This window comes from Paenibacillus sp. CMM36 (genome assembly GCF_053570945.1).
Genome location: NZ_JBSEDY010000003.1, coordinates 230,686 through 288,356 on the forward strand (window position 1 = coordinate 230,686; position 57,671 = coordinate 288,356).

The 57,671-nt window shown below is 39.4% G+C and carries 41 protein-coding genes (1 of these 41 running past the window's edge); 31 read left to right on the top strand and 10 right to left on the bottom strand.

Annotated features, from left to right (window positions below):
• Nucleotides 1–750, top strand: the 3' portion of a protein-coding gene (locus ACWA2B_RS08395; protein ID WP_449291900.1) for a TniB family NTP-binding protein. Its footprint begins 189 nt before the window's first position; the window shows 750 of its 939 coding nt (coding positions 190–939); its start codon lies beyond the left edge, outside the window; its stop codon occupies nt 748–750.
• Nucleotides 751–798: 48 nt separating this feature from the next.
• Here the strand turns inward: ACWA2B_RS08395 and ACWA2B_RS08400 are convergent, their stop codons facing one another.
• Nucleotides 799–1,140: a helix-turn-helix domain-containing protein gene (locus tag ACWA2B_RS08400; protein WP_449291901.1), complete on the bottom strand. Its 342-nt coding sequence runs from the start codon at nt 1,138–1,140 to the stop codon at nt 799–801.
• Nucleotides 1,141–1,278: 138 nt separating this feature from the next.
• On the opposite strand from ACWA2B_RS08400, the gene ACWA2B_RS08405 reads away from it, so the two are divergent.
• The 4 genes from ACWA2B_RS08405 to ACWA2B_RS08420 all read left to right on the top strand — a co-directional run bounded on the left by ACWA2B_RS08405 (nt 1,279) and on the right by ACWA2B_RS08420 (nt 6,991).
• A complete protein-coding gene (locus ACWA2B_RS08405; RefSeq protein ID WP_449291902.1) occupies nt 1,279–2,280 on the top strand; it encodes a DGQHR domain-containing protein in 1,002 nt (333 codons plus the stop codon).
• A gap of 57 nt (nt 2,281–2,337) precedes the next feature.
• Complete coding sequence (locus ACWA2B_RS08410; protein ID WP_449291903.1) at nt 2,338–4,086, top strand: TniQ family protein; 1,749 nt, start codon at nt 2,338–2,340, stop codon at nt 4,084–4,086.
• A 183-nt stretch (nt 4,087–4,269) separates the two neighbouring features.
• Nucleotides 4,270–4,551 (top strand): hypothetical protein, encoded by a 282-nt coding sequence (locus tag ACWA2B_RS08415; protein ID WP_449291904.1) that lies wholly within the window; start codon nt 4,270–4,272, stop codon nt 4,549–4,551.
• A gap of 397 nt (nt 4,552–4,948) precedes the next feature.
• Nucleotides 4,949–6,991: a TniQ family protein gene (locus ACWA2B_RS08420; protein WP_449291963.1), complete on the top strand. Its 2,043-nt coding sequence runs from the start codon at nt 4,949–4,951 to the stop codon at nt 6,989–6,991.
• 702 nt (nt 6,992–7,693) lie between these two features.
• Here the strand turns inward: ACWA2B_RS08420 and ACWA2B_RS08425 are convergent.
• Complete coding sequence (locus ACWA2B_RS08425) at nt 7,694–9,145, bottom strand: UvrD-helicase domain-containing protein (protein WP_449291905.1); 1,452 nt, start codon at nt 9,143–9,145, stop codon at nt 7,694–7,696.
• A 26-nt stretch (nt 9,146–9,171) separates the two neighbouring features.
• Nucleotides 9,172–11,070: an ATP-dependent helicase gene (locus ACWA2B_RS08430; protein ID WP_449291906.1), complete on the bottom strand. Its 1,899-nt coding sequence runs from the start codon at nt 11,068–11,070 to the stop codon at nt 9,172–9,174.
• 110 nt (nt 11,071–11,180) lie between these two features.
• Between ACWA2B_RS08430 and drmA the strand changes: the two genes are divergently transcribed.
• From drmA to ACWA2B_RS08470, 8 genes are all read left to right on the top strand, one after another.
• Nucleotides 11,181–14,498 (top strand): DISARM system helicase DrmA, encoded by a 3,318-nt coding sequence (gene drmA / locus ACWA2B_RS08435; RefSeq protein ID WP_449291907.1) that lies wholly within the window; start codon nt 11,181–11,183, stop codon nt 14,496–14,498.
• Between the two features lie 4 nt (nt 14,499–14,502).
• Complete coding sequence (gene drmB / locus ACWA2B_RS08440) at nt 14,503–16,260, top strand: DrmB family protein (RefSeq protein ID WP_449291908.1); 1,758 nt, start codon at nt 14,503–14,505, stop codon at nt 16,258–16,260.
• A gap of 8 nt (nt 16,261–16,268) precedes the next feature.
• A complete protein-coding gene (locus ACWA2B_RS08445; protein WP_449291909.1) occupies nt 16,269–17,042 on the top strand; it encodes a phospholipase D-like domain-containing protein in 774 nt (257 codons plus the stop codon).
• Between the two features lie 414 nt (nt 17,043–17,456).
• Nucleotides 17,457–17,876 carry a very short patch repair endonuclease gene (locus ACWA2B_RS08450; RefSeq protein ID WP_064797316.1) on the top strand — a complete coding sequence of 140 codons (420 nt, stop codon included), beginning with the start codon at nt 17,457–17,459 and terminating at the stop codon, nt 17,874–17,876.
• 6 nt (nt 17,877–17,882) lie between these two features.
• Nucleotides 17,883–19,298, top strand: coding sequence for an AIPR family protein (locus ACWA2B_RS08455; RefSeq protein WP_449291910.1), 1,416 nt, complete (start codon nt 17,883–17,885; stop codon nt 19,296–19,298).
• Nucleotides 19,264–19,611, top strand: coding sequence for an AIPR family protein (locus ACWA2B_RS08460; protein WP_449291911.1), 348 nt, complete (start codon nt 19,264–19,266; stop codon nt 19,609–19,611). Before ACWA2B_RS08455 ends, ACWA2B_RS08460 begins: the two co-directional genes overlap by 35 nt.
• Before the next feature lie 66 nt (nt 19,612–19,677).
• Nucleotides 19,678–20,937, top strand: a complete 1,260-nt coding sequence (locus ACWA2B_RS08465; protein ID WP_449291912.1) for a DNA cytosine methyltransferase — start codon at nt 19,678–19,680, stop codon at nt 20,935–20,937.
• A gap of 297 nt (nt 20,938–21,234) precedes the next feature.
• Entirely contained in the window at nt 21,235–22,815 is a 1,581-nt protein-coding gene (locus ACWA2B_RS08470; RefSeq protein WP_449291913.1) for a hypothetical protein, read from the top strand.
• A gap of 923 nt (nt 22,816–23,738) precedes the next feature.
• Here ACWA2B_RS08470 and ACWA2B_RS08475 read toward each other — a convergent pair.
• From ACWA2B_RS08475 to ACWA2B_RS08485, 3 genes are all read right to left on the bottom strand, one after another.
• Nucleotides 23,739–24,728, bottom strand: a complete 990-nt coding sequence (locus ACWA2B_RS08475) for a hypothetical protein (RefSeq protein WP_449291914.1) — start codon at nt 24,726–24,728, stop codon at nt 23,739–23,741.
• 701 nt (nt 24,729–25,429) lie between these two features.
• Entirely contained in the window at nt 25,430–25,645 is a 216-nt protein-coding gene (locus tag ACWA2B_RS08480) for a hypothetical protein (RefSeq protein WP_449291915.1), read from the bottom strand.
• 20 nt (nt 25,646–25,665) lie between these two features.
• Entirely contained in the window at nt 25,666–26,430 is a 765-nt protein-coding gene (locus ACWA2B_RS08485) for a M12 family metallopeptidase (protein WP_449291916.1), read from the bottom strand.
• A gap of 646 nt (nt 26,431–27,076) precedes the next feature.
• On the opposite strand from ACWA2B_RS08485, the gene ACWA2B_RS08490 reads away from it, so the two are divergent.
• From ACWA2B_RS08490 to ACWA2B_RS08540, 11 genes are all read left to right on the top strand, one after another.
• Complete coding sequence (locus tag ACWA2B_RS08490) at nt 27,077–28,225, top strand: pentapeptide repeat-containing protein (RefSeq protein WP_449291917.1); 1,149 nt, start codon at nt 27,077–27,079, stop codon at nt 28,223–28,225.
• A gap of 6 nt (nt 28,226–28,231) precedes the next feature.
• Nucleotides 28,232–28,789: a hypothetical protein gene (locus tag ACWA2B_RS08495; protein WP_449291918.1), complete on the top strand. Its 558-nt coding sequence runs from the start codon at nt 28,232–28,234 to the stop codon at nt 28,787–28,789.
• A 20-nt stretch (nt 28,790–28,809) separates the two neighbouring features.
• Nucleotides 28,810–29,469, top strand: coding sequence for a hypothetical protein (locus tag ACWA2B_RS08500; protein ID WP_449291919.1), 660 nt, complete (start codon nt 28,810–28,812; stop codon nt 29,467–29,469).
• On the top strand, nt 29,466–30,890 hold the full coding sequence (locus ACWA2B_RS08505; protein WP_449291920.1) for a phage baseplate assembly protein V: 1,425 nt from the start codon (nt 29,466–29,468) through the stop codon (nt 30,888–30,890). The genes ACWA2B_RS08500 and ACWA2B_RS08505 overlap by 4 nt, the downstream gene beginning before the upstream one ends.
• Nucleotides 30,891–30,917: 27 nt before the next feature.
• Complete coding sequence (locus ACWA2B_RS08510) at nt 30,918–31,352, top strand: DUF4280 domain-containing protein (protein WP_449291921.1); 435 nt, start codon at nt 30,918–30,920, stop codon at nt 31,350–31,352.
• Nucleotides 31,353–31,363: 11 nt separating this feature from the next.
• Nucleotides 31,364–34,486 carry a hypothetical protein gene (locus tag ACWA2B_RS08515; protein ID WP_449291922.1) on the top strand — a complete coding sequence of 1,041 codons (3,123 nt, stop codon included), beginning with the start codon at nt 31,364–31,366 and terminating at the stop codon, nt 34,484–34,486.
• Complete coding sequence (locus ACWA2B_RS08520) at nt 34,483–35,220, top strand: hypothetical protein (RefSeq protein WP_449291923.1); 738 nt, start codon at nt 34,483–34,485, stop codon at nt 35,218–35,220. The genes ACWA2B_RS08515 and ACWA2B_RS08520 overlap by 4 nt, the downstream gene beginning before the upstream one ends.
• Before the next feature lie 576 nt (nt 35,221–35,796).
• A complete protein-coding gene (locus ACWA2B_RS08525; protein WP_449291924.1) occupies nt 35,797–36,063 on the top strand; it encodes a hypothetical protein in 267 nt (88 codons plus the stop codon).
• 105 nt (nt 36,064–36,168) lie between these two features.
• Complete coding sequence (locus tag ACWA2B_RS08530; protein WP_449291925.1) at nt 36,169–36,528, top strand: contact-dependent growth inhibition system immunity protein; 360 nt, start codon at nt 36,169–36,171, stop codon at nt 36,526–36,528.
• Between the two features lie 351 nt (nt 36,529–36,879).
• A complete protein-coding gene (locus tag ACWA2B_RS08535; protein ID WP_449291926.1) occupies nt 36,880–37,068 on the top strand; it encodes a hypothetical protein in 189 nt (62 codons plus the stop codon).
• A gap of 67 nt (nt 37,069–37,135) precedes the next feature.
• Nucleotides 37,136–37,309, top strand: coding sequence for a hypothetical protein (locus tag ACWA2B_RS08540; protein WP_449291927.1), 174 nt, complete (start codon nt 37,136–37,138; stop codon nt 37,307–37,309).
• Between the two features lie 836 nt (nt 37,310–38,145).
• Here the strand turns inward: ACWA2B_RS08540 and ACWA2B_RS08545 are convergent.
• Together ACWA2B_RS08545 and ACWA2B_RS08550 are read right to left on the bottom strand one after the other, a co-directional pair.
• Nucleotides 38,146–39,168 (bottom strand): hypothetical protein, encoded by a 1,023-nt coding sequence (locus ACWA2B_RS08545; RefSeq protein ID WP_449291928.1) that lies wholly within the window; start codon nt 39,166–39,168, stop codon nt 38,146–38,148.
• Between the two features lie 1,126 nt (nt 39,169–40,294).
• A complete protein-coding gene (locus ACWA2B_RS08550) occupies nt 40,295–41,305 on the bottom strand; it encodes a LacI family DNA-binding transcriptional regulator (protein WP_029515929.1) in 1,011 nt (336 codons plus the stop codon).
• Nucleotides 41,306–42,605: 1,300 nt separating this feature from the next.
• Between ACWA2B_RS08550 and ACWA2B_RS08555 the strand changes: the two genes are divergently transcribed.
• Complete coding sequence (locus ACWA2B_RS08555) at nt 42,606–46,418, top strand: GH32 C-terminal domain-containing protein (protein WP_341071609.1); 3,813 nt, start codon at nt 42,606–42,608, stop codon at nt 46,416–46,418.
• Nucleotides 46,419–47,782: 1,364 nt separating this feature from the next.
• Here the strand turns inward: ACWA2B_RS08555 and ACWA2B_RS08560 are convergent.
• Together ACWA2B_RS08560 and ACWA2B_RS08565 are read right to left on the bottom strand one after the other, a co-directional pair.
• Nucleotides 47,783–48,778: a carbohydrate kinase family protein gene (locus ACWA2B_RS08560; protein ID WP_029515926.1), complete on the bottom strand. Its 996-nt coding sequence runs from the start codon at nt 48,776–48,778 to the stop codon at nt 47,783–47,785.
• 22 nt (nt 48,779–48,800) lie between these two features.
• Nucleotides 48,801–49,835: a LacI family DNA-binding transcriptional regulator gene (locus ACWA2B_RS08565; RefSeq protein WP_449291929.1), complete on the bottom strand. Its 1,035-nt coding sequence runs from the start codon at nt 49,833–49,835 to the stop codon at nt 48,801–48,803.
• A 506-nt stretch (nt 49,836–50,341) separates the two neighbouring features.
• On the opposite strand from ACWA2B_RS08565, the gene ACWA2B_RS08570 reads away from it, so the two are divergent.
• The 6 genes from ACWA2B_RS08570 (at nt 50,342) to ACWA2B_RS08595 (ending at nt 56,634) form a co-directional block, all read left to right on the top strand.
• Nucleotides 50,342–51,226 carry an ABC transporter permease gene (locus ACWA2B_RS08570; RefSeq protein ID WP_230584986.1) on the top strand — a complete coding sequence of 295 codons (885 nt, stop codon included), beginning with the start codon at nt 50,342–50,344 and terminating at the stop codon, nt 51,224–51,226.
• A gap of 14 nt (nt 51,227–51,240) precedes the next feature.
• Nucleotides 51,241–52,122 carry a carbohydrate ABC transporter permease gene (locus tag ACWA2B_RS08575; RefSeq protein WP_029515923.1) on the top strand — a complete coding sequence of 294 codons (882 nt, stop codon included), beginning with the start codon at nt 51,241–51,243 and terminating at the stop codon, nt 52,120–52,122.
• 18 nt (nt 52,123–52,140) lie between these two features.
• The gene (locus tag ACWA2B_RS08580; protein ID WP_029515922.1) at nt 52,141–53,760 is read left to right on the top strand and encodes an ABC transporter substrate-binding protein; all 1,620 of its coding nucleotides are present in this window, start codon (nt 52,141–52,143) and stop codon (nt 53,758–53,760) included.
• A 97-nt stretch (nt 53,761–53,857) separates the two neighbouring features.
• A complete protein-coding gene (locus ACWA2B_RS08585; RefSeq protein WP_081317544.1) occupies nt 53,858–55,429 on the top strand; it encodes a glycoside hydrolase family 32 protein in 1,572 nt (523 codons plus the stop codon).
• Nucleotides 55,430–56,058: 629 nt separating this feature from the next.
• Nucleotides 56,059–56,247 carry a hypothetical protein gene (locus ACWA2B_RS08590; protein ID WP_141695469.1) on the top strand — a complete coding sequence of 63 codons (189 nt, stop codon included), beginning with the start codon at nt 56,059–56,061 and terminating at the stop codon, nt 56,245–56,247.
• Between the two features lie 135 nt (nt 56,248–56,382).
• Nucleotides 56,383–56,634: a hypothetical protein gene (locus tag ACWA2B_RS08595; protein ID WP_449291930.1), complete on the top strand. Its 252-nt coding sequence runs from the start codon at nt 56,383–56,385 to the stop codon at nt 56,632–56,634.
• Nucleotides 56,635–57,671 lie beyond the last annotated feature (1,037 nt).

Consider the following 57,671-nt stretch of genomic DNA (forward strand, 5'->3'; position numbering starts at 1 on the left):
AAATCGCAAATTGCCAAGCGATACAAACGTCGTAACCCGGGTTATACCTTGGAAACTCAGGACGAGGAAATTGATATTAAGCCCGTCCTGTACGTAAAGTTGCCGTTCCCCTTCACACAGTTACATTTTTATGTAAAAATTCTCAACGAGCTTGGCACAGATAATCTGAGAAGAGATGTGAAGATAAACTATGTTAAAGATAGAGTACTATATCTTCTGAAAAAGCAAAAAACAGAACTCATATTTTTTGATGAAATGGATTATATCATGCGTACTAAAACATTTGATAATCAGTCAGCCATGGAGATGTTAAAAGATTTAACGAATGAATGTCAAATTTGTATTGTTTGTATCGGCACTCCAAAAATTGAACCTCTCCGTAATATGGAAGATGAGTATATACGTAGGTTTGGTAAAGATAAACTACAACGATTCGATACTTGTAATGACATCTTTTGCTCATTATTGATTCAAATTGAAGATGCTATTCAACCTCCAAAGCCTATAGGATTGGGTGATCCAGAAACCGGATATCCTCAATTATTACACTATTACTCTCAAGGGAGAATTGGATACCTCCATTTAATTATTAAAGAAACGTATCGGCTACTTGGAATTTTCGATACGTGTGATGACTTCAGTAAAGCAACAATAACTGTTGATTTACTTCAGGAGGCTAAAAAAAAATTTGTTTGGAGAGAACGACCATTTAGTAGAGCCAAATTGAATTTAACATGCACAATACTTTGATACTCTTTACCAAGAGGCTCTTTCCAAAGATTTGGAAGGGCTTTTATTTTATGCATTCTTTAAAGAAATGGCTTCTTTCAACATTCTATGAATGATGTGTAGTTCAGAAGTACTTAATGAAAGAAGGAGCATATCAATGTTATTTAAGGCATCAGTTTTTGAGCTCTCGCAATCGCTTTTTTCATTTTTTAACAGTAAATAAGCTTTAATATCTAGAGCTTCTGATATTTTTATTAACGTCTCCAGCGTTATATTTATTTCTCCTCTTTCAATTCTCCCTAAATAAGATTGATCAATATGAAGGATCTCGCCAAGTTCCTCTTGTGTATAATTTTTAGCTTTTCGGTACAGCCTTATTTTTTTGCCTACTTCTAAATAGTTGTTGGACATATAGCCACCTCTCTTTAAGAGTAGGCAAGAGTGGTTAGTTGTTGAAGAATGTTAAACTACATATTTCCATTTGATAATAGGATATATATATTCTAAAATAAAGGCGAAATGAATATATCGAAAGGACTGCATACAATTATGGCGTCATTGGCTCATCAATATGTTATAGAAAATGTTCTGCAACATAAAATGCGAGGCAAGGTTGCCTATTCTGGCAATGTATCATCTACATCAGCCTTGCAAATTACTTACGTTAAACCATTTGACCACCCTTCAGGTAAAGGATACCAGAGGCCTGTAGATAGAAAAAAGTGCAATGATTTTGCCATATATCTTTCCAAGGGAGAGAATGCTCTATTCCCTCCCATACTTCTAAATGCTGAATCCAATTGGGAATTTTCGGCCTATGATAAGTCAAGATCATCATTTGGGCGTTTATTATGCAAAAATAAGGGCTCACTGATTGATGGTCAGCATCGATTAGGAGGAATTAAACAATACACCCAGGATACGCATTCTGTAATTGGTGTTCCATTTCTAGCATTTCATTATTTGGATGAGGAAGAGGAAATAGAACTTTTCGATATAATCAATACCAGAGCTAAGGGAATAGGTAAATCACATAGTAGATATTTACATCGAAATACCGATGAAAATAGTTGGATTTCAACGGAACTCATAACAAGAGGAGATAGTCCATTTCATTTTATGAGTACACTAACGGGTAAAAGAAGTACGGGTCGTCATGTTACGCTTCAAAATTTATATAAAGTACTTGAACTACTAACGAAGCCTACTCATGTAGCTAACTTGACTAAAGATGAAAAACTTATGTTGACACTCGTTTACTTTAATGAGATTAAAGAGCGCTTCAACCAAGAATGGACAAGCTACAGAGAATATCGATTGACTCATATTGTTTGTTTGAATGCTTTAGCAATAGCTGGGGCTGAACTTTTTTCAAAGGCTGTTGGGGAGCGGCAGAGGCAAATTGATTTTAATCTTATCACTAAAGGTGTTAAAAAAATGAAAAATATAGATTGGTCTGTAGATGGTCCCTTCCGATTCATAAAAGGGGTAAGCGGCTCAAAAACGCTAGCGAGTGATTTAATAGCACAAATAATTCAAACCAGCAAGTAATTCATCATGGGACTCTCATTATTTTGAGAGTTCTTAATTTTTTAAGGGGGGAAACAAATGTTCACTGTTCGCTTAAAACCACAAATAGGGGAAGGATTAACGAGTTTTATGAGGCGATTTGCTGTAGCTAACGGCTCTGAATTACTCACACTTTGGAACTTCATAAAATCTAAGCATTGGGAAACTCCACAGAGATTTGACTTACACTTGATTGATTATTCTCCTATGTCAATTCTTAATATTAATTTACTTTCAAATTTAACAAAAGTACCTGTTGAATCTTTACTCGAAATGACCTTCTATTATGTGTTAAAGAAATATTGTCATAGTAAAAAAATAATGCATTCTCGGTTTATAAATGGCATGATACGAACTAGCCTTTATTACTGCCCTTATTGTTTAAACGAGAAATACTACATTCCATTAAAATGGAAAATTGACGGAGTAGACTCATGTTTGAAACATCAGTGCATCTTATTAAATCATTGTAACCGTTGTGGTGGAGACATCGAACTTAGCATATTCCAGACGTCAAATTGTTGCTCATGTTGTCACGAAAACTTAGGAAGTGGAGGAATTGGAACTGCTAAAAACATTGAGCATAATCATTATCAACGTTGGTTAAGCAAAGCATGGGACGAGTTATTAACCAGGAGCAATTATTTCTTAAGCTCTGATCTGGTGGTGCAAAAGCTTATATACATCCTTAATGATGAAAATTCTACATATGATCCGGTGGCTTTAAGTCGAATTTGCGATCTTCATGGTATTCATTTTCAAGGATTGTTACAGTACGCAAGAAATACTCAGAAACAGCATCGAAATCTTCATGTGAAAAAAATATTGGAAATTTTGTACTTGAAGAATAAACTTCCAAGTAGTCTATTGAACATTGAGCTGCCCCCTCAATTCCTGGGGGGACTGTTAAATAATGATGGGAGAAAGAGAACTGAACCTCACTGTCTAGCTCCTTGGTGTGTTAGCTTCCAAAAGAGCGGTTCCTTGGTGAAAACAGGGACCGACTATAAAAAGTTAAAAAGTGGACAAGTGCTAAGAAATCATCTTGCTTGTTTTGAGTGTGGATGTGAATATGCTTTTAATAATAGAGGAGAGCAGATAGAAAAATATTATTTTATACAAGGATACAGTGGGATAACAAACGGACATTCACTAACGGAGTTATCAAAAGAAATCCGATTGTCCATTTCAAAATGCCGTCGTATTATTGCGTACTTTAGGTCGCGGACGCTAGATAAACATGTGAATGTTAAAATTGAAAGCTCCTTCATTGAACGAGTAACAACTGCTATACGAGATAATATTGGTTTTTCGGAAATCGAAAAGTGGGAATGCTGGGAATCAAATGATCATTTTCTTATTTATCGTTATCACATTAAAGTGATGCGTGAGAAATTATGCCAAAAGAAGAAGGGGAATGCTAAGATATCAAGAGAAAAGATAATAGTTGAATTGGAAGCCATAGTTGATGAGCTATTAGAAATAAATGAGGATATTACAATCAGAGGAATTTCTAAAAGAATTGGGATTTCTCAAAACACAATACGCAAGTGGAAGGTAGCACATGATCGTATTAAAGAAGCCAAAATATTTCAACAAAAAAAGCGTTTAGATAAAAAAGTAGCCGCGTTATTTGATATTATAAATTCTTACTGTCAAGAACATGCCGGGGAGGCGATACTCTCAAAAGATATTTATGACTTCATAGGTATAAAACAATCATATCTATTAAGTATAGCTCCCGAGGTTAGTAAATATATTAGTTACAAATTACGTATGGATACTTAAACAATTGTACCTTTTTATCACAAATGACGGTGCTAGAGGAACATAGTTTCGACTTAAAGTGTAATTCAAAGAGTGATAAGCATGTTAAATTACAAAAATAAAACGATTTCTGAAAGGTGAGTTCAATTGTATCGTTCAACTATTAAGGAATCCCGATTCTATGTTGTAGTTACAGATGGAGTTATGGAAGAAATAATAATCGAACTTCCGAATAAAGAGCTTGCCGATGAAGTAGCATATCAACTACAACTGGCTTGGAATGAAGCTGAGTCTTGGGGAGGGTTTAAAATGAAAAAGCAACCTGATCCGGATGGATACAAAATAGAAATTGCTGATCGTATGAAAAAATTAAAAAATATGAGTAAACAAGAGCGCAGAGAATATAGTGATCGAGTTGCAAAACAAATTGAAGCTGAACAAAATAAAGCCAGAGAACAAACATTTAGTGAAAAAAATAAATTATAAAATATCATCCAAATAACTTTTTTGGAATAAATAAGTTCATTGAGAAATATTACAAATTAGGATTTGTTTGAAAAATAAAATACTTTCTGTATAAAGCATACAAAAAAGTTAAATTGGAAAGAACTGAAGATTGATAAAAGCGAAGAATAGAGGCGATTATCATTTAACAAAGTCTTTCTTAGAGAGTTGACTTCTGGCTAGTCTTAATTATTCATTATTACTCTCAAAATCAGAATCGATTATTTAAATGATGAATTAAGAAGGCACACATCTTAATTAACGTTTATAAACTAATTTAGGCCAATTTAAATTTTGTTCGAGGAATTAAATCATCTAGCTAGTCCAACTGGGGGTTACTATCATTATTAATAAATCTGAGGACGAGATACGCCTTTCAATAAGGCCAAAGCCAAAGAAGGGGGAATCTTTGAGTAGCTTTATTGTTCGTGTAGCAGAAAGCAATGGTATATCATATTTAAATATTCGGAAATATGCTAATACGAAAAGAGATTATCTTGTGGCATCAGAATTTATGCATCAATTTGATTGGTTACCTCAATGTTATGATATTGATAAAATGTGCTATCTCTTAGGAGTAGAAAACAAACACCTGGTATCTTTAACCTTCAATCCTGTTTTAAACAAGTTTGTATCGAATCTCGGGCTTGAAGTAAGAGATTTTCAAAATTTAAGGAGAGAACTGGTCTTGGATAGGCGCAAATTTTGCCCAATCTGTATTAACTCCAATAAAGTCTTTAAACTAATTTGGCAAGTATCAGAGCTGGAAATTTGCAATGAACATCTTGTTGTTCTGGAAAGCAATTGTGTGCAATGTGGTAATAAATTCAACTATGTAACAAAAGATATGGTAACTCTGAAATGTTCATCTTGCCAATCCTCTATTTGCAAGAAAGCAAAGGAAGTCAATGATCTAAATTATATTAAGGAGCAGCAAAGGAAATATGAAGATTGGAAATATTTAATGGAAAATAAAGAAAGTATTAATATGAACATTCCAGGTCTGAATAACGAGCAAAGTCTGGCTTGTTTGATTTTATATACATCTCTGAAAGACGTTAATATTTCAGTTTTTAATCAAAGAAACATTCGTTTCTTTAATTTGGATCGTATTAAGAGATTTGCTTCGCTTATTCGTAATAGGCAATCTTTTTCAAGAGTGAAATTACAAGACATATTAAAGGTATCCAGAGCACTTGAATTAAACTTAAGGGAATATTTTAAAATCAGAGTTCCAGAAACTTTTGTGAAGTCATTTTTTTCTTCAGAGCAAACAGGTGATAGCAATATTGGCGTTTGTAAATCACCTTGGTGTGAGTTTTTTGAAACTAACAAGGGTATAAAGGAGCTAAATGGAACATTTGCTGGTGTCCGTAAATCGATTATGAAAAACGGTGTCAAATATAAAAAAGTATTTGCTTGCTCCAGATGTTTCATGAAATATGCTATACATCCTGAGACAAAACAATGGAATGAGATTGATGATCGTATATATAACCTTTGGAATATAATGAGACCATTATTTAATAGTGGATATACGAGGTCTCAAGTGGCTAAGAAGATAGGAATTACTGTACAAAGGAGTGGGGAATATCTAGGTTATATGGTTCAACAACAATTACTTAATAAGGATCTTTGCCGTACTCATACACCAAAACATGTTCCATCCAATTTGGTAGAGATATTCAGGGAACTAGGTGGAACCTATTTTTCCAGTTATGTGACAATATACAAAAAAGCAAAAAGAGTATATGGATGGACCTGGATGGAATTTTGTTATTATTCAGCAGATAAAGATGTGAATTATGACAAACTATTCATTCAGTCAGTAAAAGTAATGAACAAATCCAAGCAAAAAGAAAAGCTTGAAGCAAAGATTAAACGAGCTTTAGAAGATTTATCTACTAATGATAAATTAAAACTCTCAATTATAGCAGTTGCCGATCTAGCAGGTTGCTCAGATAAAACTATATACGATAAAGGTTTATCTGGAAAAATCCATACTTTATTTGCACAACAAAAGCGCTCCCGTTTAGAAGTAGAGCAAGGGGAGCTTGAACGAAAATTTTGTGTGTACAAAAAACAAATGGATGAAGAGGAGATGCCGTTACTCTCTCAATATGTTTTTCGCTATCTTGGAAGAAGCCAGAAATATATTACGCAAAAATTCCCGCTTTTTGCGAAAAGAATTTCAGAGGAAGTATTGGAAAACAAGAGGAAGCATCAAAAGGCTTATTTGAAGCGAAAAGAACTAGAGGTTAAAAAGGCTGTACATTACGTGCATCAAACTCAAGGGAAACTCAACCTTATACGGGTGAGTTCATATTTGGGAATTAGTTATTATGGCCTTCAGGGAAATGCAAAAAAAATAAGGGAAATTATCCAAGTTGAAATTAACCGTTACTTAGAAGCGCATAAATAGTAAGGGAAAACCATTTGGGACCTTATAAGGAGAGAGTGTTGGTTTAGGATGAAAATTCCTTTTATTCAATTTCAAGTGCCAAATATATGAGAACCATTTCTTCAAGTATAAATAATTTATCATTCATATTAATTATATAGAAAAAACTTTAAGAATTGATTTTGATAAATAAAACACCAACTGACTACTCTGAAAAGAGGCATCCGTTATTCGTGAATGCTCAGGATTATTCCAGTTAAAATTCCAACGTGCGCCCCTCATAAGCCAGCTTCGGACGGCGTGGAGGTTCCGAGATCCTGAAGTCATGAGATTTGTGTAGTGACCAAACCTCATGACGATGACTGCGGGAAAAGCAGCGGACATGTTCAAGTTGCACTGGCAGAACGAAGTTACTTCTCCATTGGATCAATGAGTATATCAATACTCTAACGTTGCTTTGAGTCAACTTTTCTAAGCTCTTATTATATAAGCGCTCTTAAAGAATTCATATGCTCACACAAGTACACGTGTTCTCAGACAAGAAACGCTGATGTTTTCCATTATTCAGTCTACCCTCGCTGAATTAGAATCCCTACTCATTGGTGTTTAACCAGCATTAACTCAAAGTAGGGTATATATAATCTTAAATTTACAATGTGTAGTTAACCAATATGCGGAATTAGGTTTATGAAAGCAGGAAATACCGGTAATTTTTTTAAAATTTTAAACTATCTTATAAAGATCGTTATCCAGTTCCCCGACAAACTGGGAAATTGGAGTAACAGCAATAAGGGAAAGCGTCAATCGGGCACGAGTCATGGCCACATACAGCTTGCGACGTTCGGTCGCTACGTGAGCATCGGGATCATCACCTGGATCTGATAGTTTGATAGGAAGTTTGCCATCCTGAAGACCGGTTACGATGACATGATCGAATTCCAAGCCTTTGGATGAATGAAACGAAACAAGTTTAACACCCTGAGTTAGAAAATCGGCCTCATCCGACTTTATTTTTATTGCAGCAATGTTTACTTTGGCTAAGGCAAGTGCAATATCATCCAATCGGTCATTTGAATGTGCAATCACTCCAATTGTATCCGTAGGGAATTCTGTAATAAGCTCTTTAATTTTTTTTATAAGCTGCTTTTTTTCATCGGCAGTTGAGCTAACCCTGCTTAATTCTGGAACTGGCCCCTTAATATCCGGATCTGTGGATGGCAGAAATTCTGAATCGTTTAACAGTGTCTTATCGTGAGCCTGCAAACTTTTCGCAAGTTGAATAATTTGTTTGGTGGAGCGAAAGCTTTTATTAAGTATTTTACTTCGTGTCCCTTTTATATCAATATCCACACTTTTCCAAGTAAAAGATCTTCTATATATTTGTTGTCCTTTGTCGGCTGCAATTGTAAGACTCTTAACAGCAAGCAACTTGACGACCTTTAATTGCGCAGGAGACAGGTCTTGTGCTTCATCGATGAGTACATGTAACGGTCTCCGATCAACAGTGATTTCGCGTTCATGTATCAGTAACAGAATGGCAATATCATCAAAATCATGTGCGTTTTTGCTTGTTAGTATGGACTGGTATTTCTCATAAACATCAAAAATGGATTCACGATGCAATTTAGTAACCTGAATTTGATTTCCCCGTCCTGTACGAGCACAACTTAAATACTTCTCTCTCTCATTCATGTTGTTGTTCTTAATCCAGGATACTTCCTCCTTAAGAAACTTTATTAATTGGTATTCGGTCACCTTTGGTGTTTTTGCTTTAATGTTTGGAAAGGTGGGGTCTCCGTATTTTGCGACTGTCCTTTTTGCGTAAGCAATCATTTTCTCTTGTTCTTTTCCAGCAATATTTCTGGTGTTCAAGGCTCCAATCTCTTTTAGAATCTGCGCTCCCCAAGTATGAAAGGTTAATGCTTCAACAGGCGTTTGTGTTGTTGCCTTTTTAGCAAGTTGTCTTAAATAGGTAGATAAAGCCCGATTAAAAGTTAAAAATAAAACATTTCGTTCTCCTTCATTAGACTCTATCTTGTTAAGATAGTTCGCTCTTTCAAGAAGAATTGTCGTTTTTCCCGCACCCGGAATACCCCTTATCAACAACTCTCCCTTTGGAGTAAACTGCACGCACTTCTCTTGTTCTTCCGTTAATTTAATTAGTTTTAGTGCCATGTTTTATTCTCCTTGTCAGCTTGATTTTAGAAATCATCTCCAAAAAAATTTAGCACCTCGGTTTTATACTTCTGTTCCGCTTTTTCCTGGAGCTTTTTCGCATTATTAATAAGCTCTATGTCGCCCAATTCGAGTATCTTGTCGTCATCTGTGGAAGTCGGTGTAAAACCGTTAAACTCATAGTGTTCTATCAACTCCGTACCTTCCCCCATACACTCATCAAAAAAACTATCAAAGTGTATTCCTGGGTGCCCAATTACATAAAGCTTTTCCTTGGCACGGGTTAAACCTACGTAAAGCAATCTTCTTTCCTCGTCTATATCTGGAGAACTTCCATTTGGAAATGTTCTGTCACCGAGATACAAAAGAAAGACAACTTTAAACTCTTCTCCTTTGGCTGAATGAATTGTCCGAATCTGTATATTTGCATCCAGTGTACTCGGTTCGGGCTCGTTCCCTGATTCGATGGTATTATATATCTCTTCCGATATTTCAAAGCAGAATTCAAGTCCCATTTTCTGAAATTCCGTAATTTCATCTCTGATATCTTCAGATAGAATGCCTTCTGGAATATCGGTAAGTAAGCGATGTGTATCTGCCTTAATAAACTCGACAATGGTCATTCCATAGTAGTCGGGGCTCATGCAGATTTGAGAAATATAATTGCGTATTTCACGTTTGTGATCAACATCGGAATCCCTTATCACGTTCGCAGACAAATTATGAGCATTTAAGGCTTCCATCACAATGGTTCCTTGGGGAGAATGCTCTGTGTTCTTTCTGACCAACACACAAATCTCCTGTGGCGTAATGTCACTATTTTCGAATAGAGTTGAGACTTCAGATGCAATATAATCACCTGCAAGTTGAAGAGATGGTGCATGGATCAACTTTACCGCCTCATTAACAAGTTTCAATTCAGGTATCAGTTTGTTGGGTATTTCACTCATCAAATTTATTCGATTTGCAACCCTTATGATATTCTCGGTTGATCGATAGTTTCTTATAAGAGAAGTGGTTGGTAGAGTTTTTTGGGCAACAGATCTCGCTCGATCTTCAAAGTTCAGAATATTTGATATGCTTGAACCATTAAACGTATAAATGGTTTGTCCAGCATCGCCTACAACATTAAGGCAAATATCATTCCGGGAAATAGAAAACAATAATGATTCTTGTGCGCGCGATGTATCCTGATACTCATCCACCAAAATATATTTCAGTCCGTTTCTCAATCGTTTTAATGTTTGTTCACCTGAGTTTCCGAGTACACGAATGGCTTCGGTAATCAAACCACAATAATCTATGCAGTTGTTAACTTGAAGCCGGTTATTATATCTCGCCCATAGCTTCTTTAGATCATCGGTCTCGATATTAAAGTTTCTACTACCGTCAGTCCAGCATATGTGCTGATTGGAAGGTAGTTCATCAGGTTTTGTAAGGCAATCCATGTCATTTGAACCTTGTCGAAGTTCATCCAATATCTTGAGGCAACAATCAATAGGGACTTTTTTTGCGCTCTCCAGTTTATCGAAAAGATAATCAAAATTATTATTCATTATCTCATTGCCTTCTATCAGCCTGAAATTTGGACGAAGCCAAGTTTCATTACATTCAATTGCCAATCTTAATATACGATATGACAATCCATGAAATGTATATACGGGTACGATGCTACCTATACCAATTTCCATACAAAATTCTTCAAGCTTTTGCAATAATCGACTTCGTGCAGTTCTAGAGAAAGATAAGGCTATAATTGAATCAGCAGATATGTTCATTTCAAGTTGCAAATATAATATGCGTGCTGCTAAAGTACTGGTCTTACCCGTTCCAGCAGCTGCATTAATTGCCAAGCTTCCCAAAGGGGCCTTTATTACTTCCTGTTGCTCTTTGTTGAATCGGGATATTAAAGTATCAAGAGTCAAATGCTGCATCCTCCAATAATATAATTTCAGAATATAGTTCGACATTAAAGGACTTTATTCCTACTTTAATGAAATATTAAAGTATAATAATTCCATAGGGAGTGATATTTATGGGAGAACAGGAAAAGGTTAATATTCGTAATGAATTAATAGATCGATTGGCATTGGAGTTGGTAGGACCAAATTATAAAGATGAGGAGATCGGGGAATCTCCTTCCCAGAGATATTTGACCGGTATATTATGGCCTAATGGCACCTTGATGGAAAAGGAAGACGATGAAAAGACAGAGACGGATGACAATGAAGATGGCAATGACATACTTGATGCTATTGCACCTTTAATGCAGGCCATGAAGCCTTCTTCAATAGGTTTGTCTTTTGTTGTTGAAGCCGGTCAGGAGAAGATTCGCGTGTTCTATGAATGGGGCGAGTACTTTAAGCTGGGTGAGAAGAAAAGGTCACCTTGGAAAAGAACTCCCATTAGGGACCAAAAGACAATTGATTTACTGCCGGCTGATGGTTTGAGGCGCATACTTGCACTGAAATCGGACGGTATGGGAGAGGTTAATCTTGAATGGCTTGCTCGTCCTCTCAAAGATGGATCAGGAAAATTGGCGGTCAGCTTATTTTTGGTGAATCGCAGAGAGAAACCGGAAACTCTCAAGGATGCATTTTGTCTTTATCAGCCTCTGTTAAAAGTAAAGGGATATGGATGCGAATATCCATTCTCGGTAAGGAAATTAAACATGGACCGGGGCTATCAGGCTCCCGACGTAGCGGCAGATAATTTGCTGTATAGAAAACAGCGTGTTTTCGCAGTAGGGCATGGTGTTGCCGTTGACTGGAATGATTTCTCTAATGATGAAGAACTCGTTGGCAGTCTGTTTACCAAAATCATACCTGTATATGAAATTCCGCATGTTATCCCCCATGACGGGCTGGGGAAAGGATCGCTTGATATGAAGGAGATATCGAAAGCAAGGAATGGTGATGAAATCTATAATTGTCTTAACCCGATGCTCGATGAATACGAAGAATGGATTGAGGAACAAGGCGATATCCTGGAGACGATAAAAATTGACCTCGATGAGGAGCAATATAATACGGGGGAGGAACATTTGCAATTGTGCAAGGAGTCCCTGAAGCGCATGAGAAAGGGACTTGGCTTAATAAGGGATGAAGGGAGGGACAGAGAGGTATTCAGAGCGTTTTGCTTTGCCAATAGGGTCATGTCAAAACAACGAATACAGAGTATTTGGGCACGAAAAGCAAGCAAATCCAAAAATTGGTCCGAGGAACCAAAGGGAATACGTACTCAATGGAGGCCGTTCCAGATCGCATTTATTTTGCAGTCCCTTACGGGCATCGTTGAACCCGACCATGATGACAGAAAAGTTGCTGATTTGCTGTGGTTTCCGACAGGTGGTGGTAAAACGGAGGCATATCTCGGGTTGTCGGCATTTGTAATGGCCCTGAGAAGACTTCGAAAAGAGCAAAATGGAAAGCGTGGAGATGCTGGTGTAACCATCCTTATGCGCTACACCCTGAGGCTATTGACCATCCAGCAATTCCAAAGAGCAGCAACCTTAATCTGTGCATGCGAAATGGAACGATTACAGGACAAGGATTCCTGGGGGGAAGAGCCCTTCAGAATTGGATTATGGGTGGGTGGCAAAAACACCCCGAATGATTTCGATGAAAGTGTAGAGCTAATGGAAAATAAACAACCAAGCCCTGGAGCACCGACTCCCGTTCAGTTGGTTTCATGTCCGTGGTGTGGTTCGGAACTGCACAGTCGTAGAAACTATTTTCTTGATAAGAAAAATAGGAGAATTTTAATCGGATGTTCAAGACGTGAATGCGAGTTTCACCGTTTGATAAATCCAGAAGGGATTCCGGCTGTGGTTACTGACGAGGAAATATATAGATTGTTACCAACGCTTTTAATTGGAACTGTTGATAAATTTGCCCGACTGCCATGGGTTGGAGAAACCCAGTCACTATTTGGAAAAGTTAAAGGTCAAATTCAGCCTTGGGGATTTGTTTCTGAAGGGGCTGCTCCAAACACTCAAGGATGGATAAAAGATGTTTTGAAAACAAGTACAATAACAGGTGATTCCATGGATCAACGTGAGTTACTTCCTCCGGAACTAGTTATCCAGGATGAATTGCACTTAATTTCAGGGCCTTTGGGAACAATGGTGGGTCTGTATGAAACAGCTATAGATTATCTATGCAGTGGAATAAGGAACGGAGTGGAAGTAACACCGAAGGTTGTAGCATCGACAGCCACGATTCGGCGCGCGAAAGAACAGATCCAGTCACTCTTTGCAAGAACACTTTCCATTTTTCCAAGTCCTGCTTTGGATTCCGGCCAATCTTACTTTGCAGTAGAGCAACCAATTAAAGGAACACCAGGGCGAACCTACGTGGGGATATTTGCTCCTGGTCGAAGCGTTAAAACTGCTTTGGTTCGGGTGTATGCAGCTTTACTTTCATCAACCGGGGCAATGAAGCATTTGGATGATGATCTTGATCCTTACCAAACACTTGTTGGTTATTTTAATAGTTTGAGAGAACTGGGAGGAGCTGTTAGATTAATTGAAGATGACGTAAGAAGCAGAATGAGTGTATTATCATCTTCCAATCGCGGACAGAAATATCAATTTGTCGATCGTAAACTTAAGGAGAATGTACCCGAACTTACAAGCCGGGTGAATTCATCACAGATTCCGGCATTGCTTCAAAGGCTGGAGCAGCCCTTCCATGTGGACTCTCCAAATCATGTTAATCCTGTTGACGTTGTATTTGCCAGCAACATGATATCCGTAGGGGTTGATGTTAGTCGTTTGGGCCTGATGGTAGTGACGGGACAACCTAAAACAACTGCAGAATATATCCAGGCTACAAGCCGTGTGGGGCGCGAACATCCAGGCTTGGTCATTACGGTTTATAACTGGGCGAGGCCAAGGGATGTATCACATTACGAGCGTTTTGGCTCATATCATGCTGCATTATACCGATATGTGGAGGCAATTAGCGTTACCCCTTTTTCATCCCGGGCACGTGATAGAGCCCTTTCAGCAGTTCTTGTTTCAATGACAAGATTGTCCGAATATAAACTTTCCAAAAGAGAAACTGCCAAGAAATTCAGGTCCAATGCAGCGTATATTGAAAGCATTATGGAATTTATGAGGAAGCGGCTTGAGAATATGGGATTACAACGTGAAGATGAAGTGGAAGAACATTTAAAGTCCTTGATGGACAAGTGGGAATCCAAAACTTTCGGGACAAGTCTGACATATACCGGAGGTAAGGAGAAATTGTTGTATCCATTAGGGGAAAAGGCCCCTGCTTCAACATTTTCAATTCCTAATTCCATGAGAGACGTGGAGTCATCAGTTGGAATATATTTATTAAAGGAGTAGGCTCATGAACGGGAAAATAGGAGAAGTTAGAAACAGCCAGCTTGTATCTACATTTGGCCCTGGGGCTATCATGGATTTGCCAGACTTTTCAATCATAATCGCTGGGGTAGATGACTGGAATCTGAGACAATGTGTTCCGATAAATGAACCGAGATTAACACGGAAACTGGGTATTCAAAAGATTTACACACCTCCTGTGGTGGAGAGTAAAAATGAGACACGGCAGGGGACGCTTCCGGCCTACCGTTTCCCCCGATTCCTTGTTTGCCCAAAATGCAGAAAGCTGTCACTCGCAAAAAACTTTTTCAAGAATGAAAATGAAAATGTAAGTTATTGTCTGTGTGACAAGAAAAATGGACTAACAAAGGTTTTTCCTGCACGTTTTATTGTAGCCTGCTCTGCGGGACATATTGATGATTTTCCATGGGATTTCTATGTACACAAGGAGGACAAATCAGAAAAGTGCAAGGATATGTTATACCTGAATGACAAGGGTGCTACAGGTTCAATCTCCGACGTGGAAGTTGAGTGCAGGGGATGTGGCCAAAAACGTTCGCTTGATGAAGCTTTTATGGGTAAAGGTTTGGGAAAATGCCTGGGGCACAGGAACTGGCTGGGTCCTTGGGACACCCAACCTTGTGAGGAAGAACAGAGAGCTTTGCTCAGAGGTGCTTCCAATCTTTATTTTCCTGTAGTGGTAAGTGCACTTTCCATACCTCCTTATTCAAGTCCAATACATCAGGATGTTGCAGGTGTAATGGATCGTCTATCCAAAGTAGAGAGCAAGGAAAAGCTTCAAATGCTCATTGAATTGGGGGTATTTGGAGAGTTCGAGGATAAAAATGTCGATGATGTATGGAGTGCCCTGCAAAAACAGCGATCACTCGGAGAAGGAGTGGATCAGGATTTGTATTATCCTGAATGGGAAGCTTTGTTGAAGGGAACATCCATGAATGCCAAACACGATTTTGAGATAGAAGAGCAGGAAGTGCCGGAACGGTATAAAGATAAGTTATCCAATATTATCATGGTTAGAAGATTAACAGAGGTTAGAGTCCTGGATGGATTTAGCCGAATTGAAGTCCTGCCGGATAACATTGAAAAAGCAGACAGTGAAACGACAAAGGCTTCGTATAAGGCGTCATTGAGCAAGAAGGATTATCTTAATTGGAGACCCGGAATCATTACAAAAGGAGAAGGGATATTCATAACTTTAAACGAAGATACATTGAAAATATGGGAAGAAAAATTTAATAACAACCAGATCCCAATGGCAGAGGCGTTCAGACAATATTGTGATGATAGAAACATGGAGTACCCCGGAGGTCCTGAACCCAGATATGTACTTCTCCATACCCTTTCGCACGCATTAATGAGGCAATTATGCATGGATTCTGGATACTCCGCAACTTCTTTGAGGGAAAGGATATATTCCAGAAATACCGATACAGAAAGAATGGCAGGAATTCTTATATATACAGCTACACCGGATTCGGAGGGCAGTCTGGGGGGATTGGTCGAACTGGGTAAGAAAGATAGGTTTGAGGAGATACTCTGGAGTGCTCTTCAGGAGGCTCGTTTTTGTTCCGGTGACCCATTATGTTCCGAACATAAACCACATGCTATTGGTGACTTGAATGGTGCTGCCTGTCATGCGTGTCAGCTTGCCGCAGAAACATCGTGTGAAAAGTCAAATCGTTTTCTAGATCGAGCCTTTCTGGTTCCTACTGTTTCGGAAACGGAACTGGCCTACTTTGAATAGAGGGTAAAATGCAGAGCGAATCCATTGCAAAATCTATTTCTTCCATTACATGTTCCTGCTCTTTAGCTGATCTTGAGAGAATAGTCCACTACATCAGGAGTGGAGAAATCGATCAATATACCAGTCTGGCTGAATGGAAAAGAGCAACACTTCCTGCCAACGTCCCACTGCCATTAATTCAGGATTTAATATCTCAGTGGAGAAAGCAAGAATTACATCCGGATGTGATTATTTTAATTTTTCACTCGGCTATGCATACTAAAAGGAATATGGAAATGAGTATTCCAGAAGTGGAACTCGCATGGTCTGGTCCATTTACTAACCCCATGTCTTTAGCTAGAAGCAACTATGCACTCATTAAAGAGATGATTGAACGTGCAAGAAGGGAAATCTTTTTAGTGGGCTATAGTTTTACAGCTAATGACAGGACACTTAGTATTTTGGATGCTCTTGCTGCTGCCATCCTCAGGGGATGCAGTGTAAGGATTGCATTACATGATAATGGCAGCAATATTAAAGAGTTTCTGGCAAACTGGAAGGATAATATTCCAAAACCTACAATGCTGAAATGGATTGGAAACGCTGACGACCCCTTGGCGAGTCTTCATGCCAAGCTTTTAATAGTAGATAATATCGAGTTATATATTGGGTCCGCAAACATGACCTATCATGGCATGGGTTCCAATATCGAATTAGGTTTGAGAATTGAGGGTGAAACTGCAAGGAAAGTCTCCAGACATTTTTTTGCTCTTGAACAGGCGGGCGAATTAGTTAAATACTAGGGTAATGGTTTAATTTGAATATTTTTATAGCTAAACCGAATTTCTGTCCTTATTTTGAGGATCAAGTTGCCAAATGTTAATGACGGTGTTGAACGCATTATGTGATTTAGAAGGAACAAGATTCGGATTTTTTTTCGAGCTCGGAGAACTTAATGATAATATTATATTGAATGATTTAAGAGATAAGCTTGACTATCACATGGGTTGTCTCACCGATAGATAAGAGAAGTTTATCGTCTAATATTTGGATTTAATGATGACAAAGAGCGAACTTTGCAAAAGGCAGCCCATTATGTGGAGTTACAAGGAAACGAATACGACAGATTAAAAGAAAGGCTTTAAATAATTAAGGAGTTTTTTCTTGCCGTTACCTTTGACGAATGAAAGCCTCTTTCATAGATTTGGGGGTGCAGAATGTCCGATGTTGTTTCTAAGGAAAAACGAAGCGAGATGATGGCTGGTATAAAGTCGGTTTCTAAACTGGAGAACAGGGTGGCATCGGAGCTTTGGAAAAAAGGGTTGAGATTCCGAAGAAATGATAAATCATTACCCGGAAAGCCCGATATAAGTATAAAAAAATATAAACTGGTTATCTTTATTGATTCCTGTTTTTGGCATCAATGTCCCCTTCACTCCAATATCCCAAAGAATAACCGGGAATTTTGGAAGAAAAAGCTGTTGGGGAATGTAGAAAGAGATAAAAAGGTCACTGGACACTATGTAAGTTCCGAATGGAAAATACTACGAATCTGGGAGCATGATTTCAAAACAGAATTTGACAAGACCGTTTCTCTAATAGCGGATTTTATCATAAGAAACAGGAAAAGTGAGTGAACCAATTTGGAGAAGGATTTCAGGGATTATTCAGAAGACTTTAAAAATTATGTAGATGGGCTGGCAAAAGAACACGATAGGGAACAGCAGGAGGTCTTCACGGAAGTTGTTCTTGATTTTATCAGGGAATCCGGAGAAATTGGGGAATTTGAAGTGCTTAATTTCAGAAGAACCGGTATCCAGGTTAATGGTTTTTCCATTGTTGAGGACAATGATCTTTATGCCCTAACCTTGGTAATCTCTCTGCATACAAGGATTGCACCTCCTCTTGTACTGAGGAAAAATGATTGGGAACCTGCACTCAGAAGGGCCGTTTCTTTCTACAAAAAAAGTATTGGTGGGCTTTATAAAGCGTTGACCAAACAAAGTGAAGTCTTTGAATTAACCAAGTTTATATACGATCATCATGAACAAATTCATCAGTTGAAAATAGTTTTATTGACTGACGGTATGGCCAGAAATGTTAAACTGGATGAAACTAAAACAGGAATCGCTTCTGTGGAACTTCAAATCTGGGATATGGAGCGTCTTTATCGACTTTTAAGTTCAGGCAAAGGCAGGGAACCAGTTGAGTTCGATATATTAAGCAAGCTTGGGGCCGGGCTGCCATGTTTGAAGATGCCTTTGTCCAATGAGATATACGAGGCATATTTGTTGTTTATTCCGGGTCAATTACTTGCCGATGTATATGAGGAATTTGGAGAACGTTTAATCGAACGAAATGTACGTTCGTTTCTTCAGATGAGAGGGACTAATAGGGGCATAAGAGACACCATCATAAATGAGCCGGAAATGTTTGTGGCATACAATAATGGGATCTCTGCAACGTCTGACAGAGTGGAATTTGAGGAACGAGAAGACGAGAGCCTTGTTCTAAAGAAAATTCATGATTTTCAGATAGTGAATGGTGGGCAGACGACAGCCTCCATATATCACACACTTAAAAAGAAAAATGATGTTTCACGTATAAATGTACAAATGAAATTAACAGTAATAAAGGATTCGAAAAAATTGGACGAGATTGTCCCCAGAATTTCGGCTTATGCCAATAGTCAAAATAAAATTCAAACGGATGATTTTTTCGCAAATGATCCATATCATAGAAAGATTGAACAGTTTTCCCGAACTATATGGGCTCCCGCTACTGAAGGAAAGCAAAGGCAAACCAGATGGTTCTATGAACGTGCCCGTGGTCAATACCTTGATTTGAAAGGGAGAGACAAAACACGTAACGCTCGAATACAGTTTGAACAAACTTACCCCAAATCTCAATTATTTACAAAAACTGATTTGGCCAAGTACATTAATTCATGGGATCAAATTCCTCATATTGTAAGTAGAGGATCGCAAAAAAACTTCCTCGAATTCACAAAAAAAAATATCTGCCATGGACGTATCCAGGCTAGAACAGGATTATTTTAAGGATTTGATATCAAAGGCAATTCTATTTAATGGTGTATCGAAAAGAGTCCATTATAAATACCGAGCTAATATTGTGACCTATACTATAGCCTGGCTATCCTATAAGACGCAACAGCAGATTGATTTGGAATTGATCTGGCGCAAACAGGCAATTCCCGCGGGTTTGGAAGATGTGATTGACAGAGTGACGGATGCAGCATATCGACACATTGTTGACCCTCCCGGTGGAGAGAATATAACCGAATGGTGTAAAAAAGAAGAATGTTGGAACCAGTTCAGGGACATGGACGTGGAGATTATGCTCGGAATTTGAAATACTTATATGATTCCGTAATTTAACCTGGTATAATTTCTACATAACGAATTGGGAGATTTGAAAATGAACTTTATTGACTTATTTGCCGGTGCTGGTGGGCTTTCAGAAGGATTTGTGAGACAGGGATTTAATCCAATAGCTCACGTTGAAATGGATTCATACGCATCCGAGACAATTAAAACAAGAACTGCCTATCATTATTTAAACGGTGAAGGCCGCCTTGATGTATATAAGGAATATTTGAGAGGAAATATAACTAAGGAAGATTTATATCAGGCAATCCCGGTGAGGTTATTGGAAAGTATAATAAACCAAGAGATTAATGATGACACAATTCCGGATATTTTCAATAAGATTGACGAGTTGTTACTAGAGAATACTGGTCAGACTCAAAAAATTGATGTTTTGATTGGCGGTCCGCCCTGTCAGGCCTATTCGCTTGTCGGACGAGCCAGAGATCCACAGAAGAAGGAGAATGATCCGAGGAACTATCTCTATAAACAGTATGTGAAATTTCTGGTCAAATATCAGCCTGATATTTTTGTGTTTGAAAATGTACCTGGAATTTTAAATGCTGGTGGAGGATCTTATTATAAGGATATTCAAGATTTAATGAGAGAAATCGGATATGAAATCAAACATAAAACCTTGGATGCTTCTCATTACGGAGTGTTACAAAAGAGAAAGAGAGTTATATTAATAGGATGGAACAGGGAGTTGGGATACGAATATCCGCGTTTTACCCAAATCGAACAGCTTGCATTAGTCGAAGATATTTTTTCGGACCTGCATCCACTTGCACCAGGTGAACAATTGAATGAATATGTTAAAGAACCAACACCATACCTTAGGGATACTAATATTAGAAATGAAGAGGATATATTAACACAGCACTTAACCAGAATGCATAATGAGAGGGATCTTGAAATATACAATATTGCAATAGACCTTTGGAATCGAGAAAAAAAGCGTTTGAAGTACACAGATCTCCCAGAAAGATTAAGAACGCATAATAATCTTAAGGCTTTTCTGGATCGATTCAAGGTTGTTGCAAGAGATCTACCCTATTCACATACAGTAGTGGCTCATATAGCCAAGGACGGGCATTATTATATACATCCGGATATTAACCAGTCCAGATCAATATCTGTCAGAGAGGCAGCGAGACTTCAGTCGTTTCCTGATAACTTTTATTTTGAGGGGCCACGTACAAGTGTATTTACACAGATAGGTAATGCTGTTCCGCCGTTGATGGCTGAGACTATAGCTATAGAAATCAAAAAAATGTTAATTGGTGAAGTACAATTATCATTTATGGTTTAATATTTTGCTGAAACTTAATTGGTAGCCCCTTATTTTTTCCAGAGTTAGTCTACGAAATGTACAAGGATTTTTGGCTTCTTTGGTTTAGCAAAATGATCCTTGTATATATTTTGTGGATTAATAAATGGCTAAGTGGTAATAAATAAGTTCAAAGAAATACAATAATTGAGCTGGAGTTTCCCCTTAATATGAAGTTATGTCCTTCATCGAAGTGAGAGAACATGATGCTGGAAAAACACACCCAGATGTTTGTTTGTTTCTTTCTATTTCAGAGTTGAAATGGAGTGTTATATAAATATGAAAAATAAAATTATTAGTGAGTCATACGAGCAGAAAATAAATAAAATTACAAATAAAGTAGTTCCCTTATTTATGGAAAAAAAGAGAAATATGTATTATCATGAGCGAATAATAGATAGACTATTGGATTTTTGTCAGAGTACATCTAATGATTTAGTTTACATTGAAAGTAAGTTGGTGGAATACATAAATGAAGAATTATGCTTTTTTGGACTTGCTGATTTAATGGGATATTCCACGTATTGTAGGAATCTTTATTCATTATTTGATGCTACTGATAAAGAATTATTTAGTGAAGTCTACTTGGTCACTTTAACGATGCAACTTTTTTTGGTAGAAATGAATAGTACAAAAAGATTTAAAAACAATGATATTATGTGTAATATTGAGAAATTTATCGATATGCTACAAGCTCTTTTAATCTACAAAATTTTCTGCCAGAATAAAAGTGATCATTTTTTTAATAAGGATATAAAAAGTATGATGCTCGAAACAAATTATAGTGAGGAAGAGGAGATTTTCTTTGCTGAGTATGGAAAAATGCCGGATTATACAAAACCAGAGGAAGATTATGATATCAGTGAACCACTAAGAAAATTCTTGACTGCTAAAAGGCTTAATCTTGGAGGTAATCTAAAAAGTTTGAATTACATCTTTAAAGAGACACTTGGGTTTAATTTTAATGAATTATCAATTCTACAAAATATAATTGCTAGACATAAGCAATTTCAGTATTCGCAAATAATTCATATTCATCAAAGTGAAATGGATCATATATTAAAAAGCTATGGACTTTTATCCGGTAATGAGATAATAGATTATTTTACTATTAATAGTTTAAAAGGAATTCAAGATATCTCAATAAGAAATATAGAATTTAAAGCGATTTATAGGACGAATGATATATTAATATTTGGTCAAAGTTTATTTTTGGAAACAATGAATATGTTGGAATTAACCAGTGTGACTAATAATTTTAAAGATTACATTTTCATTCAACCTGTTCATAAAGGTAAGTTACAAGCACTGGATGTGAATCTTGATAAGTTATTCTCGGAACGACAAAATAATTTATCTAACTTTTTCAGCTATAAGGTAGGAGATTTGTTATCAAAAGAAGGATATTTATTACCACAAGATCCAAAGAATAATGTTATTTTGGTCGATATTAAAAAATTTGAAACAAAAAATCATAAGATAGTTGTTTTTAATGATATAGATGTACTAGCTTTAGACACTAGATTTATGATTATTTATAATATTGAATTGAAATTTTATAATCCTGCCGTTAGTGAAAAGGATCTTAAATTTGATAAGATAGAAAATAAAGTTTATGCGAACACCTTGAAAAGACACAAAATCTTAAAAGAACATCTTAAGGATGTATTGGATAGTCTTTTCAATATTGAAAATAACTATGATCAATATAAAATTAAATCGTTAATTATTACTGCAAGACCGAACAAAGGCGGTTTAAATAAAAAATTTGTGCAAGATGAGAGAGGGGGGGATTTTGATATGTCTTATTATACATATAATCAGTTTTTAGATATTATTAAAAACAAGGAGAAACTTTAAGGTACTATACTGATGTGCAGCAAAAGAATTCCGCGACTCGTTTGAAAAAATATGCCAGATCCTTACCATAGTTAGATCAGTTCGAGAATGCCTACCCGAGGCATATGGTTAATTTTGCGGTTAAGCTTATCCTGCCGGTTAAAGAATGGTGTTATTGGTCTAGTGACAGCGATGGTAGTTTAGGATTTCATCTTCCCTATTGCGCATTGTTTTCAAGGTTTCTTCCAATCCCAGACTTAGGGGGTATTCAAGTAGTGCTTTGTTCTTCTCCCTAGAGTTTCGCTGGGCGGATTCAGTAGTCGTTAATAGCTTTTAAGATCGAAATGGTCCGGGGCAAGGGAAAACTGATTTTCGGACTGCCTTGACTTTTTATAATTACGTATCCGTGAACATGAACCGATCAGCAATGCAGATAGCCCACCGGCAAACATTGCTGAATTAGGTGTGATACGTCAAGCCAGATCGATGACGCCTTGGGTTCTCAAGAAATTCTAGATGCTGCTGGCCATAAGCAGGTCAATCTTCTTGTTATGGCCAGCGAGCAAGTCAATATGGTTAGCTCCGAAGATTGTGAATTTAGATATGACTTTTTGAATAGCAAAGTCGTGATGTCCAGCACCAGTTCTGTCGTGTCTTTGGCTTGACGACCAGCCTGACCTAAAAGACGCTCTCTCTCCGCTGGAAGGGCATCCTGATCATTCTTGCACTATGTGCCGTGATGGAAGTGTCTGCACTACAGTCTGCAAACGGAAAGAACGGCCGTACCGTTGTTTAGGAACCTCTAGGAATCATAGGTTCAAACGAAACCAAGTTTTCATCGGTAGTATACCAACAAGAGAGGGATACTTTTCGCCATTTAATCTCGATTCACACTCAACTGGCATTCTTCAACTGTTAATTATGGTTTTGAGTTCACATTAATTTTATATATTTACCGGAGATTCTGTAAGGACTGAGATATTTAATACATCTTCTACATCAGAAAATACATTAGCATACGTTTCAGAATTATCCGTGGTACCCCCGAACAATAATCCAACAATACGATTTTGCTCATCAACAATTACCGACCCAGAGTCTCCTGATTTGGAAAAAGATGTATTTTTGTCGAGGTCAGGTATAATTCTTATTTGGTTCCTTAAAGTAACTAAATCTAACCCATCACCATAGTCAATCATAACTGTGCCCTCAATTCCGTCGACAAATCCGTATGTTAAATCGGTGGTACGACCTTGTTTACGTACTTTACTATTTAATGTTGCAGCAGCAGTTCCCTTAACTTTACCGATGTTAAGAATCTCTGCCGAAGCTAATCGATTTTTAACCGTGGAAATAGCAGCGTCGACATGTTTGTTTTGGTGATTAATCTTCTCACTAAGTGATGCATCATCAAGTTCACCAATAAGATCTGCAGGAGATGCACCGCCATGTGCTTTTGAGGGTTGAAGCAGTTGATCCCCTTTCTTCCATAAACCATCGACTCCCATAACATGGAAATTGCTGAGAGCGTAAATATCCCCATTACCTTTTCTAACAATTGCACCAAGTGTTCCTGAATAAACAAATCCATTGATTTCTCTTGAAGGACCGATTTCAATTCCTCCAATAAGAGGGTCGAATCGACGCGTTTCCATATGAAGAATAGGGGAGTTTGCAGGTACCTTAAGAACTTGCAATACTATTTTTTTTCTTTCTATAACATCTGTTTTTACTTCCCCAATTTTTTCTGGGATGGTATTTTCCTTTGAAACGTTTTCTTTCTTCTCTACAAAGGCCCTAATAACAATTTCATCTGTTCGTTGTCCGTTTTTATACTTATATCCAACATCTATACCTGTTACATTGGCTTTTCTTAAGAGTTCCTTTTCATGTTCTTGCTTAATCTTAATTAAATCATCAATGTTGGTTTTCATAATTATTATCCTCCCTGTGATATGTTGTTTTAGCTTTGTTTATTATGTCTTTATATCTGAATTTTATAATGTAGAAAATATGAAATTTATAGGATTTTTTTGATGAAATTCAAATTGAAGCCTCAGAATGATTGTTAAGAAAAACTGGATCAAGTACTGACAAACGCTTCGGAAGTGTTAGCGGTGTAATCTTGATGATAGGCGACAAAGACGCAGTTTCCGATTTCAGTTTGCTGCTTCTTTTTGTTCATCAGTTGCTGTGGAGTAGAACATGAGCACATTTATGCCCCGACACCGATTATAAACGCACATTGAATCTTTCTTTTTTTGCATTCAATCTTTATGGTTTCATAAGTAATTTTGACATAATGATGGAGATTATAAAGAGGACTTCCCTCTTTTATACACCTTTTCTAAGGGGGAAGTCCTCTTTATATGATCTTGCAGGGGGAAGGGCCCAGATAATGCAGAATGTTAATTAATTATAGAATAGGTGCACCAGCTGCACATGATTTGAATCGCTTTATAGTTTCCGGGTGCAACTTGTATTGGGACTAACGGTGTAGGTGGACCTGGAAGTACTTGACGAAACATTGAACTTGAAATAATACTGGAGGTTCCATCTAGCTTTATTCCATAAATTGTTATCGTTATACTTGTTGGTACATTAAAAACTGTAGTGACAAAAAGCTGTAATGCACTTATTTGAATTTCTGAAGTGAATTCAAATATAATGTCTCTATTGGATTGATAATATTCCAACCAGTCTCTAATATATTATCTATTGCTAAAGAAGCAGTTGGATTGGCCGGGGACGAACTGGCTATTGTCCCAGGAGGGACATTTCTTGGAGAATCAGATTGTTTGATTCTATTGTTTTCAAGGAGTACATAATTTGAACCATATTCTCTATTCATAATTAATATCATCTCCTTTTTCAATTTCCATACATGATTGATACAGTACTAACGTCTCCTTGACTTAAACCGAAGCGTTGACCAATTTGATCATTAGATTGTAATGGAATAATTGTAGGTTGATTATTTTTTGAAAAGGCATACGCACCGTAATGCATAATTGAATTATAATCATAAGGACCAACATCATCTCCATCTTGAATATGTTGATCAAAATTATGCTCTTTACCTGGCTCAATGTTTTCCCAGATTATTCGAATGTATTGGTCCCTGTCCTCTCGGCTTTGCTCATGCCATAATCCCACTGTATGACCAATCTCATGAATAACGGCTCCAATATCACAACCACTAGCTAGCCAAATGAATTGCTCTCCACCTTGCATACCAATCGATGCCTCACATACATCATTAGACGGTTTAAATGTAACGAAGTTGTTCTCGGAAGTTCTGGGAATGAGTGTAATCCTAGTTTTTTCATGCCATTCATTGATGGCAGCTATAACCCTGTTGATGTTGGGTAGCATGGGATCGATGAAAAAAGGAATTACACCGTTAGTCCATCTCCCAAACGGTAACGCTAAGCCTTGGGGTCTCATAAAATTATCATTTGCAAATTGCGCGGTTAGCTTTTCTTTTTTTCCTAAAATGATGTCATCTTCAAACTTAACGTAACCTTCAGAATTGACTGTACATGATAATGATTTTCCATTAATCACTACTTGAATGTTTTCTTCTTGAGTTTGTTTATGTGAGTTTTTTACTCCTTCTTTAGTTGATATGCTCACGATTTAATGCCCCCTTTTTAGTATTAAAGCATTTAAGTATTATGACGCAAACGAGAAAAAAAATTCAGCTATAAGCGTTTGTTAAGATTCAAGACAAAATATGTAAATAGGAGGTGGTTTTATCAACCTATCCTGCAAGACGTAAGCAAGAAGAGACATAATATAAATTAGTGAAGTTGTTGTTTGGTGTCCGAATAAAAAATGGTGAAATAACAACTTAAGGAGAAGGCTTTAAAATGACAAAAGAAAAAAGTTGAAATACACTAATTTATTGAGCAATGGAGTACTGCTGAATGTGTTTGGAATGCCAAAACTATATCAGGTTCAATGTTAAAAGAAGTTGTTCAGGAAGGGATAATGGGCTTCGTGATCTTATGTGGGACTGTGTCGTTCGGTAAAAGAAAATAATTTCTTAGAATGGGTGGGTTCAATTGCGAACCTACCTTTTTTCATTGAACAAACTATGGTTCTTTCTGTAAACAAAATCACTAATTTGTCCGATACATACATAAGGATGATTTACTGTTAAATATACCCTTGAAAATTATGATTTCACATATCATTAAAATTAGACTTCGGTTTAAGATAACCAACTACTTGATACGTGCAGCCTATGTAAATGTGACGACTAGAAAGGAGATAGAGCGTGAATCGTGAAAAGGTTTTTCGACATTTTACAAATGAGATCTATGAACCCCTAAAGCATCGAATGTTATTCGCATTGGAAGTCTATTTCCAAAATCATAAGCGTGCTTTGGCTAAGGCATTTCGCAATTCACTGGAGCAGACATTTGAGAAAGTCAAGTTGATGCAGCAAGAAGGTAATAAACACGCCTTGGGATATATATCTTATTCTATGCTTCGTACCGAATTAGCAAATGGAAGGGCGACCTATTTAATAGAGGCGATGGACAAAACATGGTTTATGGATCTCCATACTTGTCGAGATACCTATAATGCGGATTGGGCATTTCGCTATTTGGACGAGTGGGAGACGGAATTAAGTAAGCACGCTAAGAAATACGGTGGAAGAATCGGATTAGATGATATTCAGAGGATGAAACTGCACGTGGCAGTACATGTCCATCAATATATCATTGCTTTGGCGCGTTTTAGTATCACGGAGCAATGGTTGGATGAAATTCAGTTTGCCCATGAGATACAGTTGGAAGATGTGTTTGAACTGAGAATCGGAGAGTATTTAGACAAAAGTGAAGTCATCTATAAACGAGATGTGCGTGTCAAAGATTCTAGTGTGATTAAAGACTGGCTAGAGGAAAAAAAGCCCTACGATTACATACATGAAGTTTTCCGCAGGATCGATGGGTCTCAAGGAAATTATGAGGGAATACGTCTACAATATGCTGATTTGAGTGAAAGTTCCTTTAACAATAGTGTTTTTACGGGAGGAAATTTGATTGGTTCCTGTTGGTATAAAGCATATTTACAAGAGGCTGATTTTAGCGGTTGTTTGATACAAGAAGCACGTTTTGAAAAAGCCAACTTAAGAGAAGCCTCTTTTCGAGATGCAGTAGCTGTACCTGGAATATACCAGTCTGAACGATGGGAAAGACCTGGTTTTCAACCCGTAAGTTTTGCAGGAGCAGATCTTACAAGAGCCCAATTTCAGGGTGCTTACTTACAGGATGCAGATTTCACCGGGGCTATATTGCAGGGGGCCGACTTCATTGGGGCAGCTATAGAGGGGGCCTGTTTCAAAGGGGCGGTGCTGGATGGAACCCGATTTAGTTTAGGCATACATCCGGTTACCCGGGATCTAACTTCATTTGGATGAAACCATGTGGGACAGACGCAATGGAAGGGACGTGGCATAGTGGAGTATTTTCTTTGTCAACATGATGATCGGATGTTGTATTCTGCTGTTCCCGTATGGGACGAAGAAGCCAATGCAGAGATGGTAAATATAAATGATTGGACGGAATGGCCCCCTTCTTATGCCGCACATTTTAAGGTGAAAGGTCACGATTATACGGTTTATCCTGATATTCTGATGGGTTCCAGGATGATGGTATCTGATTCTGTGCATGAGTTGTTACAGGTCTATACGCCGAGCCTGTTTAGTCGTATGGCTTTGTTTCGGGATATGGAGCGTTCTCAGCAAAAGTTGTACTGGATGATTCAGCCCCCTTTAGTGAATTGTGTAGGTGAGCTAAGTACATTTCATCCCGGAGGAACATTGATGAAGTTGGTAGTAGATCGAGAGCGCACCGAGGGAAAGCCTTTATTGCAAATTCAAGGTTTGCGTGAAACCTGTACATTAGTAAATCTGGCATTAGCAGAAAGTCTATTGCGGAGGGGAACGAGTGGTATCTCCTTTCAGGAAGTCGATATGCAGTAGCAAAATGGGAGGAGATATTTGTGGAACATCTGGATAAGAAAATTATTTCTTTGCTACATACGGTAACATCAGAAAATGCCGAAAATAATCCATCCTTAACTGAGGATGAAGCTTTAAGTCATGCACACGATAAGGAGCCATTTGGGCAAACATTACAAACATTCATGCAGCTTGGAGGGGAAAATCTGGTTTTTGCTCAGCGGTATTTAGTGGATGAACGCATCAGTATAACAATGCCGAAGAGCTTTCGGGATATGCCAATTGATGAGCAGCTATTAAAATATCCTTCTCACCATCGCCCAGATTTTATTTTCACGAATGAGGCAGGCACGATTAACTTAACCTTCAAGCATACCGAAAGCCCGTTACAAATAGAAGAGTTGGAGGACTTTACGGATGAGATGGCTCTGGTGGTAAAACAAACCCAGAAGTTAACCGAATGGTTTGGTCATGAAGTGTTGGAGATAGAAGAAAATCAAATAGGATACTGCGAATTCATGACGCCTGTATGGAATAGCCGCATGTATAATCTATCCTTTTTTACAGTATTGGAAGGACGGGCGCTAATGTGCGCGTTTAACTGTACGGAAGAAGAAATGGTGACTTGGAAGCCCGTTGCCCGCAGTATGCTGCTATCGTTGAAAATCGAACCCGAGCGAAAGGAAAGTAAACCTTTATGATATTAACTAATATTACATATGATCGGCTGCAAATTACACCATTTGAATTGGTGAGTATTCAGGAATTGCGTATGACCAAGCGGTTGAATGAGCATACCCGGCTCTCTTTTACAGCTATTTTACCTGAAGAATTACAGGACAGTTATGTTCAATTGATCGAAGCTGATTCGCCGGTTTGTGTATCACAATTGGATGAGGCAGGAACACCAACACCGCTATTTAACGGAACGGTACTCCATATGGAAGTCAAAGTGGTCAGAGATGTGTATTACCTGGAGGTCGAGGCGATATCACACACGTATAAACTGGATATTCGCAAGAAAGACAGGTCCTTTCAAGATAAAAATATGAAGGTAGAGGAATTGCTGCGGGCTGTAGGTGCGGATTATCCCGGTTTTGACATCATAGATTCGGCTACAGGGGGAGGAGTTTTAGGTCGTTTAGCGGTCCAATATCGTGAAACCGATTGGGAGTTCCTAAAGCGGATCGCTTCGCGTTACCATACTTCACTTACGCCTGCCTCGGTGTTTGATGTGCCAAAGTGTTATTTTGGTGTTGAGGAGACCCAGTCAGGACTTGATTTAACAAATTATCATTATACCGTCAGCAAACGAGTTGCAGATTATCGTTATTTTAACGGCAATGATACAGCACATGTAAACGAGCATGATTTTATTGATTACCTGGTTGAGGCGGAGCAAGTTTTGGAGTTGGGCAGCACCGTTACTTTTAAAGGTAAAAACTTGTACGTGTACAAGGTAGACACTCACATGCAAAAGGGTGTGATGCAGCACGTGTATACCTTAACCTCTCACAAGGGGTTGAGGCACAAGGAAGTGTTTAACGAACAGCTTATCGGTCTGTCTTTACCAGGTAAAGTCATTCAGGTAGAGCGAGATCGTATCAAATTACATTTGAATATAGACGCCGTTCAAGACCCTGCGAAGGCCCACTGGTTCACGTATGTTTCTCCTTATACTGCGGAAGGACATAGCGGATGGTACGTGATGCCTGAGTTGGGAGATACCGTGCTACTCTATTTCCCTGCCCATCGGGAGGAAGAAGGCATGGGAAGTACATCTTTGCGCCAAAAGAATCAGAGTGTAGAGCAACATGCGCTTGCTAATCCCGACATCAAATTATTTCGTACGGCCCACGGTAAGGAAATCAAATTAACTCCCGATGAAATTGTAATTACCAGTAAGGAGGGGGCCGTCTATATTCAGTTAAATGAGAAAGATGGCATTCACATTGTAAGCGACAAGCAGATTCATTTTTCAGCAGGTGGGAATATCTCCATTCATTCCGGCAGTAAAGTGAAAATCACGGCAGGGAATGAAATTCAAATGACTAGCAAAGGCAGCACCGTATCGCTGGGCGGAATGACAAATGTTTTGGGCAGTGAAGTAAAGACGAACTAAGAAAGGGATGAAAGGGGGAATAGAAGAATGGCAAATAAGTCTCATTCCGATAAGGAACCTATTCAAGCTGGACGGGGAAGTAAACAAGGATATGTTGTTGCTGGAGCGATCTTAAGCTGCAACTTTGGTACACAACCTACACGTCTCAAACGTCCGTTCAGTCACGGAGTATATGTAAAAGATAAAGCGCAAATGAACGTTGGAGATTACTTGCCAGGAACCCATATCAGCAATTTCGGTCGTTGCTCCTGTCCAGCTAATCCAGCGGTCAAAAGCAGTGATATGGTGGATATCTACGGGGTGAAAAAAGCGAACTGTGTTCCGGTCATCACCGGACCCTGGATCGGCGGCAAAAGTGATGTGCTTGTGGAGGGAGAACCAGCCTTGCTGGATCAATGCTCGAATGCGTGCCTATACGGGGGAATGATTCGGATTACAGACGATGGCCAGACGCTGGAGTAAGGAGGTACAAGTTGAATCACACACAAACGATGTTAACGTATACGGAGTTGGAATGTACAGGTCCATATCCTCTTCAAACGATAAGCGAACTGCGTATTGAACGAAAATTAAATGACCATGCCCGGTTAAAGATCAGTGGATGGTTAGATGAAGAGGAGAGAGATCAATACATAGAACAGGACCAGGATAACGAACCGGTCATTATCCGTACCAAAACAGAGAATGGTCAGCCTGAACTCATTTTGTTCCATGGTTTACTGGTCCATGCAGAAACACGGATGGTGCGTGGCATCTATTATGTGGAGCTTGAGGCTGTTTCTCATACGATTCAGTTGGATATCACACCTGTAACGCGTTCTTATCAGGATACTTTAATGCCCTACGGAAATTTGATCAAGCAAATCATTCAGAAGTACAATCAGGCCGATGTTATCGATAACGTAACAGACGGTACTATCTTGCATGAATTTACTTTACAATATCGAGAGACGGATTGGGCCTTTCTCAAACGGATGGCTTCCCGGTTTGGAACGGTGTTGATCCCAGAGATTTCATTGAATGGACCTAAATTCTGGTTTGGTATGCCTGAGGGGCAGTACGTTGAGATGAGGCATCCGGTTTACCGTACTCGACGTAGTTTTGATCCGAAAAGGATAGCGGAATTCAGCTATATGATGGAGAGTGAAACGCTTGCCCGGCCCGGAGACCTCACGAATTGGAATGGTGAGCAATGGATGGTGGCAGAAGTCACTTCTGAATTGCGGAAAGGGTTGCTGTTACACGAATATGAACTGGTTCACGAACAGGGAATTCATCAAACAGAGATTTTGTGCCCTCACCTCACAGGAGCTTCACTCGATGGACGTGTATTAGAAGCCAAATCAGGCCGAATCCGTGTTCATCTTACAGTGGATGAAAAACAAGATCGGGATAAGGCATGGTGGTTTTCATATGCCAGCAGTTATACCGCCGAAGGTCATAGCGGTTGGTACGTCATGCCGGAACGAGGAGATAGAATATCTGTCCGTTTCCCTACAGAGCAGGAGGCGGACGGATATGCGGCAAGTTCCATACGACAAGGGCGAAGCTCGTCACCCAAGCTTGCTGATCCAGCCACCAAGTATTGGGGGACGCCTCATGGCAAGGACATCAAGCTAAGTGCCAGTGAATTGAAGGTGACGGCTAAATCGGAACAGGTTCACATTCAATTGAATGGTTCGGGTATTCAGGTCGTCAGTGAACATGAATTGTCATTGTCGGCAGGTAAGACGCTCTCCTTGCATGCAGACGGGGAGCTGGATATTCAAGCTGCCGAGGCTATTTATTTCAAAGCAGGCAGTAGTAGCTTGGTGTTGGATGGAGAAACGGATATACGGTCCGCTAAAGTACAGCTGGAAGGCACGGTTAAAAGACCGGTTTTTGTTGCTGATTTAGCACCGATTTGGGAACCCCCACTAATGTCTGTGAAAGCTTATGCGGAGGCGCAGGCGGCGAAAAGTGCAGCAAACAGCAGTACAGGGGGAAGCTCCAATTCAAGCGTTACATCGAAAGATGGGGGAGCCGTTAAGTCAGCCATAAACACTCCGAATTCACCGAAGGCTAGTCTACTCGATGGCGTATTGGGACTAGCCCAGAAAGTATGTGATGTGGCTGCGTCTATTCCTGTATTGGGTGCCATACCGAAAGCAGCAAGTCAAAAAATAGCTTCAATTCGTTCCGAAGTGGCTTCCTCCGGACCGTCATCCATAGTTAAATATGCGGCAGCCGGTTTGTCTATGATTGCCAGCGTACCTTCCCATGGTTGGGGAGTGGTGTTGGGGAAGACCGCCAAGGTTGCTGCCCAAACCTTACATGCGCACGCTGAGGAACAGAGGGCTCGTGAACGGCATGCGACGATGGATTTTCTCGGTAAGGTATGGACGAGTGCCAGAGGATATGGAGAAGTCCAATCCATACATGACTTCATCAACTATGTAAAGGGAGTCAATCAGGCTTCCGTACAAGCCTATAGCGATATTCCTTCTGATATACGGGAACGCTGGTATCAAAGAAATGTGGATCAACAGTTTGAGGATGCGCTGAATGCCTACCATAAAGATCCAGAACGTGTGAATGATCTTATGGTTTTTATAAGACATCAAAACGAGAACAGACACCCTATTCCCTATTCTGGAGTGGAGTTTATCTCGCCGGAAGAGTATATTGAACCGGGTGAAGAGTTGAATCTTACAACTGAGCAGAAGAAATTTATGGTGGACTATTTTAATTCCATTGAAGAGTATAGAAAAAAATATGGAACCGCTATCTATAAGGATAGTATATTTGATGAAGAATCACGTATTGAATCAATGCGAGAAAGTAATGAATCATTATTAGCAGTAGGAGGGGCAGTAAAGGACTCTGCTTATGAGAGTGCAGAGGCCATGATAGAAAGGTTTCGAAATTTCCCTAATATAAATATCCCTCAAATGTGGGATGATTACAAAAACACATGGACAGGTTTAGGGAATGATATTGCAAAGACAGCATCTGACCCAGATGCTGCCTATGAAGAATTGAAAAGCAACTCAAAAGAGGAAAATGCTCATTTGCTAGTAGGTACAGCATTTGCATTTGCATTTGCAATTAGAAGGAAAGGGAAGAGCCATTCTAAAGATAACGGTGCTCCACCAGGAGGACCGCATAAGAAGGATGATCCTCCTTCTGAGGGGACGGGTAATGGTGGTATAACAAAAGGGTTTGAAAAACTTGTAAAATCAGTAAAAAATATTAGTGATAAGGCCAAAGAAGGAAAAATTAAATATGCAAGCAACTATCATGGTAGACTCGGAAAGGAAAAGGAGTTGGAAATATTATCCAATCCTGACGCGGTTTATGTAGCAGGAAATAACTCGCAAAACTTAATATATAGGAAGGGAGAGAATGTGGTAATAGTTGAAAGCAAAGGCAGTTCAAAAGGAAATACAATTACCAGTTATGGACCAGATGGAGCAAGAGGAGAAAGTGGTGCTGCAATTTTTGGTGGTAAAGCCACAGAACCAGGAATGCCCGTCACACATGACGCAATTGTAAATGGAACTATTCCAACTCCTAGTGGGGGAACTATGCCACCTGCTACGCAAGTATTACCATGAAAAATATGAAAATAATAATTGATGAAAAGCAGTCTATAATAAGTAATACAGAGATAAGATGGTACTTATCTAGTCAAATCGTATGGATTGGTAAGGAGAAAAATTACAACGAGATTGAAAAACTGAGAAATACAAGTTATGGAAGTTTTGAATGGTTGTGGTCCGATGCAGATACTATATTATTTAATCGGGACGGTTTGGGTTTTATAGGAGCAGTAATAAAGTTAAACGAACCAATAATAGTGAAAAAAAGTAAAATGGATGTAAAATTAATTGAAGAGGAATATGGGGACATCAAAATAAGTGATAAGAGTAATTTCAATTGTAAATTATCAGATTTTACCGAGTACTATGTTGAAGAAGATATATTACTATCCTATTCAGAAAAATGGAGCGGAACAAACCCGTCCATTGAAATAAAAATGACCTCAGACTTTTCAGTTATTTTACAGAATAACGAGATGATGGGGATTGTGATTTATAAGGCTAGTAAACATCTACTACCGGATGGTATTCACCAAATTGGTGAAGTTGAAGACATTAAATCAGACTTACGTATAAGGTTAGGTTGTTTTTTTGAATTACTTGAGAAAATGGAAGATGATTTGACTCAACATGAAGAATTAGAATTAAAAAATGCATTTATGGAAATTTATGAACAAGTATTGCCCTACGATGCACCGAGTTATATTGGATTAAGAGACACTATATTAAATGTAGTAGACTATATGTAATCTTGAGAAATCAACAACCTCATCATAATCAACATAACCTTTGTTCATGTAAAAAGTTTTTATGAAATGAGATGTACGCACAAAATAACTAAAAAACCTATACCCTTAATTAACGCAATTGCGTTACGTTGAACAGGTCGATTATGATGAGATATTACCATAATCGACTTATACATAAAAAATCCAAATTTCCTAAATATATTCTTCAAATGGTGGATGATTACGTAGAAACATGAACAGGTTTAGGGCATTATATTGCTACTATTGCGTCTGATCCAAATGCTGCTTAAAAAAACAGCTCCAAACAAGAAAACGCCCATTTGTTAGTAGAAGCAGCATTTTAATTTGCCGTTGGAAGGAAAGGAAAGAAGCATTCCAGAGATGATGGTGCTTCACCAGGAGGATCGTATAATGATCATTCTTCTGAGGAGACGAATAATGATGGTTCGGGCGGTAGTAGGACTAGAATAATTTCAAGTATTAATGATTTATCAGATGCTGCAAAATCCAAAATCACTACTAGTCAGAGGGCTACTTTGAATCAACAAGAAAAGAACATACTCACATTTAATCGAAATGGATTTAAAAGGAGCACAGAAAGACTTAGAAGGCAACCCTGTTCCAAAAACAGGTGGAGGTTATTATGATCATGCCCAAGAAGTTTCTGACGCATATCGTGGTTTAGTTGATATGAAAAAAAGTTGGGAAGGGGTTCTTAAAAATCCTAATTTGGACACTGAACTCCGACAACTTTATACTTCTAAGTTAAATGAAGTAGACGTTTCGATGAAAAAAATTGAAGATATGTTTGCCCCTCATGGCGGAGTGTATCCACCTAAATAATGATTGGAGTAATGTATATGATTAATAGAAAAAAAAGCATTAAAAGAGTTTCTGACAAATGAAGAATATGGAAGTATTATGGAAAACGCAACACAATTTTGAGATATGTTACTACCTGTATGGAACTTACAGATTACAGGGAAATGTCTATATGAGTTATCAAACTTTGATTTGATTCGTTGTATTAGCCAAGATGTTTTCGAGGATTTAGCAACGTTTGAAATTATTGAGAGGATTGATGAACAGAATACACCTTTTTATGCTGATATTGATTCAATGGAATTGATGGAGAAATTATCATCTGTTAGTTCTGAAATGCTTTCAGTGTATAAGGGTAAATTAGATAGAATCATTGAAAATATTGAACAGAAGCACTTAATAGATTTAGCAGATATCTGGAAGTTTGATGAACAGAAAGAAACATACAAAGACTATATCAATAAAATAAAGAATAAAATACAATGATTTAATTTTTAAAATTATGAATGTCTGTCAAATGAGGTATAGTCAAGTCCCCATTTAGTGATATTAGTGATAGTAGGAACTGCAAGATATTTTGTGTAAACATTTCACAGGGTGGACATGAACCTCTGAATTTTGTTTTGTAATTTGACCTTGAAAGGCTGTAGTCTTTCAAGGATTTTTCTTTGTTCACCTTGTCGAGAAGAAGCAAATCGTCAAGGAAGTCAATTCTGCCCTATCCTACAGCGAATGATGAGCAATGCCACCACGCAAAAGAGTGACGATTAGGATGCGTTCTGCATTCCAAAGTATTGCTTGCTAGACTGATGAATTGCCGGATGCGATCCATTAAACATGTACTGGAAAATTGTGCAACTGGTAGCAAGGCGGAATGTCATCGCCAAACATGCCAGTGGCTTGAAGAATCAGATGCACCAACAATTAAGCTATCACTATCCGTCTTACAAGCAGTTCTTCTGTGACATTGACGGTAAAGCCGTTCTTGCTTTCTGGTTATCCAGTATATTGGGATGGAAGACTTAGTTGGATTATGTATATGAGTAAAGATACAAAGAATAAAAATTATATTATTGAACCCAAGGAAGTGTACATGGCAAAGTCTACAGGTGAATTTCACGAGCATTACAATGTAAAAGAGATTTTAAAGGATAGATACAGCTATATATGCGAGACAGCAATCCAGGATATTGAGCCGTTTTGTAAACATATTGAGACTTGGTTTAATTTGGAGGATGCAAGACCTGTATTACCTAAAATGCCATGAGTGATATTTATTAGGTGCGTATAAAGTTTAAAGAGGGAGCTATGTTAGCCCTAATTGCTAAACTCTTTGCACTCATAGCTGACCTTACGTCTATATAATTCGGCGAATTTAGTATTATCGGCTTACTCAGAGTTTAGTAGAAGCTGTTTTTTTTATTATGATCTACCGCTAGTCATAGAAAACGTAAAGTCTCAATCATAGTTATATAAAACACAAAAAGTCTCAAGTTACGGTATAATTAATCTCATTTGTAACCATAAAAACAACCTATTTTATGCTTTGTTAGTCTCAATTATAAGCATTACTCACAGAGTGTGTGGTGTCATAATTAATGAGAATGTATTCATAATTAATGAGAAAAAAATTTCATAATTGATGAGAAATGAATATTTATACACTAGTATACATCGGTGGAGTTATTGTATGGTGTCCGAATATAAGAAGATGGCGAAGAAATAAACTATTTGAGGGGAATGATTTAAAATGACAAAAGAAAAGGATTAGTACTGTAAAAATAAAGTAATAGACTGGAGTCGTTGACTTAACAACGTTTTCGAATTGAAGAACCGTCAACTTTTGAGAAATAAGTTTTAGACTAATCCATTAAATGAAACAGCGGCAGAACAAGACCTGATAAATAAGGTCTTAGACTGCCGCTGTTGTTGTTAAACTAACGTTTCCCGTTAGTCTAACATTACATATTTAACTATTTATAAAGTTTTTTAAATCATTTTCTATAAAGTGATTTGGTTTCCATCCTTTTATTAGCTTATCTACTAAAAATGTATCTACCGCACTCAATGAAATTCCTAATAAAGTGCCAGCTCCTGAGCCACCTACTGTATTAAGTAAACCTGCACTTGTAAACAGCCCAACCTGATTGTTTTAGATGGTAATTTCTCAGCCCAAGTATTTGCATTATTAGCATTAAAGTATTCCTGTATTAAATTAGCTTCTGGGGGTAAATCACCAATAAACTCCTTGAATTTTCTACTATTTTCATATATAGATATATACTCTGAAAAAGTCTTTTCCCCGGAATTCAAAACTCCTCTAACATTTCCAGTTTTCAGTACAAAATTATTAAATGTTTCTATACTATTACTTCCACTAACGATTTTGTTATAAAGGGAATCAAATCTGTTCGCAATTAAGATAGAAGATGATGGGCTTAATTGGAAATCCGATGAGTGCTTTGACCATACTTCAAAGCTAGAAAAAGTCGAAAAATAACTTCCTAGAAATGAGAGAGGGTCAATTATCTCTTTACTAATATTATGTTCTAATTCATATCTTTTTAAAAGAGCATCATCTTCTATGATGTGTAATTTTAACTTAATATCTTTTGGAAGTTTCTTTAAAAGTAAAGGATTGGTCTTTATAAGGGAATTTTCTAAGTAATTTATGATTTGTTCTTCAGATTCCATTTCTTCTGCATACTTTTTTGTTGTTTCAAAATAAATATCATCTCTACTCATTAATCTGTAAAGTTTTCTTGCCAAAGGTAAGTCTGTAAAATGCCCATTAGGACTATTCAACCCACCTTTTTCCCACAAGTAATCTAAGTATGGGTCTACATCATCTTCATCCATTGAGGTAAACATTATTTCTGTTTTATCATCGTGGTGGAAAGTTCTAGTAACTGGTACAACCCAGAAATAAACTAATTCAATATTTTCTTTGTGTTCTTCTAAAAATGGAATAAATTCAGCAGGATGGACTTGTGAAAACAAACGATTTAACAGATTCTCATTGACGATTATTTTTACCTTATCATAAAAAATTGCTTTCTCTGCTATTGTCCCTAAATCGCAATCACTAGAAACACATATACTTTCAAACATTACAGCAACCTCCATATAATCCACATGGTATAATCTACCATTACTAATCTGCTGCATTAATTCAAGTACATTTATTCACAATCCATATAGTAATTTTAACATAAAGACTCAATAATAAATCACTCCCCCCTTATGAGGGATCAATATTTTTTACAATGCTACAACCATACTAGTTATTGAAATCTCATGGTTAACCTATCTGTCCGTTAGCTTAATGAAGCATCGTCAGTCTCTCTATTTCCTCAGTCTACAACTTTATTTGCTGAGTCTAACACTTTATTTTTTAGTCTAGAACGTTATTTTCTCCTGACAATTAAAATGCGCTGATGTTATTGAGTATTGTGGTACTACTGATTCTTTGGGATGGCTAATGAGTACAACAGGTTCAATACTAAAAGAAGCCAGGAGAATGATGGGCTCGGAGTCTTAAGTAGGATAAGAAAGTAAATAATATGTAATTTCTCCGAATAGGTAGGTTCAATTGCGAACCTACCTTTTTTCATTGAATACAGTTATAGCTATTTCTATAAATAAAAAAATTATTTGTATTATGCGACATAAGGACAATTTATTTTTAAATATATCTTTTAAGAAAATCTAATATAAACGTATTATTTATATCAGATTCATTTAAGTATAAACTGCTACTTATAAGCCTAACTTTACGCAAATGCAATAATTAGAAAGGAGATAGGGCTGAATTGTGAAGAGGTTTTTCGTCTTTTTAAAAATGAGATCTACGCTAAATGCTTCTCTTAACTCATTTTAATTTAGTTACCAAAATACCTTCTACAGTTCGGGCGCTTACTCATCTGAAAAATTCATTACACATCAAAACTTAATTAACGCGAAAAACATAACTTATTTGGAGGAATATCATTGAAAATCAAAGTGCTGATTCAATTTCTTATTTATTTATGTCTATATTGTAATGATAGAAGTACACTATGGTTATTAACTATAAGGAGCAAAAAAATAAAACATAAGAATGTGAGAAAGATTAATTTTTTAGTTTTGCTATCTCTCTCATTCATACTACCTTGGTATCTGAAAATCTTATTCATCTTACCTTGCTTAAAAATAACAGTGTATATGCTCTGAATAAAAATGGTTCCCTGTATCTTTGTTACATACAACTTGATTAGGAAGACTTCGTGGAGCCTCTATGAACGATGCATGTCTCAAGATGAATGGTCTCATTCCGTCGATCCGGCTGCTCCAATCGAGCCAACAAGGACTCAACGACGCGTGTACCGAGTCCGTACGGATAAGTATGTACGGTCGTGAGCGGAGGATCGATAATCTTGGCATTAGCAATATCGTCAAAACCTGTTACCTCGATTTGTCCAGGAACATCGATGTGCAGCTCCTTTAGCGCACGAATAACCGAAATTCCAATATCATCGTTGGCACAAACAAATGCTGTCGGAAGCTTTGGAAGCTGCTTCAACTGTTCAAGCATCCACTCAACAGATAGATAAGGATTGTTGTCCTCAAGCTTGATGCTGAACGTCTCTCCAGATGAAGCGCGATGCATCCGGAGGGCTTGATCGTAACCAAGCCAACGCTCATAGAAGCTTCGACAGTGATTGTGGTCTCCGATAAATCCAATCTCCGAATGGCCGCGTCCAATGAGAGAACGAGTAAGATTGTATGTCGTGCGGTGATTCTCCATCAAGAGGATGTCGAATTTGTGTGGAGAGTTCAACGACTCTGGCAAAAAATCGATAAATACCGTTGGAATGCCCGTGTTTAGAATAGTTTCAATATAGGCTTCTTGGAAGATCTCAATACAAACAATTCCGTTCACATTTGATTGGTTAATATTGGAGGGCAGTGTGCATGAATGGATATCCTCAGGATTGACAAGAGATAAGATCAGATTAAAGCCTTCAGCGCGCAGGGAGGTTTCCATTCCTTTAATCGTTTCAGAGTAGAAGCTGATGGCGTTAATGTCCCCTCGTGTAAGAAGAGCAATATTGCCTCCATTCATAAAACTGTAGTTTTTGTATTTCATCTCCGCTGCTTTTTGGATTACTCTCTTTTTTGTGCCCTCTGGAATTTGCGGATGGTTGTTGAGGGCTTTGGATATGGTATTTCGAGACAGCCCCATTGCATCCGCGATGTCTTGAACCGTTACTTTCTCAGCCATAATAAGCTCCTTTTTATCCTGCTTCATAAAATCTTAAATGATAAACAAAAATTTATTCAAATGTAAATGTGAATGTGGTTTTTAGCTTGAAAACAATTCTTTGATCTTGCATACTGCTAATAAACATTCCCCTCTTATACTACACTACTCTTTGCCTTTTTTGTAGTAAGAGTTAGATAAAAAAGATTCTATACTATTAGGATAAATCGGTGTTCTTCTAAGAAAAGAAAGAGAGCTAGGCCCCTTCTCGTGAGGGTTTGCTATCAAGGAAATATATAAACTTAAACAAGTAACAGAGTGAGTGGGATTTTCATTGCTTTTTATTTTTGAAAGCGCTATACTTTTGGTTATATAAATTAATGTTTATAAATATTGATTATAAATGTAAACTTGATGAACAATTAAATGCACAAGTATAAGTATTTTGAGGGTAAGGATGGAGGTAAACTAAAATGAGCTCTGTATAACCGGCTGTGATTTTATTGAGCTTTTCCGCCGGATAGCCAAATTACAGATTCGCTACACAACTCCTAAGACGGGGTCGAAAATTACAAACACTGAGTATTCTGCGGCGGGTCTTGCCGTTCCCGTTGGCTGGGAAACCGATGTCAATGCAGCAGTTTATAGCGAGATTTAAATGGGGTGCTGCGTAAGGATTCCTACTGCTTGTAATATATCGTAGGTACGGGGGGGCGGTGTTAGTGTTTATTCGGAAGGTGAAATTATACATATACTTGTATATCCGAAGAGTGGACAAATGCTGACCAGACGGCATTCTGAAGATGAATTCGTTAACATAGGGACGCCTTGAAGGCCATTGAAGCCAGATGAGAAAAAGGACCACGAGCTGCCGTTGAACCATATCGCATTAGATATGGAAGCCTTCTATATTGCTGGTCCATAAACCCGTGTCATTTTACTTTTGTCAACTCACAAAATTTTTTGGGCGGCGTTATGCAGCTGCTGCTGATTTTCCCGCTGAACCGGTAGGTTGTGCTCCGGAACCTGAACGGTTATGTCAATTTAAGTGCCATTTTGGAGCATAAGGATGAGTATAGTGTTCCACCGGGCTCGGATATTATTGAAAATTAACAAAAAGGGAAAGAGAGAGGGGAGTCGGAGTTTGAACATTCCCAATAGTCTCGTTCAGATCCTAAAATAGAAATCACAAGTTCAAGCTCTATATATTTTATAACAAATTTAATATGCTATCCCGGCCAGTTACTGTGCTGTAACTGGCCGCCTTCTACTTTTTTGGTAGAAGATGATTATTCCGTAGAGTAGAAATGGAGGGTAATCGATGAAAAAGAAATTCAAAGCTGTGCTGCACATCCTCATGGTGATGGCTATTATTATGACTTCATCTGGAGTTTACGCCGCTAGTCCTGATACCGGCTGGGCTGCACGGGCGGTAGGTAACACAGGAAAATCGGAAAAGGAGGGTCTTTCTATTTTTGAAAACGTTATAAATCTAAATACAAATTTGACAGGATGGCAGGTAAAAGGAAATGGCAAGTGGGGAGATGCCGCAGAAGGGCTCCTGCTGACATCTGATCCGCAGGAGGACGTGATGGCCATCTCAGAAACAATAGCAGATGATTTCCTGTATGAAGCCGATGTTATGATCAAGGATATGCAAGCGGATGCTTCTTTGCTCTTCCGTTCCAATGAAGACGGATTGAATTCGTATATGCTTCAAATTGCACCGCAGTCCGGTATTATCCGTTTAAAAGATGCGGGCAGTGGAGCAGGTAAATTAAATGAAGAGCATCCGGTTTCGCTCAAAAAAGGGGAGATCTATCATCTCAAGGTAAAAGCTGAAGGGGCCTCGCTGAAAGTATATTGGGGAACTCAATATAAGCCTGTGATTGATGTTCAAGACAGTTCATACCGATCTGGCCGCCTTGGACTTCACGTCTGGGATGGGTCAGCCTTGTTCCAAAACATAACCGTTAGCGATCTGAAAGGGAATCTGGGTTTGGTACTTGTGAAAAAAGGACAGTGGCAGCCTGACCTCAGCGGCCAAAAAGGAACGTCTGTGAACCAGAGCAAGGCTCAGCAAATCTATAGCAGGCAAGCTGCTGACTTTGTATATGAAGGAACAATCGTTTTCCGCTCCGATGCTGCTGCCGCTCTAGCTTTCCGGTCCTCTACCGATGGAACACGTGGATATGAAGCTACTCTGGTGAAGGAAGGAGAGCAGGTCCGCGTATCGCTGACGAAAGCGGATGGAACTGCAATTGCAGGCTCAGAGCGACCTTATCCGAGCTTAGCGGGGGCGAAGCATTATATGGAAGTAAAGGCAATGGGTAACCGGATTCAAGTTTTCGTGGACGGTTATACTCCACCAGCAATCGATGTAACGGATCATTCGTATTCAACAGGAAACGCCGGTCTTGTTGTGAAAAAAGGAAGCGCTTACTTTCGGGATACTTATGTCACGGAAGCTAATAATTATTATACTGAAACCTATCGTCCCCAGTATCATTATACACCGATCCGTGGGTACGCCAGTGACCCGAACGGGTTGGTCTATTTCGAAGGTGAATACCATCTTTTCCATCAGGATGGAGGCACATGGGCCCATGCCGTCAGCAAGGATATGCTGAGCTGGAAACGTCTGCCGATTGCACTTCCGTGGAATGATTACGGGCATATCTGGTCCGGATCTGCTGTGGCGGATGTAACGAATACTTCAGGCTTATTTACGGATTCGGGCGGCAAAGGTCTGATCGCCTATTATACTTCCTATAACCCGGATGGTCCTAATGGCAACCAGCGCATTGGCCTTGCTTACAGCAAGGATCAGGGGCGTACGTGGCATTATGCCAAGAATCGTCCGATCGTGGTTGAGAACCCCGGCAAGAACGGGGAAGAACCGGGGGGATGGGATTTCCGCGACCCTAAGGTGATTCGCGATGACGAGCATAATCGCTGGGTCATGGTAGTGTCCGGTGGTGATCATATCCGGTTCTTTACATCGGCTAATTTGCTGGACTGGACGTTGACCGACAATTGGGGTTATGGAGATTATGTTCGTGGCGGTGTGTGGGAATGCCCTGACCTGTTTCCACTGGTCGTGCAGGAAACGTCAGAGAAGAAGTGGGTTCTCATGATCAGTACAGGGGCGAATTCGGCAACAGGAGGATCGGATTCTGAATATTTTGTGGGAAGTCTGACTGCAGAGGGGAAATTCGTAAATGACAATCCGGCAGGAAAGGTGCTGAGAACGGATTTTGGCAAGGAGTATTATGCATCCATGTCTTTCTCGGACATGACGGATGGGCGCAGAGTGATGTTGGCGTGGATGTCCAACTGGGATTATCCGTTCGCTTTTCCGACTTCGGGCTGGAAGGGGGGACTGACTGTTCCGAGAGAGGTTGCTCTGGTCATGACCCCAGACGGACTCCGTCTCGCCCAGGGTCCGATCAAGGAGATGGAACATCTGCGCAGCAGGCTGTTCTCTGTAACTGACAAGATGATCAATCCATCTTCTCCAAACCTGCTGAAGGGACTTGTTTCTGGAGCATATGAGATTGAAGCCGAACTGGAGATTCCGGCTGGAAGTAACGTAACAGAGTTTGGTTTTAATCTACGTGAAGGTGTGAATCAGAAGACTGTGGTGGGTTATAAGCCAGGCGAAAGTAAATTGTTCGTGGATCGCTCTGCTTCCGGAGCTACGGATTTCTCCAATCTGTTTACCACAAGACATGAAACGGGGATGAAAGCCGAGAACAAGCGGATCCAGATGCGGATTTTGGTGGATGAATCCTCTGTTGAGGTCTTCGCTAATGGAGGCAAGGTGGTTTTCTCCGAGGTCATATTTCCTGATCCGGCCAGTAGGGAGATGAGCTTCTATAATCAGGGTGGCAATGTGAAGATTGTTTCTCTGTCGGTAAACAAGCTTGGATCAGTGTGGAATTCGGATAACGATTCGCCACTACGGATTGCAATGGACACGGGTGACCGTGAACTAGGGATAGGGCAAAGCGAAACGCTGCGGGCGGCAGTGGAGAATGGGCCTGGCAATGGTGTTCACCCGCTGGAGTGGAAATCCAGTAATGCCAAGGTGGTAGGCATAAAGGGAGCCGGCGCTTCTCAGGCAACTCTTATGGCCAAAAAAGAGGGCGAGTCCGTCATTACTGTATCCACCCCGAATGGAAAGGCATCCGCCAGCCTTCTTGTAAAAGTCTCTGGCGGCGAGTTTCATACCAGTCTCAGCGGCTGGACCCCAGATCCGTCAATGGCTTCATGGGTACTCAGCAAGGATGGAATTCGTGGAAGATACTCAAGCGACGCGAATTATATGGCCCAGGAGCAGGCTGGGGATTTTACTTATGAAGCTGAACTGAAGCTTGGCACGTCCGGCGGGGCTGGTTCACTTCTGTTCCGTGCAAGCGAGGATGGGCACAGCGGCTACTACCTGAATCTAGATCCTAACATGAAGTCTATTCGCCTGTTCTACAAAATAGATGGACGATTCGAGGAACGACAGGTTCTGGCGAAAGTCCCGGTCTTCATCCAGCGAGGCCAAACCTATAAAATAAAGATTCAAGCGGAAGGCCCGCATATCGTGGTACATATGGGAGGACTGAAAATAATGGATCTGAAGGATGGGACCTTTGCCGAAGGTCATTTCGGACTTCATGTCTTTGGCGGCTCTGTCTCTTATCAGAATGTAAATGTGACAGGAGGGAAACCGGCCAAGTTGAGGGTATCAAGCCTCGTGAACGTAGCATTCCAAAAATCCATATATACAGCCCGCCTGGCAAATGGCGAAGCAGTTAGTGTACAGGATGCAAATGAAGCCTCGGATCAAAAATGGGTGTTTGTGCCGACCGGAGATGATGCAGGTTCCTATTCCATCCGAACGACCTCCGGACAGGCGCTGGATCTGGACGCGGAGCACAATAAAATTCAGCTCTATTCTTATTTGGGCTACAATAATCAGCGGTGGATTGTCCACAAAAATAGGGATGGTTCGGTTGTCATTATCTCAGTTTATCATAATAGGGCTTTGACCATATCCGAGGATGGTTCAAAGCTTACGTTAGAGACTCCTCCAACGGATGAAATGCGACGAAATAGGTGGAAAGTAAGCTCTGATTTTTAGTTCTATCTTGTAGAAAAGCCCCTTCGCTTGGCGTAGAGGGGCTTTTGGCAAAAGGCGGATTTGTTATTGTGTTCATGCAGCTTCAGCTTACTTCTGTCAGGTTAGGAAAATCAATTTCTTGCTGGTCAGGAAAGCGTCGAGCTTCTTTCGCTTTTCGTATCGCCAGCGAGTGATAGAGACTGAGTGATAGAGACATATGAACAAGACCCGTTGAGATGTCCATGCTGCAAGCACCAGGTGTTGCTTGTGGTGATTTGGCATGCCGATTTGGACGGATTTATTATTATGTGCAACGAGAATATAAAAAATCAAAAGAAATGGTGAATAATAAATGATGATAAACCACGAGGCCAAGGGAACGAATAGGATAAAATGAAATGGATTTGTAGGAGCCAAGGGAAAAGAGCTTTAGGTATGGATAGACTTTGTGTGGAATGTGGGACGGAATCGAATAAACCAAACATAACTTAACGATGGGGGCATTATTAATGAATATGGATGATGAGAAATTACTGTAGTGCTTTCAGAATGAGACTTTTCCCCTTGTAAGAAACAATTTTTAGACAGGGGAATGATGTACTTTGAAAATTTCAGATCGAGTATTAAGGCTTTATCTAAATCACATTTGCTTGGATTTGTGGCGGGGGCCTTACGGCGGTAAAAAGCACTATGACTAAGACGAAAGCCTCCAAGTGGGGAGTATTATTCTTCTGATGACCATACCTTTGATTATCAGGGCAAAGCTAACCCTCAGGACCATCCGGCAATTTTAAGTCACTTTATCGATTGGGAGTGGTTTTTCTTAGGTTGTGGGAACGATAGAGTCAATGGTTCTTCGGTCTTTGATGAAAGTGTTGAGTTCATTATTTTAGAGTTATAACAAATGGGTAAAAAGAAGCCCATTATCGTCGATACCTTTATGGAACCAGCATTTTTAAGAGGAATTTCGCCTACAACCAGGTTTTCTTTGTGTTTGCCGAAGATGGACTAATTCGATCAGAGTATTTAGATCGAGATCACCTGAGAGGCATGGAGGATTTATTTCCTGTTTTATTTGATCCACAATGTACAAGAAGTGAAACACTAAATACAGTTGTTAAAGCTTCAAATCACTACCTACAATAAGCACAGCAATGTGAATTAAAATGTTTTATGAAAACATCTGAGTCAAATAAAAATGGAATATTATCGGCAATCGAAAATATTTTGGTCTGTCTTAAATACAAGGAGCTACTACATAGGATAGTAGTAGTTTCCTTTTGATTAAACTCCCTTGATATGATTTAGTTTCCTCACTTCACTTTCCAAGGAATAACTAAAAAGGTGCCAGCGACCCTAGGATCGTCGGGACACCTTTGCTGTTCTTACAGTTCGATTTTTGTTTCACCCTGTTGCTCTATGAAATGCTTAACTTCTTCCAACGATGGCAAGGCTGCAATCGCTCCAACTTTAGTGCACACGATAGCGCCGACTTGATTGGCAAGTGTTATAAATTCCTGCTGTTGCTCCCAATCGGAGGTAAATGCCTTGGGCTGACTCAGCTGGCTGATTTGATACAGCATAGCTCCGACGAAGGCATCACCGGCACCGGTAGAATCGATCGATTTAACAGTAATACTGCTGATTAGCGAACGGGAGGTACCGCTTGAGATGAGAGTACCTTCTTTCCCCAAGGTAACTGCCACCGTTTTGGCTCCCAACCCATGCAAAAGATCCAATGAAGCATTGCGGTCAGTCAGCCCCGTAATGATATTTAATTCCTCTTCGCTTACCTTTACGAAATCCGCATTGTGTATTCCTCTTCTGGACAATGTTATAAACTCCTCCAGCCTATCTTTCCAGAGGTCCCCCCGGTAATTGGGATCAAAGGAGGTAAATTGCCCATTGGCTTTCGCTTCGTCCAATAAAGACAAATACGCTTCCCGGAAAGGATCGGCGAGCAAGGCCGTTGCCGAGCCAAAATGCAGAATGGCAGCCTGTCGAGTCCATTCTCTATCAATGTCCTGCAGAGACAGCTGACGGTCAGCTCCGCGGTTGAATACGAAATCTCGTTCGCCGTTAGCGGCAAGGGAAACAAAGGCCAGTGTAGTCGGTGTTTCCGGATCAAAAAGAAGCATGGAAGTATCCACATGCTGCTCCTCCAGCGTTTGCTTCAGGTAGATACCGAAGGGATCAGCACCGATTTTCCCCAAGAATGACGCTTTTCCTCCGAGTTTGGCTACGGCTGCGCTTACATTTGCCGGAGCACCGCCAGCCTGCTTGGAGAAATGCTGACCCTTGGCAAGATTAACATCAATATCCGTGCAGAAAAAATCAATGAGCAACTCGCCCACACAAAGAACCGTTCTGTCATTTTTCACTTTGATTCACCTCTTGGTAGATTTAGTTTAGAACAGGGGTCGAGTCCCGGTATACGATATCCGTTGCAACATGAGTCACTCGGTATGGCATGGTATTGTCTTTGATTCTGGACAATAACATTTCGGCTGAAATAATACCCATCTGACTACTGTAAATATGCACGGTTGTAAGATGAGGCTCGACAACCCGGGATTCCGAAGCATCATCGAACCCGCAGACAGCAACATCTTCTGGGACTTTAATCCCTTTGTTTTTTAAAGATTTGATCACGTTGATGGCAATGAAATCATTGGCGCAAATAAAGACGGAGGGACACTCCCTCAGAGCATCCAACTGCTGTTCCATCCAGTTCTCCTCTATAAAGAAGTTGCGGTCAGGCGCTACAATGCTATGGGCAGGATCTACGGCGATTTTTGCTTCTGCTAAGGCCCTATTAAATCCGGTCCAGCGTTCATTGAAGCTTTTGCAGTGATTGTAATCGCCTACAAAACCGAAGCTTTCATAGCCATGATCGATTAATTTCCGGGTAACACAGTATGTGCTGTGTTCATTTTCCATTAATACCAGATCCGCCTTCAATTCTGGATACATCATATCCGCAGCGCAATCAATAAAAATGGTTGGGATGCAAAGATCTGTGATCAGCTTGCTGTATTCCTTGCTGAACATTTCGATGCAGAAAATGCCAGCCACATTCGAAGGTTCAAAATTGCCGGGTAGGGTCATCGAATTGATATCATTCTCACGGACAAAATAAATGGATAAAGTATAGCCCTGTTTGCTGATTTCCTTCTCCAGTCCGCTGATCAACAAAGATCCAAAGTGTGAGCTATTAGGAAGATTACAGGTCAAAAGTGCGATATTGCCTTGTTTTTCAGAAGCTGTTTCCATATAAGAAAATTGTTTGTATTTAAGCTCCATTGCTTTTTTGACCACCTTGTCCCTAGTAACGGTGGGAATACTCTCCACTCCATTAAGCGCCTTGGATGCAGTGTTTCTGGAAATTCCCAAGGCATCAGCGATATCTTGTATCGTAACCTTTGACTTTCTCGTCATATTGTTCACCTTATTCTCCGAATTAAGATTCTTCATATTTCTAAATATATAGTATTTTCATGTTTTTAACAATGTATTTATTCAAATGAACAATAATGGTTTACGTTTGTTTATTTATATTGTGTATTTTTGATGTATTTTTGCTAAAAACATTATAATTATCTTGAAATACGCTTTTTGAATGAATTTTTCACCCGAATTATATTGACTAATTAAATGTACATCTGATAAATTGTAAGAGTGAAATATGTTCAAATGTAAATTGTAAGCCCATTCATTTTGGGAATGTGTAAAATTCTCGTTCTGTTGGAGGTGTGGATATTACAAGCAAGTATTTGAAAAACATCTTGGTTAATTATGTCAGAGAGATGACATAACATGGCTTATATTTTGTGTCGTATAACAAGCCGTGAACAGTAGGAGGGAAAATATTGGCAAATTCGATCGTTCAAAAAAGGGGATTAAAGGCTTCAGAAACAAAAAAAAGAAACCATTGGTTAAGCTATATGCTTCGAAATTATATATTGTATTTGTTTCTGCTTCCGTCCATAATTCTTACCGTCATTTTCAAGTATGTTCCCATGTACGGCTCGATCATTGCGTTTAAAAATTTCAGCCCAAGAAAAGGCATCCTCGGCAGCGAATGGGTTGGATTTGAACATTTTCAGCGGTTTCTTTCATCACCAAATTTTTATGACATATTAATGAATACGCTTAAATTAAGCGCTTACGGTCTTATTCTCGGCTTCCCAGTACCCATCATTCTGGCCTTAATGCTAAATCTGGTCAGAGGAGCGAAGTTCAAGAAGAATATTCAGCTTATTGTATACGCACCTAACTTCATCTCGGTTGTTGTTGTTGCCGGTATGCTGTTTGTTTTTCTATCGCCAGCTGGAATAGTGAACGCTTTGGTAACAACCTTCACCGGCAAGCCGATTGCTTTTATGACTGATCCTGCCTATTTCCGAACGGTATATATTTTGTCTGGTATATGGCAAACAGCGGGCTGGTCCTCTATCATTTATGTGGCCACCTTAGCCAATGTGGACCCGCAGTTGCATGACGCTGCAACAATTGATGGTGCTTCATTGATGAAGAGAATCTTCCACATTGATCTGCCAGCTCTTAAACCCGTCATGGCCGTCCTGTTCATTCTCGCTGCAGGAGGTATTATGTCGATCGGCTATGAAAAGGCTTACCTAATGCAGACGGCTCTGAACACACCTACCTCGGAAATCATCGCGACTTACGTATACAAGGTGGGGTTGCAATCCGGCGATTATGCTTATTCTACGGCAATCGGGTTGTTCAATTCCGTAATTAATGTATTCCTGTTGATTTTCGTAAATACCGTCGTCAAGAAGCTGAACGAAGGAGAAGGGCTGTATTAAAGAAGGAGGTATTTATGGATATTCATTACACCGGGAAGGACCGGATTCTGCTCATCATCAATTATATTCTACTTGGTTTGTTTGTTCTCGCTATTCTGTTACCGCTGGTTTATGTGGTGCTTTCGTCCTTTTTAACTCCAAATACCCTGATTACCAAAGGGTTTGCCATTACATCATCAGACTGGACACTCACGGGATATGCCAAAATCCTAAGCAACAGTGCCATGATCCGCGGTTTTTTTAATGCTATTTTTTATTCAGCAGCCTTTGCGTTCGCAACCGTATTATTTTCCGTCTTCGCGGCTTATCCGCTTGCGGTTGAAGAGTTGGTAGGGAAACGGTCCATTATGATCTTTTTCCTGATAACGATGTTTTTCGGTGGCGGTCTGATTCCTACCTATCTGGTGATTAAGGATTTAGGCATGTTGAATACGGTCTGGGCCATTATTCTGCCCGGCTCGATCAGCGTATTCAATATTATTCTGGCAAAGACTTATTTCCAGGGACTTCCGAAAGAACTGTTCCAGGCGGCGAGTATAGACGGAGCTTCCGAGCTCAGTATTTTCTTTAAAATCGTCCTGCCGCTTTCCAAGCCTATTATTTTTGTTCTAGCTTTATACGCTTTTGTCGGACAGTGGAATTCTTATTTCGACGCCATGATTTATCTGGATGATCCGAAGCTGTTTCCGCTTCAACTAGTACTGCGCTCCATTTTGATACAGAATCAGGTTCAGCCCGGCATGATTGCCGATGCGATGGCACAAGCGGAGCTTAAGAAATTGTCTGAAATGATTAAGTACTCTGCCATTGTCATATCAAGTTTGCCTTTGATTGTCATGTATCCATTCTTCCAGAAGTATTTCGAAAAGGGTGTCATGGTAGGTTCGATCAAATAACAAATCGGGGGAATAGAGATGAAAAAAACATTACTAACCTTGTCTGTGTTGGCACTTTCTACTTCACTGCTTGCCGGATGCGGCGGTTCGGGCAATAATTCTGCGGCATCCGAAGATTACAAGCTGGAAAATGTTACTCTGCCGCTTAAAGAGAAAGTTACTTTGCATTTTATGACTCAAAGCTCGCCGCTGGCACCTTCCGATCCAAATGAAAAGTTGATTTATAAAAGACTGGAAGAAAAAACAGGGGTGCATATCGATTTTACCAACTTCACCTCCGATTCCTTCATTGAAAAAAGAAACCTTGCTGTTGCCAGTGGAGATCTTCCAGATGCCATACTGGATGCCGGATATTCCGATTACGATTTGTTGAACCTCGGAAAGGATGGAACTATTATCCCTTTAGAGGATTTGATTCAAAAATATATGCCCAATCTGCAGAAGGTATTAAAGGAAGCGCCTGAGTACAGATCCATGATAACCGCACAGGACGGGCACATTTATGCCTTTCCTTGGATTGAAGAACTGGGTTCTGAGAAGGAGAGCATTCATTCTGTAAACGACATGCCATGGATCAATGTGGAGTGGCTGAAAAAGCTGGGACTTAAAATGCCAAAAACCACCGAGGATTTAAAAAAAGTTCTGCTCGCATTTAAAAATGGCGACCCTAACGGAAATGGCCAAGCGGATGAAATCCCGCTGTCCTTTATGCTCAATAACGGCAATGAGGACCTGAATTTTCTGTTCGGATCATTCGGTCTTGGGGACAACGGCGATCATACGGTAGTGACCAATGAGGGGAAAGTGGTCTTCACTGCCGATCAGGACGGTTACAAAGAGGGGATTAAATATCTTAATGAGCTGTATAAACTGAACCTGATCGACGAGGAATCATTCGAGCAGGATTATAACACGTATCTAGCCAAAGGTCAGAGTGAAAGATATGGCCTCTACTTCCAATGGGATAAGGCGAATATTTCAGGAGACAACGATAAATATGAACTGATGAATCCGCTCGCCGGACCAAGCGGTGAAGTCAATGTGACCCGCACGAACAATCTCGGCTTTGACCGGGGGAGAATGGTGATTACCAGTGACAACCAAAATCTCGAGCTTACGGCAAAATGGATTGACCAGCTGTATGATCCTATCCAGTCCGTGCAAGACAACTGGGGTACCTACGGCGACAAAACTCAGCAGAACATTTTTGAATACGATGAAGCGAGTCATATGCTGAAGCATCTTCCGCTTAAGGGAACGGCCCCTGTCGAGCTACGGCAAAAAACGAACATCGGTGGTCCATTAGCAATTCTTGACGAGTATTACGGAACGGTTACGACTAAGCCCGATGATGCAGTGGGACGGCTTAAGCTCATGAAGGAAAGACTCGTTCCTTATATGAAGGCTGACCATAATTTCCCGAAAGTCTTCTTCTCTCTGGAGGATCAGAAGCAGATCTCCACATTGGAAACCGATTTGTTTGCTTACGTTAACCGCAAGCGGGCGGAATGGATCAAGACGGGTAAAGTGGAAGAAGAATGGGCCGAATATAAAGCCGAGCTGTCCAGACTGGGGCTAGATAAATGGCTGGAAATCAAACAGAAAGGCTATGACAGATATCTCAAAGATCAAAGCTGAAACATTTAAATGGTAGTATTTCAAATTCATTTGCAAACGAGCAACTCAAATTATTATGTTAAATACCTTATCAACAATCAAGAGGAGAGCGGATACTATGAAAGAATTAAACCTAACGGACGACTATAGCGGCAGAAAGAGAAAAAGTAACTATAGTGAGACGTACAGGCCTCAATTTCATTATTCACCGGAGAAAAATTGGATGAACGATCCCAACGGCATGGTTTACTTTGAAGGAGAATACCACCTGTTCTACCAGCATACGCCCCATGATACGCAGCCTGATTTTGGCAACATGCATTGGGGGCATGCGGTAAGCAAGGATCTAGTGCATTGGACTGAGCTTCCACCAGCGATTCCACCTGGGGAGGACGGAGCGATCTTCTCGGGGAGTGCGGTGGTGGATAAGAACAATACCAGCGGATTTTTCAAAGAGGAAGGATCAGGATTGGTGGCCATTTATACAAATGAGGGCAACAAGGCTCAGCCTGGAAAACCGCAGGTGCAAAGCATTGCTTACAGCAAGGATAAAGGTCGAACCTGGACAAAATATGAAGGTAACCCGGTTTTATTTCCAACGGACACGCTAGACTTTCGTGATCCGAAGGTGATTTGGCATGATGAATCATCAATGTGGATCATGGTTCTTGCCGTAAGGGACCGTGTAGAATTTTACACATCTCCAAACCTGAAAGAATGGTCTTTTGCAAGCGAATTCGGTTCCGACATTCCACATATACACCGAGGGATATTTGAATGTCCTGATATATTTCGAATCCAAGTGGATGAGGATCCTAATACCACGAAGTGGATTCTGATGCTAAGCGTCGGGGATAGAAATGGTGTGAATCCAGACGATCCGGAACCACCGGCAGGCGGTTCTGGCATGATGTATTTTGTAGGCAACTTTGACGGTAAGTCGTTCACGCCAGATGAAGCGTTGGAATCCATCGATACTATCAAATGGGTAGACTATGGATCAGACTTTTACGCGGCCGTGTCCTGGAATGGCATTTCGAACGAAGACGGACGAAAGATTTGGATCGGCTGGATGAATAATTGGCGTTATGCTACCACGCTTCCTTCAAAGGAATGGCGTGGCAAGACATCAATTCCCCGGGAGCTACAGCTAAGGACTTATCCCGAGGGACTTCGCCTAATCCAAACACCCATAAATGAATTAAGTCAGCTAAGAAAACCGATTTTGTCTCTACAAGACTTGACGATTAAGCCAGATATGAACGTGTTGTCTGATATTTCCGCAGCCAAGGCAGAAATTATTGCAGAATTTGAAATCGGTACTGCTATGGAATTCGGGTTTAAAGTACGGAAGTCCGCCAATCAGGAGACGATCATCGGATATAATATCTCGAATGAGGAATTGTTCGTCGATCGGACGAAGTCGAGCGCCACTGATTTTCATTCAGATTTCACAGCAATACACAAGGCCACTATGAAGCCAGAGCATGAGAGGATACAGTTGAGCATTTATCTGGATTGGTCAAGTGTCGAAGTCTTCGGCAATCATGGAAAAACAATCATTTCAGACATGATTTTCCCGGACTTCGAAAGTAAGGGACTAGAACTCTACGCCATTGGTGGAGAACTGAGGGTCGTGTCGCTTCAGATCAATGATCTGGTAAGCATTTGGGGAAATGAGAATGTTTAGACAGTAGTTATGATTATCATTCCAATTGAAACGTTCTTACAACAGAACCCGTTAAGCAGCGGCTTGATTCGACGAAATGGTTACAGCCCGATTGCTTATATCCGTATCTAAACTGGTCTCCAAAACTAATTAAAGTATTATCTTATGCCTGGACACGTAACCTCCCGTCGGCTCACAACCGTACCGGGGGTTCGTATCCTTAGAAGTTAGCAGAAATCGAAAGACTAACACGGAGAATTTCATAATATAGTTTTACAGTGGTAAGAGGGCGTAAGAATCTTTCCTTGCATCTTACCTATAATAATATGATGATTGACAATAAGATCATATTCTTTTCCCAAGGGGGTACCTAGTTCTTGTTCTCAGTTCGGGACAAGAACTTGCAGTGGTTATGAAGTCGCCAATTTGGCGGCTTTTTGTTTTACAGATAAATGATATTGTCTTGTGTTAAGACAAGGGCAATTAAGCGTTTGAATTAAAATAATGGGGCTGGGTATGCTAAATTAGCAAATATGGAATTTCTTGATTTTCATGAAAGGGTGAGACCGTCATCATTCTGCAAAAGGTACTAACTTATCTTATTAAACCGGATATATGGTTAGGAACTTTTTTCCCATTTGCTCTTCCGTTTGGAGTATCAAGAGTATTTCAATGGTTGCATACAGGGAACGGGAGAAATTTACACTGGTTCAGCTTTGATCAAAAAAAGTTTCATGAAACAAGAAATACCTCAACTAGTCGTTCCTTTTACAGCAGATCTAAATCAAAATTTGCTGGTGATGAAAGAAATCATCGGGCATAACTCAGAGAGCCTCTGAAAAGAAATATTACTAAAGTTGAAACTGAAAGAAACCATCTGGCTAGACGTGAAGTTGAACTGTTGAAAGAGATAGATACTCTTAGAACGCAAAGAACAGAATACAGAAGAAAACTAAGAGCTAGATCCAAAGAGTTTGGGGCAGTTTTACAGTTCAGTCACAATTCCTAAGTTATTAACCCTTCTCAATGAAAGGCCTAAGCTTAGCAATGTGTTTGCATTCTATCAGTTAGATAAATTCAATAGAAGGTACAATAAACTAAAATTAGCAGCTAGAGAGGTATTAAAACAGGAAAGAATAAAAAGACTACGTGATGAAGCTTATAAGGAGAAAATGGCTGCTGGCTATAAAAAAGTTAACGGATATATCGTAAGTGATGAGAGATGACTGGTACCTCTATGATCCAAACAATATTGTATACCTCATAACAGACTCAAAAATTAAATTAATTGAAGATTTACCAGCTACTGCATCTTTGTATTTAATGATGGAACTGCATATGTTTTTTATATCCATTTTGAAACGGAGAATAAAAAAGAAAATGAGAAGTATATTGTAGCGATCGGTGAAGGATTAACCGAGATTCATAAATATATGTTGAACAAAGAAAGTTGCCAACCGGCATTTTTTGTGCCCTTTTTTGTATCTTTAGGGTTACTCGATGGTAAAATAATGTATACAAGTGGATGTATTTTTATGCATTTAAGCAATGTGGATATTCTCATTAATTATGACACCACACAGTGAGTAACGGTAATAATTGAGACTGATTTGGTTGATAACCGAGACATTTTTGGGTATATGTTTGAGACATTTTTAAACCAGTAGAAACAAAGCCCCTTGTTTCTATTGGTTTTTTGTGTTTCTATTTACTCTATATATCCTATAAATGTTAACATATGGTATTATCGATATCGAATCCAAATTACGATCATAATTGATACTTTTCGTAAAGGTGGTTTGGTTATGGATTGGAGAAGTTGGACGTGGAGTTTGGAAGATGAGTTAATAAAATCCCCAAGTGTTGTACAAATCTCTTCAACTGCAATTTTGGAATACATAAGATGAAAACCTGCTTGTTCTCCATGGATTCTCAGGCTACTAAGCCTGCTGCTACGAAGCCTACAGGAAGTAGACGAAAGAGCGCTGCTGATGATAAGAAGACCGAATAAGGAGAGCGTGCCATGGAAGTCCGATCCGGACAATTCGCGTAGCAGCCATTGGCAGAAAAAAAGGGTTGTCCCATAAGTCATAAAAATGACTAGGGACGTCCTGTTCTCCAATTGTAAAACAATAAGAAACCGTTCCTGGGTAAAATGGAGGTACCACCCGACCATTTGAAAGGATATGGTTTCTTTGTACATTCAATATACCATTATGAGATAAAAAGAGGAGTTACGCAGGACTATTCCTCATCCATGTTA

Coding starts and splice junctions, on each gene's coding strand:
- ACWA2B_RS08400 (WP_449291901.1), bottom strand. CDS start 1,140: ATGTCCAACAACTATTTAGAAGTAGGCAAAAAAATAAGGCTGTACCGA.
- ACWA2B_RS08405 (WP_449291902.1), top strand. CDS start 1,279: ATGGCGTCATTGGCTCATCAATATGTTATAGAAAATGTTCTGCAACAT.
- ACWA2B_RS08410 (WP_449291903.1), top strand. CDS start 2,338: ATGTTCACTGTTCGCTTAAAACCACAAATAGGGGAAGGATTAACGAGT.
- ACWA2B_RS08415 (WP_449291904.1), top strand. CDS start 4,270: ATGGAAGAAATAATAATCGAACTTCCGAATAAAGAGCTTGCCGATGAA.
- ACWA2B_RS08425 (WP_449291905.1), bottom strand. CDS start 9,145: ATGGCACTAAAACTAATTAAATTAACGGAAGAACAAGAGAAGTGCGTG.
- drmA (WP_449291907.1), top strand. CDS start 11,181: ATGGGAGAACAGGAAAAGGTTAATATTCGTAATGAATTAATAGATCGA.
- drmB (WP_449291908.1), top strand. CDS start 14,503: ATGAACGGGAAAATAGGAGAAGTTAGAAACAGCCAGCTTGTATCTACA.
- ACWA2B_RS08445 (WP_449291909.1), top strand. CDS start 16,269: ATGCAGAGCGAATCCATTGCAAAATCTATTTCTTCCATTACATGTTCC.
- ACWA2B_RS08450 (WP_064797316.1), top strand. CDS start 17,457: ATGTCCGATGTTGTTTCTAAGGAAAAACGAAGCGAGATGATGGCTGGT.
- ACWA2B_RS08460 (WP_449291911.1), top strand. CDS start 19,264: ATGGACGTATCCAGGCTAGAACAGGATTATTTTAAGGATTTGATATCA.
- ACWA2B_RS08465 (WP_449291912.1), top strand. CDS start 19,678: ATGAACTTTATTGACTTATTTGCCGGTGCTGGTGGGCTTTCAGAAGGA.
- ACWA2B_RS08470 (WP_449291913.1), top strand. CDS start 21,235: ATGAAAAATAAAATTATTAGTGAGTCATACGAGCAGAAAATAAATAAA.
- ACWA2B_RS08475 (WP_449291914.1), bottom strand. CDS start 24,728: ATGAAAACCAACATTGATGATTTAATTAAGATTAAGCAAGAACATGAA.
- ACWA2B_RS08480 (WP_449291915.1), bottom strand. CDS start 25,645: ATGAATAGAGAATATGGTTCAAATTATGTACTCCTTGAAAACAATAGA.
- ACWA2B_RS08505 (WP_449291920.1), top strand. CDS start 29,466: ATGATATTAACTAATATTACATATGATCGGCTGCAAATTACACCATTT.
- ACWA2B_RS08510 (WP_449291921.1), top strand. CDS start 30,918: ATGGCAAATAAGTCTCATTCCGATAAGGAACCTATTCAAGCTGGACGG.
- ACWA2B_RS08520 (WP_449291923.1), top strand. CDS start 34,483: ATGAAAAATATGAAAATAATAATTGATGAAAAGCAGTCTATAATAAGT.
- ACWA2B_RS08525 (WP_449291924.1), top strand. CDS start 35,797: ATGGATTTAAAAGGAGCACAGAAAGACTTAGAAGGCAACCCTGTTCCA.
- ACWA2B_RS08530 (WP_449291925.1), top strand. CDS start 36,169: ATGTTACTACCTGTATGGAACTTACAGATTACAGGGAAATGTCTATAT.
- ACWA2B_RS08535 (WP_449291926.1), top strand. CDS start 36,880: ATGTACTGGAAAATTGTGCAACTGGTAGCAAGGCGGAATGTCATCGCC.
- ACWA2B_RS08540 (WP_449291927.1), top strand. CDS start 37,136: ATGGCAAAGTCTACAGGTGAATTTCACGAGCATTACAATGTAAAAGAG.
- ACWA2B_RS08545 (WP_449291928.1), bottom strand. CDS start 39,168: ATGGAGGTTGCTGTAATGTTTGAAAGTATATGTGTTTCTAGTGATTGC.
- ACWA2B_RS08550 (WP_029515929.1), bottom strand. CDS start 41,305: ATGGCTGAGAAAGTAACGGTTCAAGACATCGCGGATGCAATGGGGCTG.
- ACWA2B_RS08555 (WP_341071609.1), top strand. CDS start 42,606: ATGAAAAAGAAATTCAAAGCTGTGCTGCACATCCTCATGGTGATGGCT.
- ACWA2B_RS08565 (WP_449291929.1), bottom strand. CDS start 49,835: ATGACGAGAAAGTCAAAGGTTACGATACAAGATATCGCTGATGCCTTG.
- ACWA2B_RS08570 (WP_230584986.1), top strand. CDS start 50,342: ATGCTTCGAAATTATATATTGTATTTGTTTCTGCTTCCGTCCATAATT.
- ACWA2B_RS08575 (WP_029515923.1), top strand. CDS start 51,241: ATGGATATTCATTACACCGGGAAGGACCGGATTCTGCTCATCATCAAT.
- ACWA2B_RS08580 (WP_029515922.1), top strand. CDS start 52,141: ATGAAAAAAACATTACTAACCTTGTCTGTGTTGGCACTTTCTACTTCA.
- ACWA2B_RS08585 (WP_081317544.1), top strand. CDS start 53,858: ATGAAAGAATTAAACCTAACGGACGACTATAGCGGCAGAAAGAGAAAA.